This window comes from Flavivirga eckloniae (genome assembly GCF_002886045.1).
In the GTDB taxonomy this organism is placed as follows: Bacteria; Bacteroidota; Bacteroidia; order Flavobacteriales; family Flavobacteriaceae; genus Flavivirga; species Flavivirga eckloniae.
The window spans coordinates 749,727-807,397 of the sequence record NZ_CP025791.1 but is presented as its reverse complement, the minus strand read 5'-3'; the positions used below and the strand labels follow the sequence as shown (position 1 = coordinate 807,397).

The window sequence follows — 57,671 nt, the reverse complement described above, 5'->3', positions numbered from 1 at the left end:
GATATATGATTATTGATTTGTATTCAGCATTAGCGCTGTTAGCAATTTTTAAAGATTTTAAGTATAAGTCTGGAAGTTGCTTATGGTTTTTAGATAGGTATAGAGTATGAGCATAATTGTCAAGAGCCATGGCATAAATCTCAGGGTGTTCTTTAAGTAGACTTTCATCTTTTAGTATTTTATTAAAAGAACTAATGGCTAAAGAGTATTGACCTGATCGGCTATATACAGTTGCTAAGTTATTTAATGAGTTATAAATACTTGCTTTATAATTTCCCTTTAACTTTTTCTTTAAGTCTATTCCTTTTTTATGATACTTTATAGATTCAGAAAACATATTAAGCATGTTATAAACTATTCCTAGATTGTTATAAATGAAAGACTTAATTCGATTTACATCATTTGTTTCTTCTAGTTCTTTCAATAAAGTCAACGCTTCAATAGATGTTTTTTCACTCATAATATATTCTTTCTCTCCACATTGAATAGCGGAAATACCATACAATGCTCTGGCTAGATCGTATTTATTATCAAGTATTTGGTAAATTTTTACGGATGTATGATAGTGATGATAAGAACTATCTGAATAAGGTGTTTTTTTTCTATAATACTCCCCTAAATTTATACTAGCTTTACCGATAGTAGAGGAATCGTTAAGTTTTAGAGATACTGACAGATTCTTCTTGTTGATATCCCTATACTCATTATACATTTTTATATCCCAGTATAGTTCAGATAGGGATTCGTTATACTTAATAGAAATAGAATCTATATCAATTTTATAAGATAATCTACTTGCTTCTTTTGCATAATGAAGCATGCTGTCTATATCAATTGCTTCGTTTTTACATAGCTTTCGTAACCTTTGGATGCTATCTAGTGCATTTTCAAAACTATAGTTTTGTGCATTTATACTAAAAGTAATTAGTAGACATGTTATAAATAAACAATATTTGTTCACTTGGGCTTGGGGTATACTTTACTAGATAGTATCCTAAGATAAGTTTTTTTTCTACATCATAGAATATATAAAGCCTAAATTAATATTTCTTCACATATTAAATATACCTTAGTTGAAAAGGTTTTTCCAAGATTTGATATAATTACCACATTTGCCTTAATGTATTTATATACTATTTATGTTAGCAAAGTGAGAATAATAATAAACGCCACGATTTTATTAAAACCGTGGCGTTTATTATTAATTACTTAACCTTTATTATCTACTTAACAATAATAGGGAAGATAGCTTGTACATCTGTTTCTCCGCCAGCATTGGCTATATCACCATCGCTAACGCCGCTAGCACTTTTATTAGGCTCATGACGTAATGTAATGGTAATCGTTCCCGAACCAGGAGTTGCTGAAGTCTTTAATGTAAATTCTAACCCTAACGGCTTACTATCACTATCAAAATCAACATAAGTGAATGTAGCTAGGCTATTTGTTGCCTGAAAGAAAAATTGATGCTCTTCGTCTAACGTTTTAATTTCCTCAGTAACATCCTCAGCTGGAGATTCGGTTTCGTTTAATATCTCCATACTTCCATTATATGTAGTATCAGCAAGTAAATCTCCAGATACTGTAATCACAGGAGGATTAGGTCCGTCTTTACCATCTAAATCTAGGCTTTTAAAAGTTATAGTAGTTCCTCCTCCTTCAGGAACTAAGGTTGCTGTTAAAGTTGTTATGACCTCTTCTTGAATAACAACTACTGGGTTATCATCATCTGAACATCCAGTAAATATAAAAGTTGATAATAAGATTAAAAATGTACTTTTTAAATTATTTTTTAATGTATCCATGTTTTGTTTTTTTAATAATTGAACTTTATTTGTAACATAATATTTCTTCCTAAATCATCGGCAAAATATCTTAGTCGGTTAAGATATTCTCTGTAAGAAGTATTAAAAATGTTAGTAATATTTAAACCTATATTCAGGTTTGTTTGTTTTGATAAATTTAGAGTTATATCACTCTGAAAATGCAATAAATGATAGGTTGGTGGCGGCGAACTAATATCCAATAAGACCTCACTATCTATTGTAGGTATATAAACATCAAAGTTGTTATCTGGAAACTCATTTTGTCTTAAAACTAATTCACTTTGTAATTCAGTATTAAGCTGTAACCATTTTTTATTTGAATAACCTAAAATATTAACTGTTTTGAATGATGGTATATCAATCAAAGCTTGTTTTTTTGTTAAATCTCGTCCTTTAATAAAGGACGATTTATTATTAAACAACCAGTGTTCGTTGAACTTATAATTAGCAGTAACATCCAAACCTAATAACGAGGCATTCGTTTGATTATAACTCCAAACAGGAAATGCACCACGAATGGTTAACTCGGTTCCTGTTGGTTCTATAAAAATATAATCGTTAATATGATTGTAAAATGCTTCAAGGTTTATTGATAATGCATTTCTGTTATATTTATATGTTCCAGAAATTCTGTTTGATGTTTCTTGCTTCATACGTAGATCACCCAACTCAATCCTAGCGGCAGAATGATGTAAGCCATCACTAAATAACTCTGAAGGATTTGGAGCTCTATTGGATAATCCATAGTTAAACATAAATGAATCATTATCATTCATTTCGTAAGCTATTCCAGCAGAAGCTGATACGTTATGATAATCGAACACAGGATTGGTAAGCAATTGGGTTCCTAAATCATCAATAACAATGTTACTAAAGTCTGCATCATAATTTCGTTCTTCCCAACGACTTGTCAGGTAGAATTTTTTAGCGTCTATACGACTAAAATCATAACGAAGCCCAAAATTTAAATTGGTTTTGTCGCTTAATCTAAAATCTGAAATAGCAAATGCACCAGCATCATATTTATCGTAATCAGGAATCAAGCGCCTAACACCAGTCTCAGGATTTGCAAAATTGTTTTGATATCCTACATTCAGCCCAAATTTATAAGTTCTATCGCTTTTAGAATCAACTTTTAAATTTGTTCTAATGGTGTGTGTTTTTAAAGTCAAGTCAATTGCAGGTTTATCTCTATCATCCCCAACTCGAATATCATACTCAAAGCGTTGATTATTTTGAAAATCATATTGCACTTGTAAACGTCCAAATTTTTTAAACCGTTTATAAAAATCGGCTTTAATAATTTGATGTGTAACATCTTGTCGTGGTGCTTCGATAGTATAACTAAAATCTTCAATCACCAATGGTTGTTGACTATTAATTGCATTTACCAAATCTTCAATGCTCCCAATATGAGATGATTTTAATATTGCTATGTCATTATTCAAATAACTGTAATAGACATTGAAACCTCGTTCAAATGTTTTATAACCAGATTTAATTGAAAACCCTTTTGAGTTTAATCCAGTATTGGTAAGGTTATAATCTGGCGCTTCAAAATCACCAAAACGTTTTACAGTTGCCTGTGCACCTAGATACCAACCTTTTTTGTAGGTTTTTGTTAAAGACGAATTTAAGCTAAAGCCTCTACCATTAGTATGGCCACTACCAATTGTTTTTCCGTAAAGTGAATCTTTTAAACTAACATTAGAGGGTTGCAAAACAATAACACCACCAATAGCATCTCCACCGTAAGCCAGAGCATCAGCTCCTTTAATTACATTAACACTTCCTACAGTGTTTAAATCAATATTTGGAGCGTGTTCAATACCCCACTCTTGATCTTGCAAACGAACACCATTTGTCATCACTATTATTCTACTGCTGTGCAAACCATTAATAACAGGTTTTACAATTGAATTGCCTGTATTTATAGAAGATACTCCACTAACTTGTTTTAATGCATCGCCTAAGCTAAAAGCACTGAAACGTTCAATAGCATCTGTTTTTAACAGTGTTTCTTGTGATGTTTTAGTTAATTTAGTAATTGTTTTCCCCTCAACTTTAACTTCGTTGAGTTCTTCTATATGATGTTCTAAATTTATAACATAAAACGAATCACCACTAATTTGAATTTCTAATCGTTTTGTTTCACAACCCAAATGCGATACTGAGACGATTAATTTTCCATCACAAAGGTTTGCAATAGAAAATTTCCCATCGATATCTGTCGTGGTGTATTTGTTTAGTGTTTCAATGTAAATGGTGGCAGCTATAATAGGAGAACCATCATGAAAATCATGAACTTCTCCATAAAATCTGGAATCACAGTTTTGAGAATGAACTATGTTGATGAAACAACAAGCCACAATCAATATATAATATTTCATTATTATAAATATATTTAGTTTAAAGAAATGTATACTTTAAACTAAAACAGGAGGTCCTCGAAGAGAAAAAGATAATTGCCGATGATTATTAAGAAATTTGTATGTTAATATTGGAATTTTAAAATAGGATGAAACATTTATAATATCATCATATTCAAATAAATGTAAATATTGGTTACTTAGTTTAAATTTATAAAACTCACAATCTAAATCTATTTCGTGTAAATGTGTCTTTACTTCCCCCAAACAAACTTCATGTTCATGGTGAGAGAAAACATGCGCAAATTTAACAACAGTAGGTACTAGTATAGTAACAACAAGGAAAAATGTTGCTATTTTAAATAGCGTATGTTGTTTTATTTGATTCATTAATCAATAAAGCGTTTTAAGCCTAATCTGCGGAGCATCTTCTTTTCAAAGTTCCAAAAGAACTTGTACTGTCCGAATAGCCATCCTACAAGAACAAGAAGTATTTGGTAAAAGATAAAACCAATTACTATATACAACGTCCAATACAGTGTCGATGGAAGGTTTTCTTTAGTAATCCCAATTAATTTGATTATTGGTTTACTAACAAACACAGATGACGATCCTGTAATTGCAAATACAAGAAAAATGTTTATCATTTCCCACCTATAATTCACTTCCCATTTGTTTTCCAGTTTGGAAAAAATAAAAAGTGTTAGCTTTAGTAAAAGGAAAAAAGCAATTATACCAATTACTAGCATGTACAATGTTTGAGAACTATCAACAAATAATAGAGATACTTTAAAAGCAGAATAGGCTAAACCTATTAATCCTAGAAAAGGAAATAGAAGTTGCCAGTTGTGCTCAATACCCCAACGCTCTTTTAATTTTTTCACGAAAACAATTTTAATCGCAAAAGTAAATAAAAGATTTAAATTCTGGGAACGAATCCTCCTAATCGTTGATTATAATTTAACTGAAAGTAAACGAAGTAGTTAAAGAGTTTATAATTAACATCGTAACCATAATCAATATCGGGTTCATAATTAATTTGTAGTTCGTATAAATTAGGGTTGTAGCGTTGCGGTTGAAGTACGCGTTGGTTCCATTCTGTTACATAAATATTGTTTCTGCTTTCCAGATATTGCTGCGAATAAAAACCTTCTGGTTTGGCCACGCTTACTAACCAGGTATTAAAACCAGGTTCTATAATGGTAATTTCATACTCTAATTTATCATTGGCAATAACAACAGTATCGTTGTTTACTTCTGCCAAAGCTTTTTCAGATTCATTTTTGTGAGGTGCTGTGGGTTTGTAGGTATTACAATTAAAAACAAATACAGCCAGAAATACTATGTAAATAACTTTTTTCATAACTTTCAATGGATTTCGATATGTTTCAAAAGTATGCTGTTGCCTTGTTTTATAAAAGAGGGAATGAGTCAATTAACTGTCTCATTGAGCGAACAGTACTTTTTTAAGATATCATTACTATTAAATAAATTTACAAAAATCATACCTTAAATAATTGTTTTTGAGTTATTTTAACAAAAAAAGAGGTTGAAAAGCATTTTTGGTGTTGTTACGGGACAGGAAAAAGTCACAGTAAAATAATTACTATGTTAGTTTTTACCCCAAAACAACAACCGTATTAGCTTTATAAACCTCTTCTTAATATAATTTAAAAGACTTATTTACCTCCGAAAAGTCCGCCTAGCAATCCGCCAAGACCGCCCTTCTTTTTATTACCACCAAGTACCATACCTGCTACATCGTCAATAACACTACCGTCGCCATCTGCATCGAGAATAGATTCCAAAAAGCTTTGTTCTTGTTTAGAGGAACTACCACCAAGTAATCCGCCTAGTAAGCTTTCCACGCCACCAGAGTTGCTCACGTTTTGTTGTCTACTTTGCTTGCCTAAAAAGCCCATTAAAATTGGGGCAGCAACTTTTAGTATTTGGGCTACAGATCCAGTATCCATGCCGGATTTCTGACTTAGAGCATTTTCAACATGCTGTTGTTTACCGCCTAATACATGGCCCAATATTTTTCCGCCATCGTTTAATACATTGTTGTCTACACCACCACTAAATAATCCCCCCAGATTATCTAAAATGCTACCGTCGTGTTTGTTGTTTAAAGCATTAAGCAGACCATCTGCTCCTTGAGGTGTGGCTGTATTGCGTTTCATGGCCTGCATTAATACAGGCAAAGCCATTGTTAGTACACTTCCTGTTTTACTTTCGTCTTGCCCCGTTTGACCTGCTACACCACTAATAATGGTTTTTCCTAGGTCGCTGTTTAATAAGTCTAAAATTCCTGACATAATATCTGATTGTTTAATTGAAAATTGGTTAGAAAATTGATTGTTCAATGTACAAAAAAAGTCCTAACATTATAGTTAGGACTCAATTATATCATTTAGGTCACATGTACCTAATAGTATTATTATTTTAAGATACTCATGATTTGTTCGGCCAATTCTGTACCAATTCTATCTTGAGCTTCGTTTGTTGCAGCACCTGTATGCGGTGTTAACGACAACGCAGGATTCATTAATAATTGAATTTCTGGCTTTGGTTCTTTTTCAAAAACATCTAGAGCAGCTCTTGCAATTTTTCCGCTAGAGATCGCTTCAACTAGAGCAACTTCGTCTACAACACCACCACGAGCAGCATTAACAAGAATGGCTCCTTCTTTCATGATTTCTAATTCAGGTTTGCCAATAACATAGCCCTCTTGTGCAGGAACGTGTAATGTTAAAAAATCGGCTTGTTTTAAAACATCTTCTTTAGAAATAGTTTTAATATTGAAGTTTAATTTTTGTCCATCAAAAAAGTCTAATTCTAAATTTGCTTCGTCCATAAAAGGATCGAAAGCAACAACTTTCATACCGGCTCCAATAGCTACTTTTGCAGTAGCTTGACCAATACGGCCAAATCCTAAAACACCTAACGTTTTTCCTTTTAGTTCTGTTCCTTTGGCATAAGCTTTCTTTAAACCTTTAAAGTTGGAATCTCCTTCTAAAGGCATTTCTCTGTTTGAATTATGTAAAAAACGAGCCAATCCGAATAAGTGCCCGAATACTAATTCTGCAACCGAATGAGAAGATGCAGCAGGGGTGTTAATAACACTTAGCCCTTTTTCTTTGGCGTATTCAACATCGATATTATCCATACCAACACCACCTCGTCCGATAATTTTTAAGTTTGGACAAGCGTCAATTAAGTCTTTACGTACTGTAGTTGCACTACGAACTAATAAAACAGTGATGTCTTTTTCGTTTATGTAGTTAATTAATTGCTCTTGAGCTACTGTAGTTGTGATGACTTCAAAACCACCTTTTTCCAAGGCATCAATTCCACTTTGTGAAATACCGTCGTTTGCTAATACTTTCATGCTTTAAGTTTAAAGTTAAAAAGTTTAAAGTTTAAAGTTGAAAGAACTCCTAGCTTTATACTTTTTATTTAGTTTGATTTACGTTTTATTTTTTAATAGTTTGAGCAAGCATTGCATACTGCCTACTGCAAACTGTTTTAAGCTTTACTTTCTAATTCACTCATAACTTCAACCAATACTTTTACGCTGTCTAGGGGTAAAGCATTGTACATTGAAGCTCTGTATCCACCAACACTTCTATGACCATTTAAACCATTAATTCCGGCTTCTTTAAGCATTGTTTCGAAAGTTTCTTTTAAGTTTTCGTTTTCTAAAGTAAACGTCGCATTCATCTCAGAACGATCTTCTTTAGTTGCGAATCCTTTGAATAATGGATTTAGATCGATTTCAGAATACATTAAGCGTGCTTTCTTTTCGTTTTCTTTTTCAATGGCAGCAATACCTCCAAGGTTTTTTAACCATTCTAAAGTTAACATAGATGTGTAAACAGCAAATACAGGAGGTGTATTAAACATACTGCCTTTGCTTAGGTGTACCTTGTAATCCATCATTGATGGAATTTTACGAGATACTTTTCCAAGAACATCTTCTTTAATTACTACAAGCGTTGTTCCAGCTGGTCCCATATTTTTTTGAGCACCTGCGTAAATTAAATCGAATTGAGAAAAATCAAGTGTACGAGAAAAAATATCACTACTCATATCACATATTAGCGGAATGTCGCATTTAGGGAATGCCTTCATTTGAGTTCCGAAAATCGTATTGTTTGATGTACAGTGAAAATAATCGTAATCTGAAGGAATATCGTAACCTTTAGGAATGTAATTATAGTTAGCATCTTTCGAAGAAGCTACTTCGTAGATGTCGTCATAAATTTTAGCTTCTTTAATGGATTTAGCAGCCCAAGTACCAGAGTTTAAATATCCTGCTCTTTTTTCTAAAAGATTTAAAGCAACCATTAAAAATTGGGTACTGGCACCACCTTGTAAAAACAAAGCTTTGTAGCCCTTGCCTTCTAGGCCAAGCAATTCTAAAGCCAATGCTCTGGCTTTTTCCATAATATCGACAAAAGCTTTACTTCTATGCGAAATTTCAATTAAAGATAAGCCACTGTTATCTAAATCTACAACTGCTTGAGAAGCTTTAAGTAATACTTCTGGAGGTAAAATACATGGACCTGCGCTAAAATTATGTTTCTTCATTTTTCTATCCCTGACCCTCTTCATAGAAAAGGGAATTTTATGGGCGAATTTTTAGTTAATATTTTGTTTTTGTTTCAACCCGCTTCCTCTTATGAAAGAATGGGGATGAGATGAAAATTAAGTTGCAAAGTTCCTAATTAATTGGGGATTTAATGCTAAAAAATTAATAATTTTTTAATCAAATTGCTAACAAAAATTCAACAGAATCAACACTATCCGCATAATCCCAAAGAAGTGGTTTTTGTGTGGCACCAAATGCGATTTCATTTTCAATAAATCCGTTAGAAACAACACATTGAATTTGCTGTTTTTCACGGTCTAATTTTTCTTTCAACTGCTCGGTAGAATCATAAAATTCATAAAACACTGTAGCGATAGGCGAGGCATAACTTTTATCTTCTTTTATCATTAAAAAGCCATTTTCCAACATGTCAAATTCACTCATTAAATATACCGCTTTGTTATAATCGTAATTGTTGGCGTATTTTGCTTTATCAATAATGGGATGCCAATGGTACATGGCTTCAAAAAACGCGTCAAAATTGTAGTTTTTTGGAAGAAATAGTTTAGATACGTTTCTGCACCCTAATCCGTAGTATCTAAAAATATCTTCAGAAAGCGCTTTTAGTTCTTCTTTGGACTCATTACCAGTAAGTACTGCTACAGAGTTTCTATTGTTTCTTATAATGGATGGTTTGTTTTTAAAGTAATGCTCAAAATAACGTGCAGTATTATTGCTTCCCGTTGCAATTACCGCATCAAACCCTTCTATTTTGTCCTCAGTAAACGTTATAGTTCCTTTAAATTCCGGTTCAACAAATTCTAAATACTTAGCCAGATAGGGGAGCAGGTGCTTGTCGTTTGATGATTGTTTTACTAAAACATGATGCCCGGAAATAAGTACCGATAAAAAATCATGAAACCCTACCAAAGGAATGTTACCGGCCATAATAATGGCAACCTGTTTAGGTTCTACAGTGTTAATTTGATATGGCTTTAACCAAGTGTTTAGATTATCTGGCGTTAAAGATTCTGCCCAACCTTGGAGTGAAAACCTAATGTTTTCCTGTGTAAACCAGCCGTTATGCTCTTCGGTTAATTTTAGTTGGTGTTTAAAACCATCAAAAAAAGTATCGTTGTGTTCAACATTATCTTTTTTTACAATAACTTCGTTAGAAAATTGACTTAAAAATTCTCCTAATTTTACAAAAGCGTTAATTCTTTCTTGTAATTTCATTCTGTATTTGGTTATGAATGGTTTTGGCGCTATTTTTGTGTCTGCAAATTTAAGCAATCTCAAGAGAAAATAAGGTATGGCAATTATTATAACAGACGAATGTATAAATTGTGGCGCTTGCGAACCAGAGTGCCCAAATACAGCAATATATGAAGGCGCCGACGATTGGCGATACAAAGACGGTACCAGTTTAGAGGGTGCTGTTGTATTAACAAATGGTAACGAAGTTGATGCAGACGAGGCTCAAGAGCCTATAAGTGATGAGGTTTATTACATTGTTCCAGATAAGTGTACGGAATGTAAAGGGTTTCATGATGAGCCACAATGTGCGGCTGTTTGTCCAGTAGATTGTTGTGTGCCGGATGAAGACGTTGTAGAGACAGAAGACGAGTTATTGGCTAAACAACGTTTTATGCATCCTGACGGTTAATCGACATCGTATATATAATCGATATGAAAATATTAAAAATCCTAGGCTTTTAGTCTGGGATTTTTTATTTTTAAAAATACTGATTCAACGAAATTATAGATATAGATAATGACCAAAAAAAGTAATGATTTACTGGAAGAACTATTGTTAAAGCGTAAAGAAGAATTGGCAGAAGCTAAAAAAGCAGCGCTGTTGTCTGGTAAAGAACCATTTTCTATTAATGAGCTAAATAAATATTGGCGTTCAAGACACGAGAAGCACTTGAGTATTGAATCCCTAAAAGAATCGTTGGAAAAGCAATACTATGCGAATACAGATTTAATGTCTATAAAGGAATTTGCAGAAGGGTTAATACTATTGGGTAAATATACTTAACACCTGTGGCGTAAATTAATTATATATAAACACAGATTGCTTTAAAAAATTATAAGGAGTTTGTAAACTTGAGTTGTTATAGTTTTATTGAAGAAATTCATTAATATTAATTAACCCATTTTACCTCATGACTTTTCTAGAATTTTATAGTACCGTTTTAAATATTCCGATACCAACCTATGAGGATTTCTTTTTTCCTGTAAAAAAAGTTTTTTTTAAAAAAGGAGCGGTCTTTACCGATTACGGAGAGGTGGAAGACTCTTTGTATTTTATGAACAGAGGTATAGCAGAAATTGTCATAAAAAGTTACATGTCTGAAAAAGTAATCGACTTCTTTTTTGAAAAAGAATTTTTTTGTTGCTTTACTTCTTTTCTGAATCAAAAACCCGGAGATGTGCGGGTTTCGGCATTAATGGATTGCGAAGTAGAAATTATTAAGCATGAAGATCTGGCTCAAGCTTATGAACATTCGTTAGATTTAAATAAGTTTGGGAGAATTATGACAGAACATGGTTATATAAGAAAATCCAATAGAGAAAAAGCCCTTTTAACAAAAACAGCCGAAGAGCGTTATGTTGAAATGTTTAAGGGCAAACCCGATTACATATCTAACATCCCAGTTAATAAAATAGCTAAATATTTAGGGATTCACCCAGAAAGCTTAAGTAGAATTAGAAAGAAATTAAATTCTTAACGTAGGCTAAATCAGCTCTTTCCTCAGGAACGGTATTTCTACCAATATTATTTACCTACCCAAATCCAAGGTTACAGATTTTTGCAAATCGTGGAAGCATTAATGTCCGCCTTAACCTCCAATTTGTCCAGTTCGGTAATAAAGAGGTGTAAATCACACTAATCTATTAAGTCATATTCGGTCTTTTGTATAAAAAATGCAAAACCTAAATGAGCATCATCAAAACCTTCATGCTGTTGACTCATATAAATTCAAATACTCAGTATAACTAACTAGGAATAGGATAGGTGTTTTATATCGAGTTGAATTATTGATGCTTAATTAACCCATTTTACCTCATGACTTTTCTAGAATTTTATAGTACCGTTTTGAATATTCCTAAGCCATCATATGAAGATTTCCTTTTTCCTTTAAAAAAAGGTTTTTTTAAAAAAGGAAAGATCTTTACCGATTACGGAGAGGTAGAAGACTCTTTGTATTTTATGAACAAAGGTATAGCTGAAATTGCTATAAAAAGCTATATGTCTGAAAAAGTAATCGACTTCTTTTTTGAAAATGATTTTTTTTGTTGTTATACTTCTTTTCTGAATCAAAAACCCGGAGATGTACGAGTTGTGGCATTAATGGATTGCGAAGTAGAAATTATTAAACGCGAAGACATGCTACAGGCTTACGAGCATTCGTTAGATTTAAATAAGTTTGGAAGAATTATGACTGAACATGGTTATATAAGAAAGTCAGATAGGGAAAAGTCACTTTTAGCAAAAACAGCTGAAGAGCGCTATGTTGAAATGTTTAAGGGCAAACCCGATTATATATCTAATATTCCGGTTAATAAAATAGCTAAATACTTAGGGATTCACCCTGAAAGTTTAAGCAGAATTAGAAAGAAATTAAATTCTTAACGTAGACTAATCCCGCTTCTTGTGCTGAACTCATTTCAGTATCCTGCGGGATCTTAGGTCTAATACCTCGAAGCTAGCTTCGGAATTTATAAAGAATATTTTCAATTGAATGCCTCGTGCGCTTGCCCCGAGGATCATTTACTTTTTAATTTCTATAGAGTCACAGGTACCAACAAAAGGAACACCAGTACTATAGAAAGCATAGGTTATAAGGCCAACATAAACATTATCACCATAAGTAGGGGCAGTTCCTGGTAAGAGACCGTTATCATTATAAAGTGTCCAATCATCAGATGAACTATTACCTGTTAGGTTTGGACGTTGCCAATACACCGTAAGTGTTTTATCGTTATTACCAACAATACGGATATCTGCTCTTCCTTCAGGAACGGTATTTTCACCAATATCATTTACCGAAGAATCTCCATTTAAAGTGTTTTTTCCTTCTATTGTAAAACCTGTAGATCCTCTATGACCAACCACCACATGCGATGAGTTTATAGAATTAAAATCTTCCACATGCACTTGAACACCACAGAAATTATACGGATTGTTATCTGATGTTGGGGCTATTTGAGAATCTGCAATGGTACCAATACCAATATTTCGCGCTATAAACTCAAAAGGAAAAGTCACTAGTTTTGCATCTAATCGACCTTGATCCTGATTATAATGTAATGTTTTATTATCGGTGTTGTCTGTTAAAGCAGCACGATATCTTCCAGATGCTCTCGATACATTTGGTAAAGCCGATGCATTATTGGTAGTATAATCAATTAATGCTCCAGTACCGTCAAAATTATCTATAAGACTAGTTGTATTGTCTTGGTCGTCTCCAGGTGTATCGTCGTCTTGACCATCTCCGTCTGTATTATCTTGATTGTCATCATTTTGAGAAGGAATGTCATTTTGCGGTATTGTATCATCCTCTTTTTTTGAACATGAAAGTGCAATGAATAATACAAATAATAATGTATAATATTTCATAATAAGTAGGTTTTAATTTGGGTTTTCTAATGGGGATTAGAAAAAGTTAGCAACTGCTAATATAGAATATATTTTATAAGTCACTTTTTTTAATGATTATTTAATGTTATTAAAATCAATTTCCTAACATAGATCAAGTGTTATTTGGGATTAGTTTTTTTGATAGGATATATTTTTGTGAAAAAACCTTTAAAGCTATGAATTTACAAACTATTATTGCTCAATTACCATCTCCGATTGAAATTTTACTCGACCCTGTTTCACTAATCGTTTATGCCATTTTTGGAGGCTTATTTATTTGGGAATCTTTATTTCCAGCCAGAGAATTACCCAAAATAAAATTTTGGAAACTAAGAGGATTACTTTTCTTTATTGCCTTTTTATTATTAACGACATACATTCCACTATTGTGGGACGATTTTTTTGCCAGATTTCAATTATTCGATCTAAGCCACTTAAGCTTAACATCGCAAACAATTTTGGGCGTATTCTTATTCGAACTTGTACAATATGGTTGGCATATTAGTATGCACAAGTCGAATTTTCTATTTAGAACATCCCATCAAATTCATCACAGCTCAGAACGTTTAGATGTTCCTAGTACGTTTATCTTTAGTATCAATGATATGATTGGTATATCGCTAGTTGGCTCTATTAGTTTTGCTGTTATTATGGGATTATCTCCAGAGGCTATTACTGCGGTTATTTTATCTACGACTTTTTTCGGAGTCTTTCAACATGCTAATATACATACGCCAAGGTGGATAGGGTATATAATTCAACGACCAGAAAGTCACACATTGCATCATGCTAAAGGCATTCATAAGTATAATTATACCGATTTACCTATTATAGATATGCTGTTTGGCACGTTTAAAAACCCTCAAAACCATGAACACGAAACAGGATATTATTTAGGGGCTTCAAATAAAGTGTTGGATATGCTCATGTTTAGAGATGTTAGTAAACAAAAGAATAAATAGCTTAATTTATTTTAATGTTTAAGGAATTCTGCATAAGTTTTTTTGCAAAAAAAATAGAAGATATATTAAAGTACATTGTTTAAATGGTTAATATAGAGGTGAAAAGGTGAATTCCTAACATAGATCAAGTGTGATTTTTAGTTTGTTTTTTTATTAGCGTATAGTTTTGTATAAAAAAACTTAAAAGCTATGAATTTGCAAACTATTATCACACAATTAACATCTCCGTTCAAGATTTTACTCGATTTCGTTTCGCTAATTGTTAATACCATTTTTAGAGGATTGATTATTTGGAAATCTTTATTTCCAACCAGAGAATTGCCCAAAATAAACTTTAGTGGTGTAAGAATAATAAATATGATTTTTTTAATCATAATCCCTCCGTTGTTTATTGGTTGTAATAATGATGATGATACGGTACATGTTCCTGAAAATAAGCAAGTAACATTAAAGATAACAGGGAAAGGCACTGTATTGGGGCAGACTAAAACTTTTCCACATCCGAAAACCGGAGAAACTATTGAAGCTTTATGTTTTTTAATGGATCTTATAGATTCTGAAACAGGAAATATAATAGGAACACTTCAAGATTGTGTTGTAGAATCTATATATTATGGAGATGGCACCTACACATCTAAAGTAATAACCTCAATCAATATAGATGGTAGAGGAAGCATTCAGAGTGAAAGCGAAGTATTGCATACTATGCAACCCCCGGTTCCGGATTTTAAAACTATAGTATTTACAACAACATGTACTCCAACAAAAAATAATATCGTAGATACAACTTTTGAGTTTGAAAATATGGAAGGAACGGTCTCTTTAGATGGCGAAGTAAAGATTGGATTAGGGAAAGATATTGTTGCTTACAATAACAACTTCACTATCAATATGAAAAAGAATTGAGTGTCTCCATCCGAACTAATTTAAGAGTTTAATTCAGTATCTAAATTTATTATAATGAAAATTATTAAACATATTCTTTTACGAAAATTAATCATGATAATAACAATGAGTTTATTATTGTTAAGCTCATGTTCAAAAGATAACGATCCAGAGATTTCTAATCCGAAAGAGGGTATATTTTATTTACCAGTAGTGGTTCATATTATACATAACGGTAAGCAAATTGGAGAAGGCTCCAATCTTTCCATTGAGCGTATTGAAAGGCAAATTGAAATATTAAACGAGGATTATCGCAAAAAAGAAGGTACTAGAGGGTATAATAATCACCCAGATGGAGGAGATGCTAAAATTGAGTTTGTTTTAGCAAAGCGAGATCCAGAAGGAAATCCTTTTAACGGTATCAATAGAATAGATTCAACTAAAGTAACCGTACCTCCGTTGGGATATAATCAAAATCATTATGCGCAATATGCGTATTGGGATCCTAAAGATTATATTAATATTTGGACGACACCCTTACCGGAATCTTTCGAATGTCAGGCATTGGGGTTAGCTACACTACCAGAAACAGGTTTACCAGGACGAGAACATTCATCATTCCCACAACCAGGAGATGCAGAAGGTATTTTAATTAATTGGATGCATTTTGGAGAATCGGATATTGCATGCTATGCACGCTTTGGAAGAACTTTAACCCATGAAATGGGCCATTATTTGGGCGTATTGCATACTTGGGGATTTGGAGATTGTGAGAATAATGACTATTGCAATGATACCCCGGCCGTTGATAAACCTGTTTACAATAAAGTTTTTATGGCATGTGAAGGAGAACCTGCAATGATTAACAATTATATGACTTGGGCTCATGATAAAACCATGAACATGTTTACAAACGATCAGATTGCTAGAATGCACTATGTTTTAAAACATCATAAGGGGCGCAAGGCCTTATTATCAAGTCATGCACTTAAGCCTTGATTATGAGCAAAGAGTTTAAAAATAATACCATTCGAGGACCAATAAACGCCTGGGTTTTTAGAGTGCTGTCGGGATATATGGACAGGCTTTTTGGAAAATCAAAACGAAAGCTTTTTAAAAACCATCCCGAAATGGTTGTTGAAATAGGCCCCGGAGCTGGTGCCAATATGCGTTATTTAAAAGTAGGTACTAGACTAATAGCTATTGAACCAAACATTCATATGCACGCTAATTTAAAAAAGACCGCTATTAAATATGGTATTCATTTAGAAATAAAAGAAATTGTTGGAGAATCTATTGATTTACCCGATAATTCCTGCGATTTTGTAGTGTCTACTTTGGTGCTATGTACGGTAGATGATCCTGAGGCATGCATGCATCAAATTAAACGAATCTTGAAACCATCTGGTGTTTTTGTATTTATCGAACATGTAAAAGCCAGAGAAAATTCTATGTTGGCATTTATCCAGAATTTGATTCATAAACCATGGCACTGGTTTTTTGAAGGGTGCCATACCAATAGAAATACAAGGCAATTATTAGAATCTGTTGGTTTTAGCAGGTTAGAGTTAGAAACTTATAATTCATATTCGCCATTTATTCCTATTATCCCTCAAGTTCGGGGGAGAGCTATTAAGTAATTATAAGGGAATTGTTATATTAGAAGCTCTGAAAAATGTCATTCAGAGGCCTGCCTGCCGGCAGGCAGGGAGGAACGACTGAAGAATCTGAACAATGTAAAATATAAATTCTCTACCTACCAGCAGCTACGGTGTGCCCACATCTTTTTAATCAAGCCACGAATTACACAGATTTACACGAATAAAACCTCAAATGATGGATAGCTTTCTATACTATTCATAATCACGAATCAGACTTTCAGTCTGTTTTTACAATCTAAACCCGATTTAATTCTATTATATTTCTGCACTTTGGTTTATTAATAAGTAAACTCAAATTACTTATTAATAAATAATTTATATTTAGAACCATTTGTGATAATTCGTGAAATTAGCATCTATCTTTTTAGAATTATTATTTAAGCAGCCATATTTGTGGGTAAACAGTAGCTGCCATTAGGGAAGATCGCTAGTTTTGGCTCCGTTCAACACAAGTGGCTCTGAATGAACTTTTTCGACATCCTTTTTTTATTGAAATAATAAAACGGTAATTTTAGCTCTAAAACTCATAGTATCTTGAAAGAAGTCGCTTTTATAATAGATCAGGATTTAGCGCCCTATGTGAATTGCATTTATACGGATGAAAATTTCGATACTAACGGACATACTAATATCCCTTTGTATGCCGATGGGTATCCCGGAATTATGTTCCAGCAAACAACAAATGGTTTCTACCTACTCCCCAGAAACAAAAAACTATCAGAGCTTTTTCTTTTTGGACAAACGTTAGATCCGGTTTCTTTAGATGTTAAGGGATCTTACAAGTTTGTGGTGGTGCAGTTGTATCCCTTTGCTTCTAAATATTTGTTAGGTATCGATCCTAAGGTTTTAAATGATGATTGTTACGATTTATTACAAATAGAATATCTGGACGTTGAGACGTACAGACAATCGTTAATACAGGCTAGTAGTTTGGGGGATCAGGTACAGCTTATTTCAGAATTAATGCGTGAGTTAATTAGAACCCATAAGGTTTCGGAAAACGATAGAATTGAAAAAGCCATTTCCATAATAATTGAAAACAACGGACAGATTAGAATTAAAGAGTTATTAGACACCATTTATATGACGGAACGTACTTTCGAACGTCATTTTATGGCTTATATAGGATTAACACCCAAGCAGTTTTCTAAAATTATTCAATTTCAAAGTTCCATAAATAAACTTACACAATCTACTTATAATTCACTATTGGATATTGGTTACGATAGTGGTTTTTCTGATCAATCCCATTTTATAAGAACATTTAAAAGTTATACGGGTCAAACACCTTCCTATTACCTCAATCAATTATCCAATCGATGATTTTGTTAGTGAAACTCAATTTTGAAAATTCCGATTTTACATCGGAAAAATTTAAAATTGGTAGTTGAACTAATCCCGCTACTTGTGCTGAACTTGTTTCAGTATCTAGCGGGATCTTTAGGTTTAATAACTTGAAGTTTACATCGAAATGAATACCTCGTTGGCTTTTCCCAAGGATTATTCACTTTGTCGGTTTTGTTCAATTTTAAGAGCTCCCTATCAAATAATTTTGCCTCATAATCTTAAAATTAAAACATTATGAAAGTAGTTATATTTGGTTCCACAGGAACCGTAGGGAAACATCTTATTGAGCAATCTTTAGAAAAAGGGCATGAGGTTTTGGCTTTTTGTAGACAAGCAGAAAAGTTAGAGATGTTTAAAAACTCGAATTTAAAAATACAGGAAGGCGATGTGTTTAATCCGGAAGACGTTTCTGCTGCAGTACAAGATCAGGATGTTGTTATTGTGGCTTTGGGATCAGGAAAAAGTCGAAAAAGTGTGGTTAGATCTCAGGGAACAAAAAACATCATTACAGCCATGAAAAATAATGGGGTTAACCGATTAATCTGCCAAAGCACCTTAGGGACTTACGAGAGCAACGAAAACCTGAATTTCTTTTGGAAGTATATTATGTTCGGTTGGTATTTAAAGCAAATCTTTTTAGATCATGAATTACAAGAACGTTATGTACAAAACAGTGGTTTAGATTGGACCATTGTAAGACCGGGTGCATTTACTGATGGTGAAAAAACAGAACTTTACAGACATGGTTTTGGTGCTAACGCAAAATCGTTAAAGCTTAAAATTTCGAGAGCAGATGTAGCAGATTTTGTTTTAAAACAGGTTACAGATACTAACTATTTGCATAAAACACCGGGATTGTCGTATTAGATAACTAACGACATTGGTGTTATTGAAAAATATAGGGGTATCAAGTACGCTTACAAAGTGAGGTATGGGAGGTTAACTAAACTGGTTCCTCCATTTTAAAAAGGGAGGTGGATCCCGATAAAATTGGGATTCGGAGGGTTCAGAAAGCATGGCGCTATTCTATTTTTTTGATAAAACACCTCTTTCTTCCAATTTTAATTAAAATTAGAATTCATTCTCCTCTTTAATCAAAGAGGAGGGCACCAGCGTTAATAAAGAAGTTGTATTTGCTTGAAGTTATGAAGCGAAGTTTTGGGAAGAAACCCCATTATATTTTAGGTGTTCATCATAAGGTTCAACCTGTAAGATCAGGTCATATTGGTTTTTAGTTTCTTAGTTTGTAACCGTTTGTCTGTCAGTTTGTTTTGTCGTATTTTTATTAAGTAATGTAAAAATATACTTAACATGAGCGACCAAATTAAAAACCAGGCTGAACAAACTTTTAAAAATCATTTATCTTGCCTTACCGAAGGTAGAATTACCGATTGGATCAACTTATTTGCAGAAAACGCTGTTATGGAAGTACCCTATAGTCCTAAAGCATTTCCTAATAGAATAGAAGGTCGGGAAGGTCTATATGAATATATGAAAGATATCCCCAAGCTTTTTAAAATAGAATATAAAAATATACACTTCCATCCAACAGCTGAACCTAATTTAGTTATCGTAGAGTTTGAGTGTACCGGAAAAGTATTGACTACAAATAAACCTTATGATCAAAAGTATATATCGGTTATTACCTTAAATAATGATGGTAAAATTGTTAAGTATGTAGATTATTGGAATCCTGTTGTGGCTTTGGAGGCTTTGGGGATGGGGTGAATTGAAGGTGTTTATTTTGAAAGTAATGCAGGTAAGCGTTTGTATTGATTGATGAGTTTAAAAATTAGTCTGAGATATTTGTTTTTAAAACAAATTGTGTTAATAAGTTTAATTTGTATTTTTTATCTGTCAAAAAAGTTTAATTTAGTTTGTAAATTAGAGTATGAAATGTTAAAACAATTTCATATCTGATTATAGCCCCAAACAAAACCTGCCTTATAATAGTTATGAGTGATTTTATTAAAATTTTAAGCTTATCGATATTTATTTTATTATTCCAGTCAATTTCTTCTCAGTCTTTTATTAATGATTTAGCGACGCTTCAAAATTACAGCGGTAACGATTTTGTACATCTGAATGGGTACTTTGAAGAAGGGGATTGTGGTAGTGGACATTTTGTTCTTAAGGAAACAAATCTGCAAGCAAATGGAGGGACTATTTTTAATTCTCCTAATCCAAACAAAAAATGGTGCCGTGTTTACGAAGGAGCCGTTAATTCTAAATGGTTTAAATCTGACAATATTATTTCAGATAGAAAAGCAATAAGCAACGCAATCAGATTCGCCGAAGAGAATAAGACAGTTTATATTCCTGCTGGAAATTACGATTTAAAAGATGAATTTATTGAAATTAATAAACCGTTAAATATAACAGGAGATAAAGATCTAACCCTTTTATTGGTGCAAGATTTCCATATGGAAAATGCAACGGTTGTAAAGACTTTTCAAAGCGTATTTAAAGTAAGGAACTCGGATGTTTCCATTTCAAATTTAAAGATCAAAGGAGATAGGATTTCTGGTATCTCAATTGAGACCCCTAAAGATTCTTCAATAACAAAAAATATAAGTGTTTCAAATGTCACTTTTGAAGGAGTAGAAAATTTGAATCATTGTATTCATTTATATACTTGTTCTTCAATAAAAATAACAGATTGTAGGTTTATGAATACTGAATATCAAATTATTCAACAATGGTATCATAGCTCTAATGATGTTTTAGTAAATAATTGTATTTCAGATAATTGTGATAATGACTTTATCGAATTAAATAGCGAAACAGGTGCACCATCAAAAAATTGGGTAATAACCAACAATAATGTAAGGAATGTAGGGATAACTTTAGCCGATACAACCCGTACTGAATCTCGGTTTATAGGTGTAACTAATACTGATGGGATTGTAATTGCAAATAATGTAATTGAAAATATTGGAGGAGATTCTGTTTTTCATTTTGAAAAACACACAGGTAAAGTGATAATTTCCAACAACATTATAAGAAATCCTCATGGAAAGTTTGGAAGGTTGATTTTTAACGTAGGCTCAGATAGTGTGCCAACTTCTAAAAGAAATATAAACTTTACAAATAATTATATTGAAATTACAGATAATCGTTATGTAGATGATGCAGATATGTTAATTTACTCAAGTGACATTGACTCAACAAAGATTACATTGCGAGATAATACTTTCATCAATGACTCCCCAGATAACAATTTAAATGTATTAGTAAAGGCATATAGTAAAACGTTATGGAAAATCGTTGGTAATGAATTCGAGAATTTCAATTCGGCTGTTAAAATAGGTCAAGATGCAGGGCATACAATAATAAACGAAAACTTATTTTTAAATGTAGAAAATGCTATAGAAACTACTAATCTGGCTAACTCAAAGACATCGGTTTCAATTAATAATAATTCTTTTGAAAATGTTAATCATGTATTAAAAAACGACTATGGTATAACGGTTCAAAAATTCGCATCAAATACTATTAAAAATTCTACTTTAAATTATAATAACGATTTTGCGGGAGTTTTTGAGGACAACATTTTCATTGATAGTAATAATAACATTTCTCGAAATTCTATAACTAATTATAAGAATATACAAATAGAAGATGTGGTTAATGGTGTTCCAACAACTATTTTTGAAATACCAGATAAAAATTATTCTATTCTATGTTGGGTAGAAATTTCCAATGGATCTGCAAATAGAGTTAAAGATTTAATAAAATTTAGCAGACATTATATGCTTTCCAATCCAGAAACTTATGGTGAGTTTTATGAAGTTTTATCCCATTATGAAACTGGAAATTGGCCTTTGCCTAATTATGAAGTAAATGAAATTGGCCTAAACGCAACAATAACAGGTTCTGATGGTAATAATTTTAAAACTAAGGTAAGTATAATTAGTGTTGAAAATTGAAGGAATAATGGCTTTATAATTGGGGGTATTATGCTGAGTTTTATAAGCTATTCCCCACTCCCAAACCGCTTCATCTCCTCCAAAGGCTCCAAAATAGCTTCATTTTGCCACGTTGTTTTTTCAAAAGTCTTGAGTTGTTTGTAGGGAACTACTTTTTCCTGTTTAATGGAAGTATAATCTTCTCGGGTAATATCGCTTATATTGGTAAAAAGTATTTCTTCTTTTTTGCGGTTATCGCCTTCAATTTTAAAATTCGATCCAACCTTGAATCTATTTCTGCTATTTTCGATCATTTTTAAATCCCTGTTTACATAAAAGTAAGCGCCTGATATGCTTTTAATATATTTGGGTTGGTATGTATTGTCGCTGTTTTTTTCGTAGATATACGTGCCTTCACTAACATTTTCTATAAACTTAACTCCAAGCACAAGTTTTAGGTTGACTTTTTTCCCGTAACGCGATTTGTAATATTTGTAATCTACTTTGGTAATCGCAAAATTGTCATTAGATATAAAAAGTTTCCCCGTATACTTTGCTTTTCCTTTTCTTGGTTCGTAGCTTATAACATAGGTAAGTTCCCCGTTGTTATAACCCATATCCTCGAATGTGTAATCGTATAATCTGGAATCTAAAATGTCTTTTAAAAAGGAGTCGCCCACAAACATAGCGTTATGTAATAATGTGCTTGTCGACTTTTTTAGGTCGGGCACTTTGTACTCCTTTTTCTCCATGTCTTTATAGTCTTCTTTTCTTAAAGATAAAGAGTCCTCAATTTTAAATAGCCCGGATTTTAGCTTATACGTTTTGGTGGTATCCAGATATTTTAGGATGAGGTTTTGTATGGTCTCTTGTACGGCATCAATAGAAAAATCGTTTTTACTATCTATAAGCTTGGTGGCTTTATTAACGACCAATTTGGTGCTGTCGTCATCTAAACTCAATAGTGCTCCTTTAAAGTCTGAAAACTGAATAGCGTTGCTCGAGATAATGTGTTTGGAGAGGGAATCCAAACTGGAGTTCACCTTTTTCAGGTTTTTCGATTTGACGTGCGAGGCTTTTTCAATTTCAAAATCCAGCTTTTTAAAGTCGCCATAATACGTAGCTCTGTAGAATATGTTATGTGAATTTAGGGTGATATCGTAATTCTCGCTAAGCTTCATTTTAGCCCTCGCGATAATGGAATCGGCATTGGGTTTTTTGTTGCTTATATATACTTCATTAAGTTGATTGATGGCTTCATCTAAAGAAACTACAAAGTCGAGGGCTCTAATCGTTTCTAGAGTTAGCGTTTTGCTTTGATAGCCTATACAGGAAATCGTAATGGTTTTATTTTGAAGGTTTTCTGAATTTAAACTAAAATAGCCTTCTTCGTTAGAAATAACACCGCTATACTTGCCCGTTTTAATGGTTGCATAAGGTATCGATGTGCCTTGGCTTTTACTGATTAGTTTAGCTGTAATGGTTTGAGACTGGATATAAAAACCAGTAAGAAAAAATATGATTAGTAGGATTGACTTTTTCATAATTGATAATTACATATTCTAGACGAACAAATAGTAGTAATGTTACATGGACAATTTACAATAAAAGTTTTGGATACGAATTGTAAGAATTACATGATTCTTGTATTATATGGCTGATGTTCATAGTAAGCTAAGAAAATGATACCTATGCGAGAATCCTCGACAAGCTCGGATTGACAAAAAAAGTTATCAATTGTCTGTAGAACTAAAAAGACAATTTAGAGTATTTTTGTCATGCTAAACTAAGTTTGTCCAAAGCTTGTCGAAGGATTGAAGCATTATTAGCCGTAACTATTTTAATTACAACCTAAAATTAAGTCTGCCAAAAACATAAGTACCGTCGGAACCCATTTGAACAGAATCGGCTAAACCGCCCTGGTCTGTCCAACCATCAAACTGAGGTGTCGGGTATTTATTAAACAAGTTGTTGGCTCCTATACTGAATTTAATTTTTTCGGTAAGTTGATAGCCTAAACTAAGATCAACAACCATAGCGGCTTTGTAAACATCAGTTGCTACTGGAAAAAGGGCATCTGCTTCTGCCTGAGTTGTCGCAGGTGAATCTACCCATTGAAAGTCCTGAAGGGTAACTTCGCTAAATTGTGTTAATGACACTGCCGCATCAAACTTTTTACAAGTATATCCCAAATTGAGCCCAAACTTATAATCTGGAGCAGCTGCTTCCAGATAAGCTTGTGAAAATGGTCCAAAGAAGGTAAACTCATTTAAGTTACCATTGTTTATACGTTTAATTTCCAAATCATTGATATTACCTATCACTCCAATTCTAGCTTTGCCATGTTCACCAATATTAGTTTCGTAACCTAAAACAATATCCAAACCGGTGGTTCTGGTATCTACACCATTGGCAAAAAATTGCGCAGCATCAACATTTAAAGGCCCTAAAATGGTTTGATCTGTAAAGTTATCGGTTAAGATAATCCTATCATCAACAGAAATAGAGTAAGCATCTACGGTGGCTGTAAAACCTCGCTTTTTATAGGTAAACCCAACACTGGCATTAAAAGCTTTTTCTTCATTTAATTGACCAATGCCAAAGGCTTTTGTAACGGTACTGTTATTGGCAGATAATAACGAAGGAACCGATGTGCCAGCTACAATATTGTTAAAGATCAGGTTATAGTATAATTGCGCTAGGGAAGGGGCTCTAAAGCCAGTGGATACAGACCCTCTTAACGAAAGATCGTCGTTAATTTTTAATCTACTAGCAAGCTTTCCGTTAAAGGTGGTTCCAAAATCGCTGTAATTTTCAAATCTAACAGCTCCGCCTAACATAAAAGATTCACTAACATTGAGTTCAGAATCCAGATAAACACCATAATTGGTTCTGCTTCTATCTACTTCGTTATCTGGACTGTATCCGGGAAACCCTTGTGAGCCTCCAGGCAATTCGTTTCCTAAAGGAGATGTAGCAACACTCTGAGTGGCCGGATTGGTTATTACAACACCATTTACATCATAAAGACCGTATGAGGGAACTTCACCAGCAAAAATCCCGAAGTTTTCTGTTCTAAACTCCATACCAAAAGCAAGGTTCATTCCTGAAGCAATATTTTCAAAATATTTACTGAAGTCTATGCCTGTGGTATTTTGAGATAAGTAATGTCCGCCAGCATCAAAATCGGTGGGAGAAGACTCTCTCATAGAAGCATTGTTACTTCCTTTGATATAATAATGGAAATTGTTTTTTCCAAAGGTATTGTTGAAGTCTAATACCCAACCATTGTTCATTTTATGCTTTACTCCGGCAGAAACCGATACATCTGTTATTAACGAGGTGATTCTTGGTGTAAAACCATCTGGATACAAACTTGGAACAGTTCGCAGTTCACCATCGTCAGGATCATCAACAAATGCACTACGAGAGAATGCATAGGCATTGGTGTCTCTAAAATTTCTACCTCCAAAAGCATACGCTTCGGTATTATCATTTATAGGTAAAGCGGCATTAATCATAAAGTTAAAACCTTCAATTCCGGCACTACCATAACCTTTTCTCCATGAAAAACCGGGTCTTAAGGTATTTTGTCTTGATAATAACTCGGTTGTGAAATTTATAAAACCGCCTTTGTCGTTTAACGAAACGCCGTAATTGGCATCGATTTTAATGGTTTCACCATCCCAGCTTTTGTCATCACCATCTAATCGGTTTTTACCCTCAACATTACTTAAGGTTTCGCCAGTCTCGGCTTCCCAACCATCGCCAATAGCAGTACTGTAAGCACCGTAGGTAATACCTCCAGAAAAACCATCGGTATTATCTCTTAAAACGATATTGATAACACCAGCAATGGCATCCGATCCATATTGTGCAGAAGCACCATCTCTTAAAACTTCTATTCTTTTAATAGCATTCGAAGGAATGGCATTAAGGTCGGTTCCGGAATTTCCACGACCTCTGGTTCCAAAAACATTTACCAAAGACGATTGGTGTCTTCGTTTTCCGTTTATTAAGACTAGGGTTTGATCGGGACCTAAACCACGCAAGGAAGCCGGTACGATATGGTCGGCACCATCTGAGCCTGATTGTTTACTGGCATTAAATGAAGGCGCGGCGTATTGTAAAATCTCATTAACTTCAACTTTACCGCTGGTTGAAGCAATACTTGAAACGTCTAGGACGTCTACAGGAACGGGAGTGTCTGTTGCGGTTCGTCTTAGACTACGGGAACCGACTAAAATAACTTCATCAAGATCTACACCGTCATCTAGCGTAACATTGATGATGGATTGATTGTTAACGGGGACTTCTTTAGAATTATAACCTATGTAGCTAAAAACTAAAATTGAATTTCCATTGACAGAAATGGTGAATTTTCCATCAAAACCAGAAACAACGCCATTTGTTGTTCCTTTTTCCAGCACATTCACACCTGCAATTGGTGTTCCGGAAGTGTCGGAAATAGTACCAGTAACATTTAGTTGGGCGAACGAAAAAAACATGCTAAATAGGCTTAGCATCCATGTTAAAGTGTGTTTCATATTTATTATTTATTTGGGTTATTGTAGTAAATATACGCTAAAGATGTCAGAAAAATATCTAAAACAAGGGTGGTTCTACAGTAGGAATTGTTAAAGTTTGCCTGTTGTTATATTAAAGCATAAGTATTGAGTTTTATAAAAATTATAAAATACTATTAAATAATATATCTTTGCACTCGCTAAAATAGATTCCCGTGTTACCGAAACATGTTCGGCACAGGGAAGCTGAAAACAAATTTTAAATGAAAGCAGGAATAGTAGGATTGCCAAACGTAGGAAAGTCAACGTTATTTAATTGTTTATCGAACGCCAAGGCGCAAAGTGCAAACTTTCCGTTTTGTACCATAGAACCTAATATTGGAGTGGTTAATGTACCAGATCCGCGTTTAGAGAAATTGGAATCGTTGGTAAATCCAGAGCGTGTGATGCCTGCAACGGTTGAGATTGTTGATATTGCTGGTCTTGTAAAAGGAGCGAGTAAGGGAGAAGGATTAGGAAATCAGTTTTTAGCAAATATTAGAGAAACCGATGCTATTCTACATGTATTGCGTTGTTTTGATAACGATAATATTGTTCATGTTGATGGTAGTGTAGATCCCATACGAGATAAAGAAACTATCGATATGGAGTTACAGCTTAAGGATTTAGAAACGGCTGAAAAGAAGTTGGATAAAGTGAAGCGTGCTGCCAAAACCGGCAATAAGGAGGCTCAGAAAGAAGAGTCTATATTACTAACAATAAAAGCAGGTTTGGAAGCAGGGAAATCGGTTCGTGCTTTAGAGTTTAGCGAAGAGGATTATGATGAATTTGTAAAACCATTGCAGTTTATTACCGATAAGCCTGTTATGTATGTTTGTAATGTTGATGAAGGTGCGGCAACTTCTGGTAATGCTTATGTTGAACGGGTAAAGGAAGCGGTTAAGGATGAAAATGCTGAGGTATTAGTTTTGGCTGTTGGTACTGAAGCTGATATTAATGAATTGGATGATTACGAGGAACGCCAAATGTTTTTACAGGATATTGGCTTGGATGAACCGGGTTCTGCTAAGTTGATTCGTTCTGCTTATAAGTTGTTAAATCAGCAAACCTATTTTACAGCTGGTGTAAAAGAAGTTCGCGCATGGACGGTTGACATAGGAGCAAGCGCCCCACAGGCGGCAGGTATTATTCATACCGATTTTGAAAAAGGTTTTATTCGTGCCGAGGTTATTGGTTACGACGACTACGTGTCTTACGGTAGTGAAACCAAAGTGAAAGAGGCAGGGAAAATGCGTGTGGAAGGAAAGAACTATGTGGTTAAGGATGGGGATGTGATGCATTTCTTGTTTAATGTTTAGGTGGGAGTTGGAAGTTAGAAGCTTGAAGTCAGAAGTTGAAAAGTTGAAAGTTGAAAGTTGAAAGGTAGAAAGAGAGCAAAGGATAAGGAATTAAGACTTTTGTTTTCTGTGGGTTGTTTGGTGTTTATTTAAAAGTATATGGTGTTTATTTATATTTAAACATGTTTACTGAACACTGAACACTGAACACTGAACATTGAACATTGAACACTGAATTTTTCACGCTAAGCCGCTAAGACGCAAAGGAAGTTCTGATTTGTTAAATTTTTTATTTATTTCTGAGGGTTTAAATGATTGATTTTTAATTGGTTGATTATGCTAAATACTGTTGCCTGATCACTGAGTTTTCCCCGCAAAGACGCAAAGGAATAGATGTGTTGTAACTGCTAACCAAACACTATATACTGTTTACTGATCACTGAACACTGATCACCGAACACCGCCAACTGATTACTACTAACAAAAAACTGAACATCGTAATTCTTCAATATTTAAAATAGTTGCTAAAAAGGAAGGAATTACTTTCACTGGATGCAAACAACAAGGACTTTTGTTTATGGTGTGCTTATAGGGATTCTGGGTATAGTGCTGTTTTCCTCTAAAGCTGTAATGGTTAAATTGGCTTATCGGTATCATGTAGATCCTATTAGTATTTTACTGCTTAGGATGTTGTTTTCTTTTCCGTTTTACGTAGTTATAGCTTATTTGTATCGAAATGAGAATAGCGGACTTGTCGTTAGGAAAAAAGATTATGCCTGGGTTGTTTTCTTTGGGGTTATTGGGTATTATTTGGCGAGTTATTTCGATTTTCTAGGGCTTACTTATATAAAAGCCAGTTTAGAGCGTATCATACTGTTTTTGTACCCGACTATGGTCATTCTTTTAAACAGGTTCTTTTTAAAACAGCCAATAACCAAAATTCAGGCTGGTGCTATTGCTTTAACCTATTTGGGTATCGTTATTGCTTTTTGGGATGAGGTTGCCATATCTGGAAACGACACTTACATAGGAGGTGTTCTAATTTTGCTAAGTGCAGCCACTTATGCGTCTTATCTGGTTGGTAGTGGCTGGTTGATTCCAAAGTTCGGGGTTATGAAATTTACGGCCTATGCCATGATTGTTTCGTGTACCTGCGTGTTTGTGCATTATAGTATCGTCAATCATGTCGATTTATTTAATTTTTCATGGCAGGTCTATTTACTCGGATTTTTAATTGCTGTTTTTGCAACCGTAATTCCGTCGTTTTTGGTATCGGCTTCTATAAAAATGATCAGTTCGTCGAATTTTGCGATTGTAGCCGGAATCGGACCAATTTCTACGATTATTTTAGCCGCAGTTTTCTTAAACGAAATCCTAACGTTATTACAACTTTTTGGAGCTCTGGTCGTTATTGTAGGCATATTGCTAATCTCTTTAAAGAAGCGGGACGCGAATGCATAAGGTTCTCAACAAAAACAATTTTATATTGTTAATTACTTTGTGTAATGGGGGTTTTATTTTTTGTAACGTTGTCTTATATTAGCAATCTATCGTAAAATTCCGCTCAACTCTATGGCTGCACAATCTAATTATACCGAAGATAATATACGTTCACTCGACTGGAAAGAACATATCCGTATGCGTCCTGGGATGTACATTGGTAAGTTGGGAGATGGATCGTCTCCAGATGATGGTATTTACATCTTGTTAAAAGAGGTTTTAGATAACTCTATTGATGAGTTCGTCATGGGGGCTGGAAAAACCATTGAGATATCTATACAAGGGACTAAGGTTACCGTTCGCGATTACGGACGTGGTATTCCTTTGGGTAAGGTGGTAGATGTGGTTTCTAAAATGAATACGGGAGGAAAGTACGACTCTAAGGCATTTAAAAAATCGGTAGGATTAAATGGGGTCGGTACAAAAGCTGTAAATGCCCTGTCTTCATTCTTTAGGGTAGAATCTACTCGCGATAGTAAATCGGCTTCAGCAGAATTCGAGAAAGGCTCTTTAATCAATAAAGATTTATTAGAGGATACGTCGAGAAGAAAAGGAACCAAGGTATCCTTTATTCCAGATGAAACGATTTTCAAAAACTATAAGTTTAGAAGTGAGTACATCGTTAAAATGTTAAAAAACTATGTGTACTTAAATCCAGGTTTAACCATAGTTTACAACGGCGAAAAGTATTTTAGTGAAAACGGATTAAAGGATTTATTAAGCGAAAATATTAATGAATCAGATAGATTATATCCAATTATTCACTTAAGAGGTGACGATATTGAAGTTGCTTTAACACATAGTAAAACTCAATATAGCGAAGAATATCATTCGTTTGTAAACGGACAAAATACCACTCAGGGAGGTACGCACTTAAATGCTTTTAGAGAAGCATTGGTTAAAACCATACGTGAGTTTTATGGTAAAAACTATGATGCTTCTGATATTAGAAAATCAGTAGTAAGTGCCATAGCTATTAAAGTTATGGAACCTGTCTTTGAAAGTCAGACCAAAACAAAATTAGGTTCTACCGATATGGGAGGCGATTTGCCTACCGTAAGAACCTATATAAATGATTTTGTAAAAACGCATTTAGATAATTTCCTGCATAAAAATCAAGATACGGCAGAAGCTGTTCAGCGCAAGATATTACAAGCAGAAAGAGAGCGTAAAGAACTTTCCGGTATTAGAAAATTAGCTAAAGACCGTGCTAAAAAAGCAAGTCTTCATAATAAAAAATTACGTGATTGTAGAGTTCATTTTGGAGATACTAAAAACGAACGTAATTTAGAAACAACACTTTTTATTACCGAGGGAGATTCGGCATCTGGAAGTATTACCAAATCCCGCGATGTTAATACACAAGCCGTTTTTAGTTTAAAAGGAAAACCGCTAAACTGTTACGGATTAAGTAAGAAAATTGTTTACGAAAACGAAGAGTTTAATCTGTTACAGGCAGCTTTAAATATAGAAGAATCCTTAGAGGATCTACGTTACAACAATGTTGTAATTGCGACTGATGCCGATGTAGATGGGATGCATATTCGATTGTTGTTAATTACATTTTTCCTTCAGTTTTTTCCTGAAGTTATAAAAGAAGGGCATTTATATATCTTACAAACGCCTTTGTTCCGTGTAAGGAATAAAAAAGAAACCATTTATTGCTATACAGACGAAGAGCGCGTAAATGCCATTCATAAATTAAAACCAAAACCAGAAATAACCCGATTTAAAGGATTGGGTGAAATATCGCCGGATGAGTTTAAGCATTTTATTGGCGACGATATTCGATTAGATCCTATCATGTTGGATGATAATATGTCTATTGAAGAATTACTCTCTTTCTATATGGGTAAAAATACACCAACACGACAAGAGTTTATTATAGACAATTTAAAAGTTGAACTGGACTTAATTGAAGAAGAAGCATAGTATGATTAAAGCACGATTAATAATAACTATAGCATCTGCAGTTTTATTGGTCGCGTGGCTTTTTAAAGTCGATTATAGTGATTTAAGTTACAAAAATAATAGCACTGCTTATCTGGGAATACTAATAATGATACTATTAGTCATTTTTGGAATTAGGCAATTAACGAAGAATAAGAAGTGAGATCCTCCTACTCAGAACTGATATAAAATATGACTGAAGACGACCCAAACGACGATTTAACAAACGAACAAGATGAGTCTCAAGAAACCATTACCCGGGTTACGGGCATGTATAAGGATTGGTTTCTGGATTATGCATCCTATGTTATTTTAGAACGTGCCGTACCGGCCATTGAAGACGGTTTTAAACCTGTACAACGACGTATCATGCATTCTATGAAAGATTTGGATGATGGACGTTACAACAAGGTGGCAAATATTGTAGGGCACACCATGCAGTACCACCCGCATGGAGATGCGAGTATTGCAGATGCGATGGTGCAAATTGGTCAGAAAGATTTATTAATAGATACCCAAGGAAACTGGGGGAATATTTTAACAGGAGATAGTGCCGCAGCATCCCGTTATATTGAAGCTCGTATTTCTAAATTTGGGTTGGATGTAGTCTATAACCCAAAAATTACTGAATGGCAAGCCAGTTATGATGGCAGACGTAAAGAGCCCGTAAACTTACCGGTAATGTTTCCGTTGCTATTGGCACAAGGAGGCGAGGGGATTGCCGTAGGATTATCAACAAAAATATTACCACATAATTTCATCGAACTTATAGATGCTTCAATAAAGCATTTACAAGGAAAGCGGTTTACCATAGTGCCGGACTTTCCAACTGCCGGAATTGCAGATTTTACCAATTATAATGATGGATTACGTGGTGGGAAAGTTCGCGTGCGAGCTAAAATTTCCCAGTTAAACAAGAATACACTTGTGATTACTGAGATTCCCTTTGGAACAACAACGTCGTCGCTTATAGATTCTATTTTAAAAGCTAACGATAAGGGGAAAATAAAGATTAAAAAGATTGAAGATAACACTGCTGCCGAAGTTGAAATTTTAGTGCACTTACCAGGAGGGTTATCACCAGATAAAACGATTGATGCGTTGTATGCATTTACAAGTTGTGAATCGTCTATTTCGCCTTTAGGTTGTGTTATTGAAGATAATAAACCTTTATTTGTTGGGGTGTCTGAAATGCTGCGTCGTTCTACAGATAATACTGTTCACTTGCTTAAAAGTGAGCTTGAAATTAGATTAGGAGAGCATGAAGAACAGTGGCACTTTGCAAGTTTGGAGCGTATTTTTATTGAAAACAGAATTTACCGCGAAATTGAGGAAGAGGAAACTTGGGAAGGTGTTATAAAGGCTATCGATAAAGGGCTGCAACCACATATTAAGCACTTAAAACGTGCCGTTACAGAAGATGATATTGTTAGGCTAACGGAGATTCGAATTAAACGTATATCGAAATTTGATATTGACAAAGCACAGCAGCGCATTGAAGCTTTAGAAGAGCAAATAGCTGAAATAAAACATCATTTAGAGAACCTTATCGAGTATGCGATTTCATACTTTAAAAGATTGAAGAAAGATTACGGAGAAGGAAGAGAGCGCAAAACAGAGATTCGTGTTTTTGATGATGTTGATGCCACCAAAGTGGTTATAAGAAATACAAAACTTTATGTAAATAGGGCAGAAGGTTTTATAGGTACATCGCTTCGTAAAGATGAATATGTTGGGGATTGTAGCGATATAGATGATATTATTGTATTTACCAAGGCCGGTAAAATGGTCGTTACCAAAGTAGATACAAAAACTTTTATAGGTAAAGATATTATGTATGTGGCCGTCTTTAAAAAGAAAGACAAGCGTACTATTTATAACTTGATTTATCGCGATGGAAAAAATGGGCCTTCATACATTAAAAGGTTCGCTGTTACTGGTGTAACAAGAGATAAAGAATACGACTTAACTAATGGGAATAAGGGCTCTACGGTACTTTATTTCTCTGCAAATCCTAACGGAGAAGCCGAAGTCGTTACTATATTGTTACGACAGGCTGGAAGTATCAAGAAGTTGAAATGGGATATTAATTTTGCCGATATACTTATAAAAGGTCGCGTATCTAAAGGAAATTTGGTTACTAAATATTCTATAAAACGCGTTGAGTTAAAAGAAAAAGGCGTTTCTACTTTAAAACCACGTAAAATATGGTTTGATGATTCCGTACAACGTTTAAATGTAGATGGTAGAGGCGAGTTAATTGGCGAATTTAGAGGCGAAGATAAGCTCCTAATTATCACACAATCCGGTATTATTAAAACGGTTACACCAGAAGTAACCATGCATTTTGATAGCGATATGATTGTTATGGAAAAATGGATTCCTAAAAAACCAGTATCGGCCATCTATTATAATGGAGAAAAGGAAATTTATTATGTAAAACGTTTCTTGATTGAAAATGAATCGAAAGTAGATTCGTTTATTTCAGACCATCCGGATTCTCAATTAGAAATTGTATCTACAGATTGGAGACCAATGGCAGAAGTTGTATTTGCTAAGGAACGCGGTAAAGACCGAAAAGCCAATTTGGAAGTTAACCTCGAAGAATTTATTGCTATTAAAGGGATAACTGCTTTAGGAAACCAGTTAACAAGAGATAAAATAAATCAGGTTAATCTATTAGATTCATTACCTTATGAAGCTCCTGAGGAAGTACATGCAGAGGATTTAGAAGTTGTTGATGAAACTGAGGTTAACCCAGAAGCTTCTTCAGATAATGATATTAAAGCATCGGAAGGAGACGATATAGATGGCGAAGGGCAAGGGACGTTGTTTTAAATAATTAATGTAAACTTGAAATGTAATCTAATGCGGCTACATTCTGAGTCGTCCTGAAAAATCGTTACAGTTTAAAATAACGTGAATCTTGGATAAGAGAATTTATGTCGGTGTGTGTCCCAGACTTGTTTCAGAACTATTTTTTTACTGTGACAGTGCTCTCCTCTTAAAATTAAAGCCGAGAAATGAATTTCGATTTTAATAAAAATTGGAAGAAAGAGGCGTTTTATTAAAAATAACAAACAAATATAACCCTCCGAATCCCGATCTCATCGGGATCCACCTCCCTTTTTAAAAGGGAGGAACACCTTGAATTCTTAAGCAAGATTCACGTTAAAATAGGATTAAAATTAAAAAAATAAAAACACTCAACAACCATGGTTGTTGAGTGTTTTTTTAAACTACAGTAAGTGTTTAGAATTATTGTTCTATAGTCGAATTCGTTACCGCTATCGGCGTATCGGCATGCATAGAAATACTAGGATAGACAGGGTACCATGAACCACCAATGTTATTTTGAATGGTTGAATTATCTATAATTATATTTCCTGAATGATCGTTACTAACAAAGAAAATTGATGATCCGTATGAGTTAACTTCGTTTTCTTCTATACGTGTTCCACGTACCGTTAAAGTCATGGTATTTCCGTCATTATAAATAGCACCACCACTACCACCGCCAGGTGTACCAGCTTCTGCCGGATTACCACCATTACCTATGGCTCTATTATGTGAAAAGTAGCTATTTATAATCGTCCACGATACACCGATACTGCTTATACCACCACCATTAGATCCTACGTTCCCATAACCTTCAGCACCGCCAAAAGTCGTATTTACAACATAGACAGGTTGGTCGTTGTATTGACTAAAAACACGAATAGCTGCGCCTCCAACATCAGGTCCGGTACTTTTGCAATGATTATTAAAAAAGCGAGAGTTTATCACTTTAAATCGTCCGCCACGAACCCAAATAGCACCGCCACCGGTATATTCGGTTTCCGAAGTTGAGTTGCCATCTGCAAAGGTGATGTTTTGTACAGTAAGTCTTGGATGATCTTGATTCTGGCAATGCTCTGTTGTCCATACTTGCTCTGGATCGCATGTATTCATATATAAAATACGCGAGTTTCCACCACCACTTAATGTAATTAATCCGCCTCCATCAATAATAACATCTGGGTTGGCGTTGTTAAACACTTTAGCAGGTTTGTCCATAATAATGGTATGCGGTTCAGAGCCGCAATCGAAAACTATTTTTCCTCCTTTAGCTACGGCGTCTACCACAGCTTCACAGGTACAGCTTTCTGGAGTGCCATCCCCAATAACGATATCTGGGGTTGAAACATCTTCTAAACCAGCTTCAACTGGTATAGCTGAGTTACCATCGGGATTTCCTGCTGCAGGGCCATTTTCAGGATTTTCAAGAGGATTATGAATTGATGTAAATATATCATCATTTTGCTTGGTGCAATTTTTAAGTATTAACACAAGAATTATAAGGCATATAATCTTGATGACTTTGTAGGTTAAGTTTCCCATCATAATATATGTTTTGAATACATATATACGACATTAATACTATTTTTAGATGCTATGGGTGTAAAGGCTTCATTTTGTATTTGTTACAGAGCGTTTTTTTAACTTTTCTAATTTGAAAAACAACTATGTGCGAATTTTATATTAGGAAAACAGCTTTAGCGAACAAATGTGCAGATTGCAGTATTTATTTGTTTCATAAGTGGTTACAAATTAGTTTGGCAGCGCTAACCAGAAAATATGTTAAAAAATTACGTTTTTTTAATTGCTTTTGTATTTGTTTTTCATTTTAGTAATGCTCAAATATTGCGAAAGCAAACCTTGGCAAGTCAAGGGTCTTCACATGTAGTTTACGCAAACAATAAAAGCTATTATATTATTGAGAGTATTGGTCAGGGTAGTGTTATCAATACCTTTGAAACCAATAATTATTCTTTACGACAAGGGTATCTGCAACCTGTTTCCGCTTCTATAATTGTTAACGGTTTTAATACGGATTTTAAAGCAGATATTTTCCCAAATCCGTTTTCTTCCAAGGTCCAAATACAATTTAAAGAGCCCGTTATTGATGTATTACTGGTTACGGTTAGGGATGTTTTAGGAAGAATCATTTTAGCACAGCGGTTTAACCCAATGCAGTCTATAGTTTTAGATTTAAAACATTTTAATACAGGGAGTTATTTGGTTCATGTAAGTATGCGATCTAAATTACTTAAATCAAAAATTATTAAACGTTAACATGAAGAGACAGTTACTAATTAGCCTCGTTCTAATATTTAGTATTTCAGGGTATAGTCAACAATTATATATGGAGTATGGTACGACGGTTTCGTCTTTTGATTATAAAAATTCGCAAGGTCAACCTTTGGATAATCTTTTATCTCAATCCAAATCCTATATCGGTATGGGTTACCGTCATAACATTAATGAGGCAAAAACATTGTTTTTGTCTTTAGGAGCTTCGTATTCCGGTTATGGTGCCATAGGTAGTGATAACAGATTGGATAATTATTTTGAGTGGGATGTTAATTATTTGGGAGTTAAGGCTGGTTTAGATATTCATTTGTTCCGATTGCGGGATTTCTCGTTCTTTTTTAAGGGTGCTATAGCTTCAGAGTTTTTAATTAGAGGGAATCAAACCATAAACAATCAAGTATATGATTTAGTTGGAGAGGACGAATTCAATAACAATATATTTTTTATAAAAGGCGGTTTAGGAATGCAATATCCCATTTCCAATAACACTGCCATTTTTGCAAATTATACTTACGGAAAAACGGTATTGCTCAATAGTGGCATTAGCGCAGAAAAATTAAACTTAAATGCTCATCAATTTGGGATTGGTTTTATTATTAATCTACCAAACTGCAATTGTGATTTTTAAATATAAGAACTCATGAAAAAACCATTTTTAACCCTCATATTAACTTTTTTTTATTTTTTAAGTTTTTCTCAAACAGATGGTATTACCTATCAAGCAGTAATTATTGATAATAATCCGCAGGAAATTCCGGGAGTAGATATACCGTCTAATAATTTACCAAATACAGATTTGCAGGTTAGGTTTACCATTATTGATGATGGTGGTAATGCCGAATATCAAGAAACACAAAGTACAACAACCGATCCTTATGGTATGATTAATTTGGTTATGGGAAAGGGGACACCTAATATTGGGGCATTTAATCAGGTTTATTGGAATAACTCGAAGTTTTTAAGGGTAGAAATAGATTTGAATAATGGGGATGGTATGGTAGAGTTTAGTTATCAGGAGCTTACCTATATTCCGTATGTGAGACATCGTGAAATTGTTGCCACATCTACTTTAGATGTTGATGGAGCTACAAATTTAAATAACAATTTAACCGTAAATAATCAAAGCCCTACTTACTTAACAGGAGACTTAACAGTGGACGGTTTAGTGGCTTTTGATGGGCCTTTGGAAGTTGGTGGCGACACACAATTATATGCAGATTTAACAGTAGAAGGCATTACAAATTTAAACAACTCATTAAATGTTAATAATGGTGCCACAACCAATCTTTCTGGAGATTTATCTGTGGATGGAACGTCTACATTTCAAGATGGTGTTTTTCGAAATATTACAGTAAACCAAAGCTCAAATTTAAATGGCCAGGTAACTATTGATGCTTCCCTTACTGGTGGACAAACCAGTACTGCTGCTTACCCGTTAGTTGTACGTGGGAGCGATCAAGGTGTTATTATTCAGGTAAACGCAGGTAGAAATACGGGGAAAAACTTTGTGACTTTTAGGGATGATTTTGGTATTCATGGCGCAATAGAAGGACAAACCTTAAGTGAACTGCACAGTAGTTTTAGATTTATTTGGGATGAAGCTATGGCAGGGTTAGAGCAGGCTTTTACTTTAGCAGAACAAATTGCTTGTGGCACCCAGCTAGATGTTGCTGAAGCTGGGGTTATGTTGGTAAACAATTTTGTTTTGGGTGCCAAATGGATTGAGTTAACTGTAGCTGCAGAAAATAATGTTGGTGTGTCGTATGAATCTGGTGGGGCCGATTATGCGGAATGGTTGGAAAAAGAAAATCATGCCGAAACTTTTGCTAAAGGTGATATCGTAGGGGTAAAGGGCGGTAAGATTAGTAAGACTATAAATGATGCCCATCATATCATGGTTATTTCTACAAACCCTATTGTGTTGGGGAATATGGTAAAAGGGAATGAAAACCATTTTGAAAAGGTAGCCTTTTTAGGTCAAGTACCTGTTCGGGTTGTTGGTAAAGTGAATGTAGGAGACTATATTTTACCTTCTGGAAATAATGATGGTACAGGAATAGCGGTATCGCCCGGTAATATGAAGATTACAGATTATCAGTCTATTTTAGGAGTTGCCTGGGAGGCTTCAAGGAATGAAACGTTTGGTTATATAAACGTGGCTATTGGTATTAATACGAATGATATTGCTTTAAAAGTGTTACAGCAAGACAAAGAAATAAAGGACATAAAAAATAAATTAGATCTTATCTTAAAAAAGCTAAATGGCGAAACTGTTGAGGAGGATCTTAATACAGATAAAACTTTGATTACTACTAAGGATAAATTGTCCGACAAATCAATGAGCTCAATTAAATTAACCGATGCGGAATTAGAAAAGTGGCTTACTAAGTATGGCTATATTTTTGAACTCTCTATGAATCAGTTAAAAGAGAATTTTAAAAATAGAAATGTTGATTTAAAGCAATTTCCAGAAGTTGAAGCAATTGTGAATAACCCAATAGGAACGATTAGGAAAATGAATTCTGGTGAGTATTTGCCAACCTTGTGGAAATCGTTTGGGAAACGATACCCTAATACGTTTAAAAAGGAATAGTGGTTGTCATTCCTGCGGCATGTGCTGAACTAGTTTCAGTAAGGCAGGAATCTGCTTAATATTATAATTGTCGCAATTAAAAATAATGTTTCATAAAATAATTTCGATGATGAGCAACTTTTAAATCAGCTCGTTAAAAAGTATGACGTTAGTCTTAAGCTAAAAGATAAATTAGTGTTGGAGTGTCATGCTGAGCTTGTCGAAGCACAGTCTTGTTTGGAACGAAGTTTTATTACGTATACATATTTAGGGATAGTCTCAACGGAAAAAAGAAGTACTTATTAATGAAAATTGGAAAGATTTGGTTAAGTTTTCTAAAAATTATACTGAATATGACCATCCTGATAATCGATAAATGTCCTCGACAAGCTCAGACTGACATGGTAGATACTAATTGTCAGAAAAACTAAATTTGAATTTAAAGTAACATGAATCTTGGATAAGAGAATTTATGTTGTTGTGTGTCCCAGACTTGTTTCAGAACTATTTTTTTACTGTCACAGTGCTCTCCTCTTTAAATTAAAGCCGAGAAATGAATTTCGATTTTGATAAAAATAGGAAGAAAGAGGAGTTTTATTAAAAATAACAAACAAATATAACCCTCCGAATCCCGATCTCATCGGGATCCACCTCCCTTTTTAAAAGGGAGGAACACCTTGAATTCTTAAGCAAGATTCACGTTAAAGTAACCTATTTTGTAAAGCTTAAAACTTTTATAATGTGTAACTCACGTAAATTTAAATAAGCAAAGAGGTTTCAAAAGTAAGTAAATCAACTTTTGAAACCTCTTTTAAAAAGGTAACGGTTAAATGCTATGCCTTTTTTGTTTCTTTACTTGTTTTCCTGTTTTCTTTAGCCTTTTTTAACTGCTTTTGTATTTTCTTAATAGCAGATTCTATAGATTTTTCGGGTTCTATTATATTGTATACACCCCAAAATTTAGGATCGGAAAAACCAGAAGTGGCGTCAACTAAAATGGTAGTTGGACGTAACATCTTTTTTCTAGGTCTTTGAATGTCCGCATCCGTAATTCTCCAATCTGTAATTGCCATTTCGCTGTTTAACGTGTAAACGTTATTAAACAGTCTTCTTTTCCAATTAACTTTAAAGGTTAACGAAATATTACTGTATGCGTATTGCCATTTGCCATTTTTAGTTCTGTAATTTACTCTGTAGGTGGCTTCTGTTGGATATACGATAGCAGATCCAGGCTTTTTACGCACATACATTTCACTTGTTGCTTTTTTGTTTTCAACATTTAAACTGTACACGGCATTTGTGAGCGCTAAAGTTTTAGCATCAATATAAAGCTTACCATAGTACAAAGGCGTTTCCACATGTGGTTTCTGTCTAAATTTAATAACATAAATTAGATCGTCATCTATTTGAGTAGATTTTCCAAAACTAAAATTGTAAAGCGGGATGTCCTCTTTTGTAAAAATATATTCTGGATATTTTATTATATCCGTATATAGATTGCTAAAAGGCCCTCCTTGCAATTTCACAGCAAGCGTATCAAGCTTTGTATAATCTGTTTTTTTTCTGGATTTAACGAGTTCTATAGCATCTTTTTTATAGTTGTTATAAGGACGCTTATGTATTTTTACTACGGCTTCAGATAGAGATGCGTTTCTTCTTCTTTTTTTAATAGTTTCTCTGTAAAAAGCCGTCATTAACGTACTATTATCGTTATATACTAAGCTTTTATTTTTTAGAGTGGCCTCCAGAAGTGTTTTGGCATCTTTATAAGTGTCAATTTCAACAGTGGATAATTCCGTAATAGCAGGAGTTAGTGCTATTTTTAGTTTTTTATCTATAGTCGAAATTTTAATTTCTTTTTTCTCATAACCTAGGTATGAAACAATTAAAATACCGTCTAATAAGTCTTGCGGTATTTTTAAAAGGAATTCCCCATCGGTGTTGGTTACGGTGCTAATATTGGAATTAGCAATAATTAGATCTGAGAAAACTAAAGGATCATTGGTTTTTTGGTCAATAACTTTTCCCTTAATTTCTTTTATAGCTTTTGCATCTTGTGCATTAACAGCAGAAAAGCAAAAAAACATAAGGATAAGTAGACCTTTTAATGTTAGGCGGGTAGTACTTTTCATGATAAATGAATTTAATCTCATTAAGTTACAAAAAAAATGAACGAATAATACTTTTGTCGATTGATTTTTAACACTTTATTCGTTAAGTTGATGGATTATATGTTTTTATGTATGTAAATACTTTCAAATTTTGAATTGAGAGGAATATTTATAATTCTTCTTGTGTTTTTTGAAATTCCTCTGTATTTAATACTATAACTGGGTAGTCGTAATTATTTTAAGTTTTTGTACAATTGGGAGTCGCTTAATATTTCTTGTGTTATTTTTTTAGCTTCTTCATTGGTTACATCAACTTGCTTTTTTTGTGGATCGAGCCATCGAATCAACGTATCGTTTTTAAAATAAAATCTGTTTTCAGTCTTTTTCGTATCGGATGCTTTAAAATCATCGGCCCATTTAGGTTTTAGATAATTAACTTTTGTTTTAAAGACAAAAAACAAGGCATTATTCCAAAAGTAATATTCGGAGATTAAATCTTCATTTGCACCTTCAAACGTTACAACTGCCTTCTTTAAATCGGTTCCTTCGTAATATCTATCTAGGTTTGCGATAGCTAATTGATGGATGCTTGCGCCTTCGAAAGCATAGTTGTTTGGGTTGATGTCTTTAGAGATATTAATATCCTTGTTTTCTTTTTTTGAATAGTTAGCAATAGAGGAGTTTATATCGCCAAATTGTTTTTTAATTACCAGAATGGCTTCTGGAATTGAATTTTCTTTTGACGTTTCTTGTGCTTTTAACTTTTCGGTTTGGTTGCTCTCATTTGGCGATTCATTCTCCTTTTGAATATTCTCTGATACCTTATTATTGCTAGCAGGAGTACTATTATCTTTTTTATTATTACAGGATATAATAAGCAGTATTAATCCTAAAAAGTAGATGTGGTTGTATTTCATGGTATTTTTTAATGTATTAAGTTTTATATGAGATTTGTTGCAGGCAATATGCAAAATTTTCTGGTATTATTTGCTATAACCGTGTTAGGGTTTTTAATATTCAGCTTCATAGCCATGACCATTTTCACCATAAAATATTAGCCATTTTGAGATGGCGTATAGTAAATGAATTTTGCTTTCAATGTGATCGTAATGATGGCCTGGCGGCGTTTTTTGATCTTTCAAGTATTCAAGATCGTGTTTCCTGGCGATTTTATTGGTAGCTTTCATTAACCTATGTCCGTAGTCTAATGTTTCGTCTGCCAATTTTGATTTCCAGGCTTCATTTACGAGTTTTTCTCCTATTAGATCAATACAGTCTTTTAAATACTCTCCCCGAAAAATATTTCTATCTCCTATACCACAATACTCAGGGTCTGGAACGCCATCTTGTTCTTTTGCTAATTCAATAACGTAAAGCCCTTTGTTTTGGTTTATGTAGCTTTTTATTGGTGGTTTTTCATCTAACAGGTCGTATTGTTTCATTATCCAGATATTGGCATTCTTATCCGTACCAACTCTAGGGGCTTTTATGGTTTCGTAAGATTTAATTCCCATAGCAAGCCATTCTTTAAATAATTTATCTCTTGTTGTATGCTTTTTACCTAAAAGCCTTTTTATTAGTGGTGGTTTGGGGAAATTGTCTTCAATAAGTAGTTTGTGAATTTCTGTATACCTGTCTTCAAATCCCGGTTTGGGCTTATCAAGGGGAATCATGTCTAGTCCCATATTATTAATGTAGGTTAATATTATATTTTTTTAACGCTCACCAAAATTGGGTTTGGTTAAAAAAACTAAACGGTTTTTAATTCGGACATTGCATAAAATTAACAAAGAAATTAGTGCATTGATGTGTTAATTTCTTACCTGCAAATCTAGCGGATTTTGGATAAAATAAAAACTGTTTTTAGGAATAAGAAATAAGGCCGGACTATAAGACTAGAAACTCTTTTTCAATATGATTTTATATCATAGTAACTAAAATACTCCAATTTTTATCTAAAGTCTGAGAAAGACATCTCATAATCAACATTAAATGTTATTTGTGAAAAAGAAAAACTAATGTTTAAAACCACCAGACTTAATACTAATTTTAATGTCATATGAGTTTTAACCATGTTATAAATAATGTTTATAGTGTTGTTTTTCTTTTCCACATATATGTTGTTTCGGTGATAAATATTTTAATTATTTGTCTCGTTTAAATCATTATCGGTAAGTGTTTTCATAAAAGCAATTAAATCGTTTTGCTCGTCTTGGGTTAAGTTTAACGGATCTGGTGGTAATGTTTGCAGTTCTGCATTAATACCTATTCCTGCACCGCCGCCTCTGTTATAAAAATCAACGATTTCTTCTAAGGTATTATAGACACCATTATGCATATAAGGACCGGTTTTTTCGATGTTTCTTATAGTTGGTGTTTTAAAAAAATGTTTTCGTTCTGGTGTTTTGTAGGTATAGTACCTGCCTAGATCTTCGCTTATAGTAGCGTTAATGGTATCGTTTTTTTGAGGGACACCAATTAACTCCATTTCTGTTTCTTTATATTCTGGTGGAATGGTACCGTTAAAAACTGGTGCAAAATGACAAGTAGCACATTGTGCTTTTCCAGTAAATAAGTTGAATCCTTTTATTTCGTTGTCTGTTAGCGTATTTTCCTGGTTGTTGATATTACGATCGAATTTAGAATTAAACGCACTTAACGTTCTTACGTAGGATGCTATAGAGTGTCTTATATTAAAATCGTCTCTTTTATTGTTGTATAAGGAATCTAACAAGCGTTTGTATTCTGGATTTTTTCGCACCCGAACGATAATAGAATCCATAGTCATATTAAACTCGTTATGGTTATTTACAACACCAACAATTTGACCTTCTAAACTGCCTGTACGGGCATCATGAAAATAAGCTTGTTGATAGGTTGCATAGGTTAGAGTAGGAGAGTTTCTTGTTTGTCTGTCGTCAAAAACACGTCTGCCATCTGTAAAGGCTTTTTCTTTTATATGACAGGTCGCACAAGCCATGTCATGATTCTTAGAAAGATTAACATCATTAAACAGTGTTTTACCAAAAGCTATCTTTGAAGCTAGATTCGTAGTGTCGCTTTTATAGTCGGTAAAGTAATCTGCATTTAAAGTTTCGGCAGAGAATAAAGAGATGATATTATTCGATAATGCCAATTGAAAGGGAAACGCAACCTGCCAATCTTTTTGCATACTAACCAGAAGTTTTAATTGTGTGTTAATATGATCTTTTATAAATACATATCTATCAAAACTATCAAAATCATGGTTTAAAACTTGTTTAGCTTCAGCTATAGCCTTTAAAATATTTTGATAGAGTGCTTCAGACTGAAATTTATCTTTAGATAGTGTAATGATTTTTTCCAGTGTTGTATAGGCGTACTGACTTTCTTGTAATGATTGGCTTAATACCGGCGAATCATATCCTGTAATGCCTGTTGTAGCGATGCGTGCTATTTCGTTTCGCAGCAACCAAATAATATGGTGGTCTTTAAAATCGATGTGTATATTCTTTTTTATCAGTTTTAATCGGCTATTGGTAATAGAAATAGTTTCTTTGATTTTTAAGGAATCTATTTGGGGTTCATGCAATAATTCTTCAATAACTTGAAAACCAAAAGGATTTCTAATTTTTATATCGGTTGGGTCTTCTTCATGAATTTGAAGAATATTAGGGGCATTTAAGGATTTATAGTTGTCTTTATCTATAAATGACAATATGGGCTCTATAGATTTAAAATGTAATCTGGCTTTTTTATAATTTTCAATATTATCATGAGTATTTTTTAGTAATGCTAATGAATCAAGAGCATTAATACAATGGCTTAACTCTGTTGTGTATAAGTTTTCTATTTGTTCGCTTATTGATACTGGTTTTGTGTTTGCTACTTCTTTTTTACAAGCAGTTCCTGTTAAAAGCAAAAGACATATACTAAAAGTATATGCCTTAGCTCTTATTAAAAATAAGATGTTATTCATGTATATTCTATTATCTGTCTAAACCTGTAATAACGTGTAAAACGGAACCTTCTTTTCTAGAGTTGTGAGCAGAGTTCGCTTTAACGTCTGTAAAAGCAGATCCGTCTGCTGGTTCCCAACCGTGATTTTGAGTAATTAATAAGAATGTGTTCGTACCGTTGTTTACAGTTTCTGTAACATCGATCATTCCTGTGATCTCCCACATTCTTGAAGTAGTACCATAGCCTTGATTAGCCGCAGCATCTTGATCGCATTCTAAAACTGTTTTTAAATCACCAGTCATTAAGTTGTATTGGTATAATTTAGCATAACCAGTAATGTCTGCATTTAAAGAGGCGTATCCGTTAGGGTCTTCTTGAATGTATGCATAGTTTTCTGTTACTAAAATATTATCAGGAGAGTGGAAACCATCTGCTTTACCACCGTCTTTGTCACCATCTAGTACACAAGTAATTTTAGCAGCACCAGTTGGGTCTGTATCGTTTAATACGACTCTGTAAATTCTACCTAATAAAGATCCTTTACCTACTAAGTCTGTTTTATTACGACCAGTTACAGCAAAGTATATTTCTCTTTGGTTTGCAGCAGAACCTCTTCTCCAATCGATATCTTCTAATCTAGAGAATCCCATAACGTTTTTAGCTTTACATTCTGCATCTAGTAAGCCAATTTCAGTTTCGTTTAATTCAACAAAATCGGCATCATATTCTACACCCTCAACCATGTCAACTTCAAAGTCAATTCCGGCAGAAGTAACTCTTAAACCATATAATTTTCCTCTGTTAAAATCGCCACGATCTCCAACATACATACCTAACTGACCAGAAGGCACGGAATTATCTGAGTGGTCATCGCCAATAAACGCAACAGTTTTATCTGAGTAAGCATCTTTACCGATTACAACAGCATTTTCTGTAGACCATTGCCCTAATTTATGAAGCATGATGGCGTTACTAGCATTATCTGGAGATTTGTATGGGTTAGTTGCAAAAACACCTTTAGAGGCACCTCCCCATTCTCCGCCAGACAGGTATAATGGGCCAAAACCATGTTCTTCAGGAGTTATTAAAGACCCAGAACATTGTGCAGTAAAAGCAGTAGCGTGAGCGTTTAAGATATATTCACCGTGAAATGGTTTTAAATCTTTATTTAATTTAATTCTGGCAATAGAATAATCTGCTTCAATATTATTTATTAAAGTAAAAGTGTCGTCATTCTCAGCCAATAAACCAGCGCCATCTGCCATAGAACCGTAAACGAAATCTGGAGTTCCTTCTATTTTATCTTCAGATGATAATATTGGTGTTACGGTAATTGAAGAAAACGCGCCATCGATTTTTAATAAGTTAGGAGTTTTCGAAGCTGTTAAAGGAGGAAACTCGGCAGGTGTATAATTGTCACCATCTTTTCCGTCTTTACCGTCTACGCCATCTACACCGTCTTTTCCATCTTTACCGTCTTCTATATCACAACTAATTACCGTTAAGCCAGTAGTTGTTACAACTGTTAATAATAATAAAAGTTTAAATAATTTTTTCATGATTTTTGATTAGTATATTTTAGATTAATTATTGTGCTTCCAAAATTATTATTAGAGAACTTAATGTTTGTTATAGGATTAATGTTGTTACATCAATTTAAGGTTACTATTAAGTTAATAAGGTTACAGAAACATTAATAGAAATGAGTTAATGTTATGCTGTGATTAAGAACCTAATTAATTGTAATGCTTTTAAACGTTAATAAGACTCAGGTAAAAACTCGAATTAAGGGGTAAACTCTTAACGAATTTTTTAGAATTTCGAAATTCAATATCTGTATCTTTACATTTCTAAATTTTCAATATTATTTATGCCATCAGACTGTATCTCATTTAAAAAAACAGGCTATTTTTCATCGTTAATTTGTGATTATCTTGAAGAAAAGCCGGAGTTAAATGCGTTTTATCATCATTTTCCTAAGCTTGAAAATTTTGAAAATCAGATAAAAGAAAAAAGCTTATCCTTCCAAAAAGAATCCAGGGATATTCTGGTTAATAGTTTAAGGGAACAATACAACGGTATTGCTATATCTGATATAACACGCCAGAATATTGAAGATTTACAAAAAGAGCATACGTATACCATTACTACGGGTCACCAACTTAACTTATTTACCGGACCATTATATTTTTTATATAAAATAGTTTCTGCTATTAATCTTTCAAAAGCCTTAAAAGCAGCTTACCCGAAATACAATTTTGTTCCGGTTTATTGGATGGCAACCGAAGATCATGACTTCGACGAGATTAATTACTTCAATTTTAAAGGAAAGAAAGTACAGTGGAACAGGGACGCTAAAGGAGCTGTTGGAGAACTACCGTTAGATGGTTTAGATGCTGTACTTAATTTATACTCGAAAGAGTTAGGAGCGAGTAAAAATGCCGATTATTTAAGGGATTTATTTAATAACGCTTACCTAAATCATGATAATTTAGCAGATGCTACGCGTTATCTTGCTAACGAACTTTTTAAAGATTATGGTTTAGTTATTATAGATGCCAATGCAGCAAACTTAAAAAAACAATTTGCACCCTTTGTAGAAGGTGAATTGTTTAATCAAACATCGTTTAAGTCTGTTCAGGAAACAAACAAGGAACTTTCAAAAGCATATAATATTCAGGTAAATCCGCGTGAGATTAATTTATTCTATTTAAAAAAGAACTTACGGGAACGTATTGTGTTTGAAGATAGTGTGTATAAGGTGTTGAATACCGAAATTAGTTGGAGCAAGGAAGCCATACAAAAGGAGGTTTTAGAGTATCCGGAGAGGTTCTCGCCAAATGTAATTATGCGTCCTTTGTATCAGGAAGTTATATTGCCTAATCTATGTTATATTGGAGGAGGGGGAGAACTGGCCTATTGGTTTCAATTAAAGCAATCTTTTAAGGCTGTTAATGTGCCGTTCCCAATATTACTATTGCGTAATTCTGTTTTGATTAAAACAAAACAGCAAACGGACAAATTAAAAAAATTGAATATCTCTGATGAAGATATCTTTTTAAAACGAGACACTTTCATTAATAAAAAGGTAAGGGAAATATCGAATATTAATATCGACTTTTCGCCTCAAAAAACTCATTTAGAAGATCAGTTTAAGGATTTGTTCAAGCTAGCAGAACTAACAGATAAGTCTTTTATAGGAGCTGTAAAAGCACAGGAAATAAAACAGCTAAAAGGCTTAGAGGCTTTAGAGAAACGATTGCTTAAAGCTCAAAAGAAAACGTTGGCAGATCAAGTTTCCAGAATGACCGAATTGCAGGAGCAATTGTTCCCCAGCCAAAGTTTGCAAGAGCGAAATACTAACTTCTCCCAGTTTTACCTGGAATATGGCGCCAAACTTATTCCAAATCTTATTGAGAACCTGGAGCCTTTAAAAGGCGAATTCACAATATTAACGCTATAAAAATCATATCAATATATAATATAATTGAGCTGTTAGTATTAAATTTACAAACAAACTAACCTGTAACAAATGCATAAGATAGATATTGAATTGGTTGAAATGACAATGGACGTCATGAAGTATGCTATAGATAGAATTTCTGCAACCAAAAGTAAGATAGGAAAACCCAAAAGCGAAGCTAAACTTAAAGAGCTCGTAGGAGAAACAATCACAGACAAAGGTATTGGCGGAGAGTATGCTTTTAATTTATGGAAAAAGCACTTGATGAAAGCAAATGTACCAATAGATCATCCTAGGCATTTGGCTTTTGTTCCCGCATCACCAACCAGAGCATCAATTATGTTCGATTTGGTAACGTCGGCTTCTAGTATTCATGGTGCTTATTGGATGGAGGGTGCTGGTGGTATTTTTTGCGAAAATGAGGCCATGAAATGGATTGTATCGTTAACAGGATTACCAGAAGGTGCATTTGGAGTTTTTACCAGTGGTGGTACGGCGGCCAATCTTTCTGCAATGGTTACGGCTAGAGAACACTGGAGGGAAAACGATGTTTTTAAAAGGGAAAAAGGACTTATAATTACCTCTATAGGGGCACACTCTTCAATTAAAGCTATGGCTAAGGTTATTGATGTGGATGTGTTGTTGGTAGATACAGAGGAAAGGTTGCTAGGAATAGAATTGGAAAAAACGATTAAAGGTTTAACCGAGAGTCAGCGTAAACGATTATTCTCTGTGGTAGCAACTGGTGGTACAACGAATGCCGGTATTATTGATGATTTAGAAGGTATAGCCAATATTTGTAAAAAAGAAAACTTATGGTTTCATGTTGATGCTGCTTACGGTGGTGGTGCTTTAGCTGCCGATTCTGTTAAACATTTATTTAATGGTATAGAAAAAGCAGACAGTATTACGATCGACCCGCATAAGTGGATGTTTTCGCCTTACGATTGTGGCGCCGTTATTTATAAAAACCCGGAATTGGCTAAAAAGGCACATGCTCAAGAAGGGTCGTATCTCGATATTTTTAAGGACGAAGGAGCCGATGGTTTCAATCCAACCGACTACCAAATACAATTAACACGCCGGGTAAGAGGTTTGCCTTTATGGTTTTCGTTGGCAACTCACGGAACAGATAGGTACAAAGAGGCTGTAGAACGTGGTATAGAACTGGCTCAAATGGCCGGGAAAATGATAACGGAAAGTCCTTATTTGGAACTGGTTAGAGAACCAAGTTTGTCTTGCGTACTGTATAGAAGAATAGGTTGGAAACCAGAAGATTATACCAAGTGGACTTATAAAAACCACAGAGAAGGTTTTGCGTTGGTAACTCCCACAAAATGGAGAACAGGGGATAGTTATGAGACCGTTTCGAGGTTCTGCTTTATTAATCCTGATACGACTGGGAAAGATATCGAGATGATTTTGGATTCTATGGAATAAAAATTTAAAAAAAATCGATAATCATAATTCGTCATTCTAAAATCAATTATTACTTTTGCGCATGCAACATGACAAGGTACTAATTTTAGACTTCGGATCGCAATATACACAGCTTATTGCCCGTCGAGTTAGGGAACTCAACATTTATTCCGAAATACATCCATTTAACAAGATTCCAGCAAATTTAGAGGAGTATAAAGCCGTTATACTTTCCGGTAGCCCGTATTCTGTAAGAGGAGAGGAAGCGTTACATCCGGATTTATCTCAAATACGTGGTGAAAAACCCCTTTTAGCAGTATGTTATGGGGCACAGTATTTGGCACATTTTTCTGGTGGAGAAGTAGCTCCTTCAAACACTAGGGAATATGGTCGTGCTAATCTATCGTTCATTAAAACCGGCGAACAATTTTTTGAAAATGTAGAACAAGGCAGTCAGGTTTGGATGAGTCATAGCGATACCATTAAACTATTGCCAACAGGAGGAAGTTTGATAGCTAGTACGCATGATGTTGAAAATGCAGCATTTAAAATTGAAGGCGAATTAACTTATGCCATTCAGTTTCACCCGGAGGTATATCATTCAACCGACGGAAAACAAATTTTAGAAAACTTTTTAGTAAAAATAGCTGGTCTTAATCAAGACTGGACGCCAGATTCTTTTGTTGAAGAAACAGTTGAAGCTATTCAGGAAAAAGTAGGAAACGGTAAAGTTGTATTGGGACTTTCTGGAGGTGTAGATTCTACAGTAGCAGCAGTTTTATTAAATAAAGCTATTGGTAAAAATCTGTATTGCATCTTTGTAAACAATGGTTTGCTTCGTAAAAATGAATTCGAAAAAGTTTTAAACCAGTACGAAGGTATGGGGCTTAACGTAAAAGGTGTTGATGCTTCGCAACGTTTTCTGGATGCTTTAGCAGGAATAGAAGATCCAGAGCAAAAACGTAAAGCTATTGGAAATGCCTTTATTGAAGTATTTGATGACGAGGCTCATAAATTAGAAGATGTAAAATGGTTGGCCCAGGGTACTATTTATCCAGATGTTATTGAAAGTGTTTCGGCAAATGGCGGACCTTCTGCAACCATAAAGAGTCATCATAATGTTGGGGGATTACCAGATTTTATGAAGCTTAAAATAGTAGAGCCTTTAAGAGCTATCTTTAAAGATGAAGTTAGACGTGTAGGTGCTACTTTGGGAATAGATCCGGAACTTTTAGGACGTCATCCATTTCCAGGACCAGGGCTTGGAATTCGTATTTTAGGCGATATAACAGCAGAAAAAGTTCGTATTTTACAAGAGGTTGATGCTATTTTTATTAATGGTTTAAAGGAATGGAACCTGTACGACAAAGTTTGGCAGGCTGGTGCTATGTTGCTTCCTGTAAATAGTGTTGGTGTTATGGGAGACGAACGTACATACGAAAAATGTGTAGCATTAAGAGCTGTAGAAAGTACGGATGGCATGACGGCAGATTGGGTAAATTTACCTTATGAGTTTCTACAAAAAACATCAAACGATATAATAAATAAGGTAAAAGGCGTTAATAGAGTAGTTTACGATATTAGCTCGAAACCACCAGCGACCATTGAGTGGGAATAATGGGGTGAGTGTTTTTTAGATTATTTTGTATCATATTATGTTAAGAATAATTTAAAATATTTAAGACGCTATTATTAAGTTTGGATGTTACAATATTTATAGATTATATTTATTTTTTGAAATCATCTAGGTTATTACGAATAGCCGTATATAATAAGTGAGTTCGATAATATACTCTTGGGGATTATATTTTCTTTTTGGCATGCTATATGTATAATTTAAAAGAAGGATTGTTTGTCCTGAGTAAATTAATGGGGCATTAAGCTTTTATTACAATTAAAAAAACAAACTACATGAACAAATTCTTTTTCGTTTTATGTCTAGTACTAGTATTTAGTTTTAGTACAGTTCAGGCCCAAAATTATAGCACTCATAAAGTGAAGGAAGGAGAAACAATTGAAAGTATTGCTGAAAAATACTTAGTAAAGCCTTCAGATATTTATGCTCTAAATCCAGATGCTAAAAAGGAGTTGAGAATTAATTCAGTTTTAATCATTCCCAAATCAAAAGCAGCAGAACCTCCTAAAATAACTGTGATTAGAGAATTAGATGGGTTTAAAAAACATAGAACTAAAAAAAGACAAACGCTTTTCAGCTTATCACAGCAATATAATATTAGCATAGAGGATATTAAAAAGCATAACAAGTTTTTGTATGCAGAACCTCTACGAAAAGGAGATAAGCTTCGAATTCCAATATATAAGGAAATCGAAGTTGAAGAAGAAGATAAACTTACAAAAGAGTATACCGTACTTCCAAAAGAAGGCAAATGGCGCATAGCTTATAAATTTGGTATAACAGTTGCCGAACTCGAAGAACTTAACCCAGATATGGGAGAGGTGTTGCAAGAGGGGCAAATACTAAAGGTGCCAAATATTGGAGATGAAGAAGAAGCACAAGTAGATGAAACGTATAGTTATTACAAAGTATTACCAAAAGAAGGATTTTACAGGTTAAAGATTAAATTAGGATTAGAACAGGAAGAGCTGGAAGCCTTAAACCCTATTTTAAAAGAGGGCGGACTAAAGGCAGGTATGATATTAAAAGTACCTTATTCTAATTACGCAGATGGTACTACAGGATTAGGTTTGGAAAGAATCAATTTGGTTGATAGTATTATCGATTTTAATACAAAACACATAGCAATTATGCTGCCTTTTAGGCTTAATCGTGTTGATTTCGATTCTTTACCAGATGCCAGAAAAAGTATTGAAAAAGATCCGTATTTAGATGCGTCGTTAGATTTTCATTCGGGTGTTTTAATGGCCGTAGATTCTTTAAAAACCTTAGGTATTTCTTTAAAAGTAGATGTATACGATACTAAAAATGAACTAAGTCGCGTAAAGGATATCATTAAAGAAAATGACTTCGAAAATATAGATGCTGTTATAGGACCGTTAACCCCAGGTAATTTTGAAGAAGCTGCCTCGGAATTACGAAAGTTTAATACGCCTATTATATCTCCTATTGGAACAAAATTAAAGTTGTACGACAATGTGTTTCAATCCAGACCATCTAACGATTTGTTAAAAACCAGAGTTGTAAATTTTGTAAAATCAGATACCTTGCTCAGTAATATTATTGTTATTTCTGATGCTAAGCATAAAGAGGTTTCAGATGATATAAAGCGAGAGTTTAACCGAGCAAAACAAATACAATCCAGAAAGGATAAAGAGGACAAGGATATGTATTTTGTTACGAGAGATGATATACAAAGTGAGTTAAAGCCAGGTAAAAATATTGTGTTTTTAGAAACGCAAGATGCAGGCTTTGTTTCTAGTGTGACGAGTATTTTGGCGGCATCAATTCAAAAGGAAAACGTCCTTGAAGGAAAAGAAGCCATAGATATTGTATTGGTTACTACCAATAGTAATTCGGCTTTTGAAGGGGATGAAGTAGACAATACGCATTTATCTGATTTACAATTTCATTTTGCTACCATGTCTAGGACTTATAACGAAAACGACAATAATGCCTTTGTGAAAAAATATGCCGACGTTTACAATGTTACGCCTAACAATAGAGCGGTTAAAGGTTTCGACTTAACTATGGATGTTGTGCTGCGTTTAGTATCTGCAGAAAACCTTTATATGTCTGTTAAAAAGGCACCACTTACCGAATACGTAGAAAATAAGTTTGCCTACAAAAAGAAACTTTTTGGTGGTTATTATAATAACACGGTGTATTTGGTGAAGTATGACGATTTAACCATCGTTGAGGTTAAACAATAAAGCATTCATACCGTACGTTTTTATCGTGACATAAGTCATTGCAAAGAAGTGTCGGAGTGCAGTCGAAGACAAACGACTGCCGTATTTGTTGATTAAATAACCGACATTATTTATTCGCCATGACGATTTTAATATTACTAAACCCTGTGATTAGAACTTTTCTTATTTTATGTTGCTTTCTTTGTATTCAGCAGGATGAATCAGTCATGTCTTGGAATGAATCGTATAAGCTAACTTGGTCGGATTTTAAAGGGCCACCAAATAAAAACACAAGTGCTGTAGCTGTAACGGCATCTGGTATTACGTTTGGATTTTCCGTAAGTAAAACAGACGATCGGGTAGTGGGCTATACCTCCGAAGTACATGCTCATTTTTATCCAGAAAAATCATGGTATAAAAAGGATGAGGCCGATTTACATGTTTTAGGACACGAACAACTGCATTTTAATATTACCGAATTACATGCGCGTAAGTTTAGACAACGTATAGATCAAGTTAAAGTATCTAACAGTGTACGCAGTCAATTAAAACAACTTCACAATACCATTAATAAAGAGCTTTCACAGATGCAAAATACGTATGATTCGGAAACCAATTATTCCAGAAATGTTGAGGCTCAAGCAAAATGGGAAGCTTATATTGCTGTTGAATTAAAGAAACTATCCAAATACAAATCGGTAGATTAAAATATGCTTCCAGACAAACAATTCCTTATAGATTTAGCGCATACTAAAATGCCTTATGGTAAATACAAAGATCGCTATTTAATAGATTTACCCGAGCATTATGTGGTTTGGTATCATAGCAAAGGATTTCCTAAAGGAAAATTAGGTGATATGCTCACTCAAGTTTACGATTTAAAAATGAATGGACTGGAGGACTTGATTCGGAATATTCAGAGGCAGTATCCTAAGTAGTGCCATTTCTCTTCAGATAATATGATATCGGTTACTCCAAATTTATTTAATCCGATTTAATAACACTCCAGCGATTTTTGTAAAGCCCATCATAAATTGCCATAGCGGTATTTCCTGGTTTTATTACCAAATCACCATCGGTAGAAAATCTATTGGCGGCAACAGATGTTGAATTGGTATGGGATAAAATTTTTAAATCCGTTGCACTTTCATTATAAATATAAATGACTCTTCCATGTGCTCCATTAGTTATCCCTCCTAATTCAGCTCCAGAATGTACAATTCTAAAAATATTGGAATTGAAATTGCTGGTAGCAAGTAAAAAATCTACATCTTCGTTAGTGCCGGAAGGAGACGGTAAACTAATACTCGCAAAATCATATTCATGCAGGTTAGAAATCAAAGGAACCCATCTGGTGCCTTTCCAATAATAAAATCCGGGTTGTACATCGTTAACGGTTACTGTATTGTAAACCAGTGTCCCATTTACCAAAGCTCCAGAGGCCGGATTGGTTATTGGTAATTCTTGAGTTGTTAAAACTAACGCCACACGAGGAATTAGTATACCTTGCGTGGTACTGCTTACATCTAAAATTGCATTTGGATTGATAGTATTTATTCCTACTTGAGAGAAAGACACACTAGAAATTAATAAAATTGAGAGAGTTAAGTATTTCATTTCTATGGGTTTATGAATAGTAAACATAAAAAAAAAGAATACTTTTAAATAAAAAAAGAATGAAAAAAAGAGTATTTACTGAAAAACTGTAGCTGAAATACTAAGTACTTATATTTTTTGTAAGAGTATTCGATTGCTGTATTGGGTATTTAATAAAAATTTATAAAACCATTTTAAGTACCTAAATTTAGCATTAATGAATTTCGTTGCTTTTTCACATAACCTAAATGTTGTTTTTTGTTAAAAACTCGCTCTAAATAACACAAAACTATTTCTAAAATAACTATTTTAATTTTGTAAATTTGCCTGCGTTTATAAGCGCAATATGACAACTACAAAATACATTTTTGTAACCGGAGGGGTTACATCGTCTTTAGGAAAAGGCATTATAGCAGCATCGCTTGCTAAATTATTACAGGCTCAAGGTTATCGAGTTACCATTCAGAAATTAGATCCATATATAAACGTAGACCCGGGAACATTAAACCCATACGAACATGGGGAATGCTATGTAACAGAAGATGGTGCTGAAACGGATTTAGATCTAGGGCACTACGAGCGCTTTTTAAACGTACCTACAAGCCAGGCTAATAATGTAACAACAGGACGTATTTACCAAAGCGTTATTCAAAAAGAGCGTCGTGGTGAGTTTTTAGGAAAAACAGTGCAGGTTGTTCCGCATATTACTAACGAAATAAAACGTCGTGTTCAACTTTTAGGGAAGTCGGGCGATTATGATATTGTCATTACCGAAATAGGAGGAACCGTTGGTGATATTGAGTCGTTACCATATGTAGAGGCCGTACGTCAACTTCGTTGGGATTTAGGTAAAGATAATGCCATAGTTATTCATTTAACATTAGTACCATTTTTATCGGCAGCAGGTGAGTTAAAAACAAAACCAACCCAGCATAGTGTTAAAACACTTATGGAGAGTGGAGTGCAAGCAGACATTTTAGTTTGTAGAACAGAGCATAATTTACCAAAAGATTTACGCCGAAAATTGGCCTTATTCTGTAATGTTAGAGAAGAAGCCGTTATTCAATCTATCGATGCTTCAACAATTTACGATGTGCCTAATTTAATGTTAAAAGAAGGTTTAGATAAGGTTGTTTTAGAGCAATTAAATTTAGAAAGCTCTACACCAGATATTACCAAATGGAATAGTTTTGTACATCGTCATAAAAATCCAAAGACGGATGTAACTATTGGATTAATTGGGAAATATGTAGAATTACAAGATTCTTATAAATCCATTCTAGAAGCCTTTATTCATGCAGGTGCTGAGAATGAGGTTAAAGTAAAAATAGAATCTATTCATTCCGAATATTTAAATGAAGATAATATTAAACTAAAACTAGGTCATTTAGATGGCGTTTTAGTTGCTCCCGGTTTTGGAGAGCGTGGTATAGAAGGAAAAATTACAGCAGTGAAGTTTGTTAGAGAAAATAACATTCCGTTCTTAGGAATTTGTTTAGGGATGCAAATGGCAGTTATTGAATTTGCTCGAAATGTTTTAGGTTTAGAAGATGCCAACTCAACAGAAATGGAAGCTGGTTCTAAAAACCCTGTAATAGATTTAATGGAAGAACAAAAAACCATTACAGATAAAGGAGGAACTATGCGTTTAGGAGCATGGGCTTGCGATTTGAAAAAAGGAAGTATTGTTCACGATATTTATAAAAGCGATTCAATAAAAGAACGTCACAGACACCGTTACGAATTTAATGGTACTTATAAAGAACAAATGGAAACAGCGGGTATGATTGCCACAGGATTAAACCCGGATACAGGTTTGGTTGAAATTGTGGAAATTACTGAACACCCTTGGTTTGTAGGCGTACAATATCATCCAGAATATAAAAGTACCGTTGCTAATCCGCATCCATTGTTTGTGGCATTTGTTAAAGCAGCTTTAAATCATAAAAAGAATCATAAAGGTGTCAGTATGGCACAAAATTAAAATTGGATAGCTTATTGATAAGCTAATTGTTATCCTATTTAAGGATTTACTTGATAATTTAAATTAAAGATAGCCTACCAACTGATAATATATTAAATGGAAGAAAAAAAATT

The 57,671-nt window shown here is 34.0% G+C and carries 47 protein-coding genes (2 of these 47 cut by a window edge); 27 read left to right on the top strand and 20 right to left on the bottom strand.

The features are described 5' to 3' along the window. The 10 genes from C1H87_RS03360 to C1H87_RS03315 form a co-directional block, all read right to left on the bottom strand. A protein-coding gene (locus C1H87_RS03360; RefSeq protein ID WP_158655110.1) for a tetratricopeptide repeat-containing sensor histidine kinase crosses the window boundary here: on the bottom strand, nucleotides 1-961 show its 5' end (the start). Its footprint begins 1,076 nt before the window's first position; only the first 961 of its 2,037 coding nucleotides appear in the window; it begins with the start codon at nucleotides 959-961; the stop codon falls past the left edge of the window. Between the two features lie 262 nt (nucleotides 962-1,223). Continuing rightward, complete coding sequence (locus C1H87_RS03355) at nucleotides 1,224-1,805, bottom strand: type 1 periplasmic binding fold superfamily protein (RefSeq protein WP_102754461.1); 582 nt, start codon at nucleotides 1,803-1,805, stop codon at nucleotides 1,224-1,226. Nucleotides 1,806-1,816: 11 nt separating this feature from the next. Then, nucleotides 1,817-4,216: a TonB-dependent receptor gene (locus tag C1H87_RS03350; RefSeq protein WP_102754460.1), complete on the bottom strand. Its 2,400-nt coding sequence runs from the start codon at nucleotides 4,214-4,216 to the stop codon at nucleotides 1,817-1,819. Nucleotides 4,217-4,252: 36 nt separating this feature from the next. Then, nucleotides 4,253-4,585: a hypothetical protein gene (locus tag C1H87_RS03345; protein WP_102754459.1), complete on the bottom strand. Its 333-nt coding sequence runs from the start codon at nucleotides 4,583-4,585 to the stop codon at nucleotides 4,253-4,255. Next, nucleotides 4,585-5,079 (bottom strand): DUF6787 family protein, encoded by a 495-nt coding sequence (locus C1H87_RS03340; protein ID WP_102754458.1) that lies wholly within the window; start codon nucleotides 5,077-5,079, stop codon nucleotides 4,585-4,587. The genes C1H87_RS03345 and C1H87_RS03340 overlap by 1 nt, the downstream gene beginning before the upstream one ends. Before the next feature lie 35 nt (nucleotides 5,080-5,114). Continuing rightward, a complete protein-coding gene (locus tag C1H87_RS03335; protein WP_102754457.1) occupies nucleotides 5,115-5,558 on the bottom strand; it encodes a DUF6146 family protein in 444 nt (147 codons plus the stop codon). Nucleotides 5,559-5,874: 316 nt separating this feature from the next. Further along, a complete protein-coding gene (locus C1H87_RS03330; protein WP_102758164.1) occupies nucleotides 5,875-6,513 on the bottom strand; it encodes a DUF937 domain-containing protein in 639 nt (212 codons plus the stop codon). Nucleotides 6,514-6,635: 122 nt separating this feature from the next. Further along, on the bottom strand, nucleotides 6,636-7,586 hold the full coding sequence (locus C1H87_RS03325; RefSeq protein WP_102754456.1) for a D-2-hydroxyacid dehydrogenase: 951 nt from the start codon (nucleotides 7,584-7,586) through the stop codon (nucleotides 6,636-6,638). A 137-nt stretch (nucleotides 7,587-7,723) separates the two neighbouring features. Further along, the gene (gene serC, locus C1H87_RS03320) at nucleotides 7,724-8,788 is read right to left on the bottom strand and encodes a 3-phosphoserine/phosphohydroxythreonine transaminase (protein WP_102754455.1); all 1,065 of its coding nucleotides are present in this window, start codon (nucleotides 8,786-8,788) and stop codon (nucleotides 7,724-7,726) included. 178 nt (nucleotides 8,789-8,966) lie between these two features. Continuing rightward, the gene (locus C1H87_RS03315) at nucleotides 8,967-10,025 is read right to left on the bottom strand and encodes an acyl-CoA reductase (RefSeq protein WP_102758163.1); all 1,059 of its coding nucleotides are present in this window, start codon (nucleotides 10,023-10,025) and stop codon (nucleotides 8,967-8,969) included. 76 nt (nucleotides 10,026-10,101) lie between these two features. Between C1H87_RS03315 and C1H87_RS03310 the strand changes: the two genes are divergently transcribed. The 4 genes from C1H87_RS03310 to C1H87_RS03295 all read left to right on the top strand — a co-directional run bounded on the left by C1H87_RS03310 (nucleotide 10,102) and on the right by C1H87_RS03295 (nucleotide 12,429). After that, nucleotides 10,102-10,455 carry a 4Fe-4S dicluster domain-containing protein gene (locus C1H87_RS03310; RefSeq protein WP_102754454.1) on the top strand — a complete coding sequence of 118 codons (354 nt, stop codon included), beginning with the start codon at nucleotides 10,102-10,104 and terminating at the stop codon, nucleotides 10,453-10,455. Between the two features lie 108 nt (nucleotides 10,456-10,563). Next, nucleotides 10,564-10,830 carry a hypothetical protein gene (locus C1H87_RS03305; RefSeq protein WP_102754453.1) on the top strand — a complete coding sequence of 89 codons (267 nt, stop codon included), beginning with the start codon at nucleotides 10,564-10,566 and terminating at the stop codon, nucleotides 10,828-10,830. Between the two features lie 127 nt (nucleotides 10,831-10,957). Next, the gene (locus C1H87_RS03300) at nucleotides 10,958-11,524 is read left to right on the top strand and encodes a Crp/Fnr family transcriptional regulator (protein ID WP_102754452.1); all 567 of its coding nucleotides are present in this window, start codon (nucleotides 10,958-10,960) and stop codon (nucleotides 11,522-11,524) included. A 338-nt stretch (nucleotides 11,525-11,862) separates the two neighbouring features. Further along, on the top strand, nucleotides 11,863-12,429 hold the full coding sequence (locus C1H87_RS03295) for a Crp/Fnr family transcriptional regulator (RefSeq protein ID WP_102754451.1): 567 nt from the start codon (nucleotides 11,863-11,865) through the stop codon (nucleotides 12,427-12,429). 138 nt (nucleotides 12,430-12,567) lie between these two features. On the opposite strand, the gene C1H87_RS03290 is transcribed toward C1H87_RS03295, so the two are convergent. Next, nucleotides 12,568-13,416 (bottom strand): hypothetical protein, encoded by an 849-nt coding sequence (locus C1H87_RS03290; RefSeq protein ID WP_102754450.1) that lies wholly within the window; start codon nucleotides 13,414-13,416, stop codon nucleotides 12,568-12,570. Nucleotides 13,417-13,613: 197 nt separating this feature from the next. Between C1H87_RS03290 and C1H87_RS03285 the strand changes: the two genes are divergently transcribed. The 8 genes from C1H87_RS03285 (at nucleotide 13,614) to C1H87_RS03250 (ending at nucleotide 22,221) form a co-directional block, all read left to right on the top strand. Next, nucleotides 13,614-14,399, top strand: coding sequence for a sterol desaturase family protein (locus C1H87_RS03285; RefSeq protein ID WP_102754449.1), 786 nt, complete (start codon nucleotides 13,614-13,616; stop codon nucleotides 14,397-14,399). Nucleotides 14,400-14,588: 189 nt separating this feature from the next. Then, nucleotides 14,589-15,305, top strand: a complete 717-nt coding sequence (locus tag C1H87_RS03280; protein WP_102754448.1) for a hypothetical protein — start codon at nucleotides 14,589-14,591, stop codon at nucleotides 15,303-15,305. Between the two features lie 54 nt (nucleotides 15,306-15,359). After that, on the top strand, nucleotides 15,360-16,283 hold the full coding sequence (locus tag C1H87_RS03275) for a M43 family zinc metalloprotease (protein ID WP_102754447.1): 924 nt from the start codon (nucleotides 15,360-15,362) through the stop codon (nucleotides 16,281-16,283). Nucleotides 16,284-16,285: 2 nt separating this feature from the next. Beyond that, on the top strand, nucleotides 16,286-16,924 hold the full coding sequence (locus C1H87_RS03270; protein ID WP_102754446.1) for a class I SAM-dependent methyltransferase: 639 nt from the start codon (nucleotides 16,286-16,288) through the stop codon (nucleotides 16,922-16,924). Nucleotides 16,925-17,479: 555 nt separating this feature from the next. Next, nucleotides 17,480-18,268 (top strand): helix-turn-helix domain-containing protein, encoded by a 789-nt coding sequence (locus tag C1H87_RS03265; protein WP_102754445.1) that lies wholly within the window; start codon nucleotides 17,480-17,482, stop codon nucleotides 18,266-18,268. A 258-nt stretch (nucleotides 18,269-18,526) separates the two neighbouring features. After that, the gene (locus C1H87_RS03260; protein WP_102754444.1) at nucleotides 18,527-19,159 is read left to right on the top strand and encodes an NAD(P)-dependent oxidoreductase; all 633 of its coding nucleotides are present in this window, start codon (nucleotides 18,527-18,529) and stop codon (nucleotides 19,157-19,159) included. Between the two features lie 444 nt (nucleotides 19,160-19,603). Beyond that, entirely contained in the window at nucleotides 19,604-20,020 is a 417-nt protein-coding gene (locus C1H87_RS03255; RefSeq protein WP_102754443.1) for a nuclear transport factor 2 family protein, read from the top strand. Between the two features lie 227 nt (nucleotides 20,021-20,247). After that, the gene (locus C1H87_RS03250; RefSeq protein ID WP_102754442.1) at nucleotides 20,248-22,221 is read left to right on the top strand and encodes a right-handed parallel beta-helix repeat-containing protein; all 1,974 of its coding nucleotides are present in this window, start codon (nucleotides 20,248-20,250) and stop codon (nucleotides 22,219-22,221) included. Nucleotides 22,222-22,268: 47 nt separating this feature from the next. Here the strand turns inward: C1H87_RS03250 and C1H87_RS03245 are convergent, their stop codons facing one another. Both C1H87_RS03245 and C1H87_RS03240 read right to left on the bottom strand, forming a co-directional pair. Continuing rightward, nucleotides 22,269-23,744, bottom strand: a complete 1,476-nt coding sequence (locus C1H87_RS03245; protein ID WP_102754441.1) for a carboxypeptidase-like regulatory domain-containing protein — start codon at nucleotides 23,742-23,744, stop codon at nucleotides 22,269-22,271. A 300-nt stretch (nucleotides 23,745-24,044) separates the two neighbouring features. Beyond that, nucleotides 24,045-26,747 (bottom strand): TonB-dependent receptor, encoded by a 2,703-nt coding sequence (locus tag C1H87_RS03240; protein ID WP_102754440.1) that lies wholly within the window; start codon nucleotides 26,745-26,747, stop codon nucleotides 24,045-24,047. 242 nt (nucleotides 26,748-26,989) lie between these two features. Here C1H87_RS03240 and ychF point away from each other — a divergent pair, with 242 nt between their 5' ends. From ychF to C1H87_RS03215, 4 genes are all read left to right on the top strand, one after another. Beyond that, the gene (ychF, locus tag C1H87_RS03235; protein WP_102754439.1) at nucleotides 26,990-28,084 is read left to right on the top strand and encodes a redox-regulated ATPase YchF; all 1,095 of its coding nucleotides are present in this window, start codon (nucleotides 26,990-26,992) and stop codon (nucleotides 28,082-28,084) included. A gap of 531 nt (nucleotides 28,085-28,615) precedes the next feature. Beyond that, nucleotides 28,616-29,524 (top strand): DMT family transporter, encoded by a 909-nt coding sequence (locus C1H87_RS03230; RefSeq protein ID WP_102754438.1) that lies wholly within the window; start codon nucleotides 28,616-28,618, stop codon nucleotides 29,522-29,524. 111 nt (nucleotides 29,525-29,635) lie between these two features. After that, entirely contained in the window at nucleotides 29,636-31,495 is a 1,860-nt protein-coding gene (locus tag C1H87_RS03225) for a DNA topoisomerase IV subunit B (RefSeq protein ID WP_102754437.1), read from the top strand. A 210-nt stretch (nucleotides 31,496-31,705) separates the two neighbouring features. After that, on the top strand, nucleotides 31,706-34,351 hold the full coding sequence (locus tag C1H87_RS03215) for a DNA gyrase/topoisomerase IV subunit A (RefSeq protein WP_102754435.1): 2,646 nt from the start codon (nucleotides 31,706-31,708) through the stop codon (nucleotides 34,349-34,351). A gap of 420 nt (nucleotides 34,352-34,771) precedes the next feature. Here the strand turns inward: C1H87_RS03215 and C1H87_RS03210 are convergent, their stop codons facing one another. Continuing rightward, the gene (locus tag C1H87_RS03210) at nucleotides 34,772-35,896 is read right to left on the bottom strand and encodes a hypothetical protein (protein ID WP_199769326.1); all 1,125 of its coding nucleotides are present in this window, start codon (nucleotides 35,894-35,896) and stop codon (nucleotides 34,772-34,774) included. A 234-nt stretch (nucleotides 35,897-36,130) separates the two neighbouring features. On the opposite strand from C1H87_RS03210, the gene C1H87_RS03205 reads away from it, so the two are divergent. From C1H87_RS03205 to C1H87_RS03195, 3 genes are read left to right on the top strand one after another with little or no spacing between them, the layout of a single operon-like run. Further along, on the top strand, nucleotides 36,131-36,628 hold the full coding sequence (locus tag C1H87_RS03205; protein ID WP_102754434.1) for a T9SS type A sorting domain-containing protein: 498 nt from the start codon (nucleotides 36,131-36,133) through the stop codon (nucleotides 36,626-36,628). 1 nt (nucleotide 36,629) lies between these two features. Then, nucleotides 36,630-37,274, top strand: a complete 645-nt coding sequence (locus C1H87_RS03200) for an outer membrane beta-barrel protein (RefSeq protein WP_102754433.1) — start codon at nucleotides 36,630-36,632, stop codon at nucleotides 37,272-37,274. A 12-nt stretch (nucleotides 37,275-37,286) separates the two neighbouring features. After that, nucleotides 37,287-39,239, top strand: a complete 1,953-nt coding sequence (locus tag C1H87_RS03195; protein ID WP_102754432.1) for a hypothetical protein — start codon at nucleotides 37,287-37,289, stop codon at nucleotides 39,237-39,239. Between the two features lie 812 nt (nucleotides 39,240-40,051). On the opposite strand, the gene C1H87_RS03190 is transcribed toward C1H87_RS03195, so the two are convergent. The 5 genes from C1H87_RS03190 to C1H87_RS03170 form a co-directional block, all read right to left on the bottom strand. Further along, a complete protein-coding gene (locus C1H87_RS03190; RefSeq protein WP_102754431.1) occupies nucleotides 40,052-41,350 on the bottom strand; it encodes a carboxypeptidase-like regulatory domain-containing protein in 1,299 nt (432 codons plus the stop codon). A 212-nt stretch (nucleotides 41,351-41,562) separates the two neighbouring features. Then, on the bottom strand, nucleotides 41,563-42,246 hold the full coding sequence (locus C1H87_RS03185; protein WP_158655109.1) for a hypothetical protein: 684 nt from the start codon (nucleotides 42,244-42,246) through the stop codon (nucleotides 41,563-41,565). Between the two features lie 93 nt (nucleotides 42,247-42,339). Next, on the bottom strand, nucleotides 42,340-43,014 hold the full coding sequence (locus tag C1H87_RS03180; RefSeq protein ID WP_102754429.1) for a hypothetical protein: 675 nt from the start codon (nucleotides 43,012-43,014) through the stop codon (nucleotides 42,340-42,342). Between the two features lie 455 nt (nucleotides 43,015-43,469). Next, a complete protein-coding gene (locus tag C1H87_RS03175; protein WP_102754428.1) occupies nucleotides 43,470-45,287 on the bottom strand; it encodes a cytochrome-c peroxidase in 1,818 nt (605 codons plus the stop codon). Nucleotides 45,288-45,297: 10 nt separating this feature from the next. Then, nucleotides 45,298-46,827, bottom strand: a complete 1,530-nt coding sequence (locus C1H87_RS03170) for a PhoX family protein (protein ID WP_102754427.1) — start codon at nucleotides 46,825-46,827, stop codon at nucleotides 45,298-45,300. 311 nt (nucleotides 46,828-47,138) lie between these two features. Between C1H87_RS03170 and bshC the strand changes: the two genes are divergently transcribed. The 6 genes from bshC to C1H87_RS03140 all read left to right on the top strand — a co-directional run bounded on the left by bshC (nucleotide 47,139) and on the right by C1H87_RS03140 (nucleotide 54,916). Next, a complete protein-coding gene (bshC, locus tag C1H87_RS03165) occupies nucleotides 47,139-48,731 on the top strand; it encodes a bacillithiol biosynthesis cysteine-adding enzyme BshC (protein ID WP_102754426.1) in 1,593 nt (530 codons plus the stop codon). A 69-nt stretch (nucleotides 48,732-48,800) separates the two neighbouring features. Beyond that, a complete protein-coding gene (locus C1H87_RS03160; RefSeq protein ID WP_102754425.1) occupies nucleotides 48,801-50,171 on the top strand; it encodes a pyridoxal phosphate-dependent decarboxylase family protein in 1,371 nt (456 codons plus the stop codon). A 61-nt stretch (nucleotides 50,172-50,232) separates the two neighbouring features. Next, nucleotides 50,233-51,768: a glutamine-hydrolyzing GMP synthase gene (gene guaA / locus C1H87_RS03155; protein ID WP_102754424.1), complete on the top strand. Its 1,536-nt coding sequence runs from the start codon at nucleotides 50,233-50,235 to the stop codon at nucleotides 51,766-51,768. Between the two features lie 293 nt (nucleotides 51,769-52,061). Next, nucleotides 52,062-53,999, top strand: coding sequence for a LysM peptidoglycan-binding domain-containing protein (locus C1H87_RS03150; RefSeq protein ID WP_102754423.1), 1,938 nt, complete (start codon nucleotides 52,062-52,064; stop codon nucleotides 53,997-53,999). A 206-nt stretch (nucleotides 54,000-54,205) separates the two neighbouring features. Then, nucleotides 54,206-54,685 carry a DUF922 domain-containing protein gene (locus C1H87_RS03145; RefSeq protein WP_233783321.1) on the top strand — a complete coding sequence of 160 codons (480 nt, stop codon included), beginning with the start codon at nucleotides 54,206-54,208 and terminating at the stop codon, nucleotides 54,683-54,685. A 3-nt stretch (nucleotides 54,686-54,688) separates the two neighbouring features. Further along, on the top strand, nucleotides 54,689-54,916 hold the full coding sequence (locus tag C1H87_RS03140) for a DUF3820 family protein (protein WP_102754422.1): 228 nt from the start codon (nucleotides 54,689-54,691) through the stop codon (nucleotides 54,914-54,916). Nucleotides 54,917-54,962: 46 nt separating this feature from the next. Here the strand turns inward: C1H87_RS03140 and C1H87_RS03135 are convergent, their stop codons facing one another. Beyond that, complete coding sequence (locus C1H87_RS03135) at nucleotides 54,963-55,595, bottom strand: hypothetical protein (RefSeq protein WP_158655107.1); 633 nt, start codon at nucleotides 55,593-55,595, stop codon at nucleotides 54,963-54,965. A gap of 325 nt (nucleotides 55,596-55,920) precedes the next feature. Between C1H87_RS03135 and C1H87_RS03130 the strand changes: the two genes are divergently transcribed. After that, nucleotides 55,921-57,558, top strand: a complete 1,638-nt coding sequence (locus C1H87_RS03130; RefSeq protein WP_102754420.1) for a CTP synthase — start codon at nucleotides 55,921-55,923, stop codon at nucleotides 57,556-57,558. 96 nt (nucleotides 57,559-57,654) lie between these two features. Continuing rightward, a protein-coding gene (gene yidC / locus C1H87_RS03125) for a membrane protein insertase YidC (RefSeq protein WP_102754419.1) crosses the window boundary here: on the top strand, nucleotides 57,655-57,671 show its beginning. 1,891 nt of this gene lie beyond the right edge of the window; only the first 17 of its 1,908 coding nucleotides appear in the window; it begins with the start codon at nucleotides 57,655-57,657; its stop codon lies off the right edge, out of view.

Bases quoted from the DNA above. Each gene is read 5' to 3' on its own strand.
- C1H87_RS03355 (WP_102754461.1), bottom strand. From the start codon at position 1,805: ATGGATACATTAAAAAATAATTTAAAAAGTACATTTTTAATCTTATTA.
- C1H87_RS03350 (WP_102754460.1), bottom strand. From the start codon at position 4,216: ATGAAATATTATATATTGATTGTGGCTTGTTGTTTCATCAACATAGTT.
- C1H87_RS03345 (WP_102754459.1), bottom strand. From the start codon at position 4,585: ATGAATCAAATAAAACAACATACGCTATTTAAAATAGCAACATTTTTC.
- C1H87_RS03335 (WP_102754457.1), bottom strand. From the start codon at position 5,558: ATGAAAAAAGTTATTTACATAGTATTTCTGGCTGTATTTGTTTTTAAT.
- C1H87_RS03330 (WP_102758164.1), bottom strand. From the start codon at position 6,513: ATGTCAGGAATTTTAGACTTATTAAACAGCGACCTAGGAAAAACCATT.
- C1H87_RS03325 (WP_102754456.1), bottom strand. From the start codon at position 7,586: ATGAAAGTATTAGCAAACGACGGTATTTCACAAAGTGGAATTGATGCC.
- serC (WP_102754455.1), bottom strand. From the start codon at position 8,788: ATGAAGAAACATAATTTTAGCGCAGGTCCATGTATTTTACCTCCAGAA.
- C1H87_RS03315 (WP_102758163.1), bottom strand. From the start codon at position 10,025: ATGAAATTACAAGAAAGAATTAACGCTTTTGTAAAATTAGGAGAATTT.
- C1H87_RS03310 (WP_102754454.1), top strand. From the start codon at position 10,102: ATGGCAATTATTATAACAGACGAATGTATAAATTGTGGCGCTTGCGAA.
- C1H87_RS03305 (WP_102754453.1), top strand. From the start codon at position 10,564: ATGACCAAAAAAAGTAATGATTTACTGGAAGAACTATTGTTAAAGCGT.
- C1H87_RS03300 (WP_102754452.1), top strand. From the start codon at position 10,958: ATGACTTTTCTAGAATTTTATAGTACCGTTTTAAATATTCCGATACCA.
- C1H87_RS03295 (WP_102754451.1), top strand. From the start codon at position 11,863: ATGACTTTTCTAGAATTTTATAGTACCGTTTTGAATATTCCTAAGCCA.
- C1H87_RS03290 (WP_102754450.1), bottom strand. From the start codon at position 13,416: ATGAAATATTATACATTATTATTTGTATTATTCATTGCACTTTCATGT.
- C1H87_RS03285 (WP_102754449.1), top strand. From the start codon at position 13,614: ATGAATTTACAAACTATTATTGCTCAATTACCATCTCCGATTGAAATT.
- C1H87_RS03280 (WP_102754448.1), top strand. From the start codon at position 14,589: ATGAATTTGCAAACTATTATCACACAATTAACATCTCCGTTCAAGATT.
- C1H87_RS03275 (WP_102754447.1), top strand. From the start codon at position 15,360: ATGAAAATTATTAAACATATTCTTTTACGAAAATTAATCATGATAATA.
- C1H87_RS03270 (WP_102754446.1), top strand. From the start codon at position 16,286: ATGAGCAAAGAGTTTAAAAATAATACCATTCGAGGACCAATAAACGCC.
- C1H87_RS03260 (WP_102754444.1), top strand. From the start codon at position 18,527: ATGAAAGTAGTTATATTTGGTTCCACAGGAACCGTAGGGAAACATCTT.
- C1H87_RS03255 (WP_102754443.1), top strand. From the start codon at position 19,604: ATGAGCGACCAAATTAAAAACCAGGCTGAACAAACTTTTAAAAATCAT.
- C1H87_RS03250 (WP_102754442.1), top strand. From the start codon at position 20,248: ATGAGTGATTTTATTAAAATTTTAAGCTTATCGATATTTATTTTATTA.
- C1H87_RS03245 (WP_102754441.1), bottom strand. From the start codon at position 23,744: ATGAAAAAGTCAATCCTACTAATCATATTTTTTCTTACTGGTTTTTAT.
- C1H87_RS03240 (WP_102754440.1), bottom strand. From the start codon at position 26,747: ATGAAACACACTTTAACATGGATGCTAAGCCTATTTAGCATGTTTTTT.
- ychF (WP_102754439.1), top strand. From the start codon at position 26,990: ATGAAAGCAGGAATAGTAGGATTGCCAAACGTAGGAAAGTCAACGTTA.
- C1H87_RS03230 (WP_102754438.1), top strand. From the start codon at position 28,616: ATGCAAACAACAAGGACTTTTGTTTATGGTGTGCTTATAGGGATTCTG.
- C1H87_RS03225 (WP_102754437.1), top strand. From the start codon at position 29,636: ATGGCTGCACAATCTAATTATACCGAAGATAATATACGTTCACTCGAC.
- C1H87_RS03215 (WP_102754435.1), top strand. From the start codon at position 31,706: ATGACTGAAGACGACCCAAACGACGATTTAACAAACGAACAAGATGAG.
- C1H87_RS03210 (WP_199769326.1), bottom strand. From the start codon at position 35,896: ATGATGGGAAACTTAACCTACAAAGTCATCAAGATTATATGCCTTATA.
- C1H87_RS03205 (WP_102754434.1), top strand. From the start codon at position 36,131: ATGTTAAAAAATTACGTTTTTTTAATTGCTTTTGTATTTGTTTTTCAT.
- C1H87_RS03200 (WP_102754433.1), top strand. From the start codon at position 36,630: ATGAAGAGACAGTTACTAATTAGCCTCGTTCTAATATTTAGTATTTCA.
- C1H87_RS03195 (WP_102754432.1), top strand. From the start codon at position 37,287: ATGAAAAAACCATTTTTAACCCTCATATTAACTTTTTTTTATTTTTTA.
- C1H87_RS03190 (WP_102754431.1), bottom strand. From the start codon at position 41,350: ATGAAAAGTACTACCCGCCTAACATTAAAAGGTCTACTTATCCTTATG.
- C1H87_RS03185 (WP_158655109.1), bottom strand. From the start codon at position 42,246: ATGAAATACAACCACATCTACTTTTTAGGATTAATACTGCTTATTATA.
- C1H87_RS03180 (WP_102754429.1), bottom strand. From the start codon at position 43,014: ATGGGACTAGACATGATTCCCCTTGATAAGCCCAAACCGGGATTTGAA.
- C1H87_RS03175 (WP_102754428.1), bottom strand. From the start codon at position 45,287: ATGAATAACATCTTATTTTTAATAAGAGCTAAGGCATATACTTTTAGT.
- C1H87_RS03170 (WP_102754427.1), bottom strand. From the start codon at position 46,827: ATGAAAAAATTATTTAAACTTTTATTATTATTAACAGTTGTAACAACT.
- bshC (WP_102754426.1), top strand. From the start codon at position 47,139: ATGCCATCAGACTGTATCTCATTTAAAAAAACAGGCTATTTTTCATCG.
- C1H87_RS03160 (WP_102754425.1), top strand. From the start codon at position 48,801: ATGCATAAGATAGATATTGAATTGGTTGAAATGACAATGGACGTCATG.
- guaA (WP_102754424.1), top strand. From the start codon at position 50,233: ATGCAACATGACAAGGTACTAATTTTAGACTTCGGATCGCAATATACA.
- C1H87_RS03150 (WP_102754423.1), top strand. From the start codon at position 52,062: ATGAACAAATTCTTTTTCGTTTTATGTCTAGTACTAGTATTTAGTTTT.
- C1H87_RS03145 (WP_233783321.1), top strand. From the start codon at position 54,206: ATGTCTTGGAATGAATCGTATAAGCTAACTTGGTCGGATTTTAAAGGG.
- C1H87_RS03140 (WP_102754422.1), top strand. From the start codon at position 54,689: ATGCTTCCAGACAAACAATTCCTTATAGATTTAGCGCATACTAAAATG.
- C1H87_RS03135 (WP_158655107.1), bottom strand. From the start codon at position 55,595: ATGAAATACTTAACTCTCTCAATTTTATTAATTTCTAGTGTGTCTTTC.
- C1H87_RS03130 (WP_102754420.1), top strand. From the start codon at position 55,921: ATGACAACTACAAAATACATTTTTGTAACCGGAGGGGTTACATCGTCT.